Origin of the sequence: Sphingopyxis sp. MG (assembly GCF_002953155.1) — a bacterium.
GTDB classification, from domain to species: domain Bacteria; phylum Pseudomonadota; class Alphaproteobacteria; order Sphingomonadales; family Sphingomonadaceae; genus Sphingopyxis; species Sphingopyxis granuli.
The window spans coordinates 3,904,864-3,957,883 of sequence record NZ_CP026381.1 but is presented as its reverse complement, the minus strand read 5'-3'; the positions used below and the strand labels follow the sequence as shown (position 1 = coordinate 3,957,883).

Annotated in this window: 64 protein-coding genes (2 of these 64 running past the window's edge); 18 read left to right on the top strand and 46 right to left on the bottom strand. The window is 68.5% G+C overall.

Annotated elements, in window-relative coordinates; all coding sequences use genetic code 11:
- Positions 1-624, top strand: the 3' portion of a protein-coding gene (locus C3E99_RS18265) for a S9 family peptidase (RefSeq protein ID WP_076077418.1). Its footprint begins 1,455 nt before the window's first position; the window shows 624 of its 2,079 coding nt (coding positions 1,456-2,079); its start codon lies off the left edge, out of view; the stop codon is at positions 622-624.
- A 168-nt stretch (positions 625-792) separates the two neighbouring features.
- On the opposite strand, the gene C3E99_RS18260 is transcribed toward C3E99_RS18265, so the two are convergent.
- The 6 genes from C3E99_RS18260 to C3E99_RS18235 all read right to left on the bottom strand — a co-directional run bounded on the left by C3E99_RS18260 (position 793) and on the right by C3E99_RS18235 (position 7,317).
- Complete coding sequence (locus tag C3E99_RS18260) at positions 793-1,404, bottom strand: HAD-IA family hydrolase (RefSeq protein WP_076073424.1); 612 nt, start codon at positions 1,402-1,404, stop codon at positions 793-795.
- Between the two features lie 94 nt (positions 1,405-1,498).
- Positions 1,499-1,624 (bottom strand): type B 50S ribosomal protein L36, encoded by a 126-nt coding sequence (gene ykgO / locus C3E99_RS18255; RefSeq protein ID WP_003046794.1) that lies wholly within the window; start codon positions 1,622-1,624, stop codon positions 1,499-1,501.
- A gap of 471 nt (positions 1,625-2,095) precedes the next feature.
- Positions 2,096-3,553 (bottom strand): RNA polymerase factor sigma-54, encoded by a 1,458-nt coding sequence (gene rpoN / locus C3E99_RS18250; RefSeq protein ID WP_076073423.1) that lies wholly within the window; start codon positions 3,551-3,553, stop codon positions 2,096-2,098.
- Between the two features lie 147 nt (positions 3,554-3,700).
- Complete coding sequence (lptB, locus tag C3E99_RS18245; protein ID WP_076073422.1) at positions 3,701-4,513, bottom strand: LPS export ABC transporter ATP-binding protein; 813 nt, start codon at positions 4,511-4,513, stop codon at positions 3,701-3,703.
- Between the two features lie 562 nt (positions 4,514-5,075).
- Positions 5,076-6,482 (bottom strand): phosphoglucomutase/phosphomannomutase PgmG, encoded by a 1,407-nt coding sequence (gene pgmG, locus C3E99_RS18240; RefSeq protein ID WP_104960211.1) that lies wholly within the window; start codon positions 6,480-6,482, stop codon positions 5,076-5,078.
- Positions 6,483-6,507: 25 nt separating this feature from the next.
- Positions 6,508-7,317, bottom strand: a complete 810-nt coding sequence (locus tag C3E99_RS18235; RefSeq protein WP_067113470.1) for a division plane positioning ATPase MipZ — start codon at positions 7,315-7,317, stop codon at positions 6,508-6,510.
- An 85-nt stretch (positions 7,318-7,402) separates the two neighbouring features.
- On the opposite strand from C3E99_RS18235, the gene panC reads away from it, so the two are divergent.
- Positions 7,403-8,242 carry a pantoate--beta-alanine ligase gene (panC, locus tag C3E99_RS18230; RefSeq protein ID WP_076077417.1) on the top strand — a complete coding sequence of 280 codons (840 nt, stop codon included), beginning with the start codon at positions 7,403-7,405 and terminating at the stop codon, positions 8,240-8,242.
- 159 nt (positions 8,243-8,401) lie between these two features.
- On the top strand, positions 8,402-8,716 hold the full coding sequence (locus C3E99_RS18225) for an SEL1-like repeat protein (protein ID WP_067113472.1): 315 nt from the start codon (positions 8,402-8,404) through the stop codon (positions 8,714-8,716).
- Between the two features lie 282 nt (positions 8,717-8,998).
- On the opposite strand, the gene C3E99_RS18220 is transcribed toward C3E99_RS18225, so the two are convergent.
- From C3E99_RS18220 to C3E99_RS18205, 4 genes are all read right to left on the bottom strand, one after another.
- The gene (locus C3E99_RS18220) at positions 8,999-10,147 is read right to left on the bottom strand and encodes a GNAT family N-acetyltransferase (protein ID WP_076073420.1); all 1,149 of its coding nucleotides are present in this window, start codon (positions 10,145-10,147) and stop codon (positions 8,999-9,001) included.
- 150 nt (positions 10,148-10,297) lie between these two features.
- Positions 10,298-10,762, bottom strand: a complete 465-nt coding sequence (locus C3E99_RS18215; protein WP_104960210.1) for a RidA family protein — start codon at positions 10,760-10,762, stop codon at positions 10,298-10,300.
- Between the two features lie 26 nt (positions 10,763-10,788).
- Positions 10,789-11,421 (bottom strand): hypothetical protein, encoded by a 633-nt coding sequence (locus tag C3E99_RS18210; RefSeq protein ID WP_076073419.1) that lies wholly within the window; start codon positions 11,419-11,421, stop codon positions 10,789-10,791.
- Positions 11,418-11,690: a DUF3572 family protein gene (locus tag C3E99_RS18205; protein WP_067113486.1), complete on the bottom strand. Its 273-nt coding sequence runs from the start codon at positions 11,688-11,690 to the stop codon at positions 11,418-11,420. The genes C3E99_RS18210 and C3E99_RS18205 overlap by 4 nt, the downstream gene beginning before the upstream one ends.
- Before the next feature lie 87 nt (positions 11,691-11,777).
- On the opposite strand from C3E99_RS18205, the gene C3E99_RS18200 reads away from it, so the two are divergent.
- Complete coding sequence (locus C3E99_RS18200) at positions 11,778-12,140, top strand: response regulator (protein ID WP_067113488.1); 363 nt, start codon at positions 11,778-11,780, stop codon at positions 12,138-12,140.
- Between the two features lie 219 nt (positions 12,141-12,359).
- Here C3E99_RS18200 and C3E99_RS19920 read toward each other — a convergent pair whose 3' ends face one another.
- Positions 12,360-12,521, bottom strand: coding sequence for a hypothetical protein (locus tag C3E99_RS19920; RefSeq protein ID WP_156483138.1), 162 nt, complete (start codon positions 12,519-12,521; stop codon positions 12,360-12,362).
- A gap of 150 nt (positions 12,522-12,671) precedes the next feature.
- Here C3E99_RS19920 and C3E99_RS18190 point away from each other — a divergent pair, with 150 nt between their 5' ends.
- Positions 12,672-13,157, top strand: coding sequence for an Lrp/AsnC family transcriptional regulator (locus C3E99_RS18190; protein ID WP_067113769.1), 486 nt, complete (start codon positions 12,672-12,674; stop codon positions 13,155-13,157).
- A gap of 4 nt (positions 13,158-13,161) precedes the next feature.
- Here the strand turns inward: C3E99_RS18190 and C3E99_RS18185 are convergent, their stop codons facing one another.
- The 6 genes from C3E99_RS18185 to C3E99_RS18160 form a co-directional block, all read right to left on the bottom strand.
- Entirely contained in the window at positions 13,162-13,638 is a 477-nt protein-coding gene (locus C3E99_RS18185; protein WP_067113767.1) for a DUF2269 family protein, read from the bottom strand.
- Positions 13,635-14,915: an SDR family oxidoreductase gene (locus C3E99_RS18180; RefSeq protein WP_076073418.1), complete on the bottom strand. Its 1,281-nt coding sequence runs from the start codon at positions 14,913-14,915 to the stop codon at positions 13,635-13,637. Before C3E99_RS18180 ends, C3E99_RS18185 begins: the two co-directional genes overlap by 4 nt.
- Positions 14,916-15,241: 326 nt before the next feature.
- On the bottom strand, positions 15,242-15,409 hold the full coding sequence (rpmG, locus tag C3E99_RS18175) for a 50S ribosomal protein L33 (protein ID WP_067113762.1): 168 nt from the start codon (positions 15,407-15,409) through the stop codon (positions 15,242-15,244).
- Between the two features lie 504 nt (positions 15,410-15,913).
- A complete protein-coding gene (locus C3E99_RS18170; protein ID WP_104960207.1) occupies positions 15,914-16,639 on the bottom strand; it encodes an energy transducer TonB in 726 nt (241 codons plus the stop codon).
- Between the two features lie 357 nt (positions 16,640-16,996).
- Positions 16,997-18,307 carry a glutamate--tRNA ligase gene (gltX, locus tag C3E99_RS18165; RefSeq protein ID WP_076073416.1) on the bottom strand — a complete coding sequence of 437 codons (1,311 nt, stop codon included), beginning with the start codon at positions 18,305-18,307 and terminating at the stop codon, positions 16,997-16,999.
- A 317-nt stretch (positions 18,308-18,624) separates the two neighbouring features.
- Positions 18,625-20,286, bottom strand: coding sequence for an NAD+ synthase (locus tag C3E99_RS18160; RefSeq protein WP_076073415.1), 1,662 nt, complete (start codon positions 20,284-20,286; stop codon positions 18,625-18,627).
- 151 nt (positions 20,287-20,437) lie between these two features.
- On the opposite strand from C3E99_RS18160, the gene C3E99_RS18155 reads away from it, so the two are divergent.
- The 8 genes from C3E99_RS18155 (at position 20,438) to pheT (ending at position 28,458) form a co-directional block, all read left to right on the top strand.
- Positions 20,438-21,373: a ribose-phosphate pyrophosphokinase gene (locus C3E99_RS18155; RefSeq protein ID WP_076073414.1), complete on the top strand. Its 936-nt coding sequence runs from the start codon at positions 20,438-20,440 to the stop codon at positions 21,371-21,373.
- A 118-nt stretch (positions 21,374-21,491) separates the two neighbouring features.
- A complete protein-coding gene (gene hisN / locus C3E99_RS18150) occupies positions 21,492-22,274 on the top strand; it encodes a histidinol-phosphatase (RefSeq protein ID WP_104960426.1) in 783 nt (260 codons plus the stop codon).
- Between the two features lie 25 nt (positions 22,275-22,299).
- A complete protein-coding gene (locus C3E99_RS18145) occupies positions 22,300-22,650 on the top strand; it encodes a GFA family protein (protein WP_067113564.1) in 351 nt (116 codons plus the stop codon).
- A gap of 373 nt (positions 22,651-23,023) precedes the next feature.
- On the top strand, positions 23,024-23,227 hold the full coding sequence (gene rpmI / locus C3E99_RS18140; protein ID WP_067112163.1) for a 50S ribosomal protein L35: 204 nt from the start codon (positions 23,024-23,026) through the stop codon (positions 23,225-23,227).
- 12 nt (positions 23,228-23,239) lie between these two features.
- Entirely contained in the window at positions 23,240-23,605 is a 366-nt protein-coding gene (gene rplT / locus C3E99_RS18135; protein WP_067112161.1) for a 50S ribosomal protein L20, read from the top strand.
- 331 nt (positions 23,606-23,936) lie between these two features.
- The gene (locus C3E99_RS18130) at positions 23,937-24,839 is read left to right on the top strand and encodes a helix-turn-helix domain-containing protein (RefSeq protein WP_083674927.1); all 903 of its coding nucleotides are present in this window, start codon (positions 23,937-23,939) and stop codon (positions 24,837-24,839) included.
- 125 nt (positions 24,840-24,964) lie between these two features.
- Entirely contained in the window at positions 24,965-26,065 is a 1,101-nt protein-coding gene (gene pheS / locus C3E99_RS18125) for a phenylalanine--tRNA ligase subunit alpha (RefSeq protein ID WP_076073412.1), read from the top strand.
- Positions 26,062-28,458, top strand: a complete 2,397-nt coding sequence (gene pheT / locus C3E99_RS18120; RefSeq protein ID WP_076073411.1) for a phenylalanine--tRNA ligase subunit beta — start codon at positions 26,062-26,064, stop codon at positions 28,456-28,458. Before pheS ends, pheT begins: the two co-directional genes overlap by 4 nt.
- 6 nt (positions 28,459-28,464) lie before the next feature.
- On the opposite strand, the gene C3E99_RS18115 is transcribed toward pheT, so the two are convergent.
- Together C3E99_RS18115 and mutS are read right to left on the bottom strand one after the other, a co-directional pair.
- Positions 28,465-31,224, bottom strand: coding sequence for a [protein-PII] uridylyltransferase (locus tag C3E99_RS18115; RefSeq protein WP_076073410.1), 2,760 nt, complete (start codon positions 31,222-31,224; stop codon positions 28,465-28,467).
- Complete coding sequence (mutS, locus tag C3E99_RS18110; RefSeq protein WP_076073409.1) at positions 31,221-33,893, bottom strand: DNA mismatch repair protein MutS; 2,673 nt, start codon at positions 33,891-33,893, stop codon at positions 31,221-31,223. The genes C3E99_RS18115 and mutS overlap by 4 nt, the downstream gene beginning before the upstream one ends.
- Before the next feature lie 179 nt (positions 33,894-34,072).
- On the opposite strand from mutS, the gene C3E99_RS18105 reads away from it, so the two are divergent.
- On the top strand, positions 34,073-36,337 hold the full coding sequence (locus tag C3E99_RS18105) for an NADP-dependent malic enzyme (RefSeq protein ID WP_067112149.1): 2,265 nt from the start codon (positions 34,073-34,075) through the stop codon (positions 36,335-36,337).
- 44 nt (positions 36,338-36,381) lie between these two features.
- Here the strand turns inward: C3E99_RS18105 and C3E99_RS18100 are convergent, their stop codons facing one another.
- Complete coding sequence (locus C3E99_RS18100) at positions 36,382-36,870, bottom strand: outer membrane protein assembly factor BamE (RefSeq protein ID WP_067112146.1); 489 nt, start codon at positions 36,868-36,870, stop codon at positions 36,382-36,384.
- A gap of 199 nt (positions 36,871-37,069) precedes the next feature.
- Here C3E99_RS18100 and C3E99_RS18095 point away from each other — a divergent pair, with 199 nt between their 5' ends.
- A complete protein-coding gene (locus tag C3E99_RS18095; RefSeq protein WP_076073408.1) occupies positions 37,070-37,612 on the top strand; it encodes a ubiquinol-cytochrome C chaperone family protein in 543 nt (180 codons plus the stop codon).
- Positions 37,609-38,136 (top strand): YceD family protein, encoded by a 528-nt coding sequence (locus tag C3E99_RS18090; RefSeq protein WP_076073407.1) that lies wholly within the window; start codon positions 37,609-37,611, stop codon positions 38,134-38,136. The genes C3E99_RS18095 and C3E99_RS18090 overlap by 4 nt, the downstream gene beginning before the upstream one ends.
- Positions 38,137-38,378: 242 nt before the next feature.
- Here the strand turns inward: C3E99_RS18090 and C3E99_RS18085 are convergent, their stop codons facing one another.
- From C3E99_RS18085 to folE, 3 genes are all read right to left on the bottom strand, one after another.
- On the bottom strand, positions 38,379-39,047 hold the full coding sequence (locus C3E99_RS18085; RefSeq protein WP_076073406.1) for a hypothetical protein: 669 nt from the start codon (positions 39,045-39,047) through the stop codon (positions 38,379-38,381).
- A gap of 106 nt (positions 39,048-39,153) precedes the next feature.
- Complete coding sequence (locus tag C3E99_RS18080) at positions 39,154-39,840, bottom strand: RNA polymerase sigma factor (RefSeq protein ID WP_076073405.1); 687 nt, start codon at positions 39,838-39,840, stop codon at positions 39,154-39,156.
- A complete protein-coding gene (gene folE / locus C3E99_RS18075; protein ID WP_199775127.1) occupies positions 39,837-40,496 on the bottom strand; it encodes a GTP cyclohydrolase I FolE in 660 nt (219 codons plus the stop codon). The genes C3E99_RS18080 and folE overlap by 4 nt, the downstream gene beginning before the upstream one ends.
- 112 nt (positions 40,497-40,608) lie before the next feature.
- Between folE and C3E99_RS18070 the strand changes: the two genes are divergently transcribed.
- Entirely contained in the window at positions 40,609-41,136 is a 528-nt protein-coding gene (locus C3E99_RS18070) for a DUF4142 domain-containing protein (protein ID WP_067108715.1), read from the top strand.
- A complete protein-coding gene (locus tag C3E99_RS18065) occupies positions 41,133-41,453 on the top strand; it encodes a cupredoxin domain-containing protein (RefSeq protein ID WP_076073404.1) in 321 nt (106 codons plus the stop codon). The genes C3E99_RS18070 and C3E99_RS18065 overlap by 4 nt, the downstream gene beginning before the upstream one ends.
- Before the next feature lie 201 nt (positions 41,454-41,654).
- Here the strand turns inward: C3E99_RS18065 and C3E99_RS18060 are convergent, their stop codons facing one another.
- The 23 genes from C3E99_RS18060 to rplC form a co-directional block, all read right to left on the bottom strand.
- The gene (locus tag C3E99_RS18060; RefSeq protein ID WP_067108722.1) at positions 41,655-42,308 is read right to left on the bottom strand and encodes an adenylate kinase; all 654 of its coding nucleotides are present in this window, start codon (positions 42,306-42,308) and stop codon (positions 41,655-41,657) included.
- A gap of 50 nt (positions 42,309-42,358) precedes the next feature.
- Positions 42,359-43,732, bottom strand: coding sequence for a preprotein translocase subunit SecY (gene secY / locus C3E99_RS18055; RefSeq protein ID WP_067108732.1), 1,374 nt, complete (start codon positions 43,730-43,732; stop codon positions 42,359-42,361).
- Between the two features lie 229 nt (positions 43,733-43,961).
- Entirely contained in the window at positions 43,962-44,447 is a 486-nt protein-coding gene (rplO, locus tag C3E99_RS18050) for a 50S ribosomal protein L15 (protein WP_067108837.1), read from the bottom strand.
- Positions 44,448-44,500: 53 nt separating this feature from the next.
- The gene (locus C3E99_RS18045; RefSeq protein WP_067180143.1) at positions 44,501-44,707 is read right to left on the bottom strand and encodes a DUF1737 domain-containing protein; all 207 of its coding nucleotides are present in this window, start codon (positions 44,705-44,707) and stop codon (positions 44,501-44,503) included.
- 7 nt (positions 44,708-44,714) lie between these two features.
- Entirely contained in the window at positions 44,715-44,900 is a 186-nt protein-coding gene (rpmD, locus tag C3E99_RS18040) for a 50S ribosomal protein L30 (RefSeq protein ID WP_067108737.1), read from the bottom strand.
- A 4-nt stretch (positions 44,901-44,904) separates the two neighbouring features.
- Positions 44,905-45,597: a 30S ribosomal protein S5 gene (gene rpsE, locus C3E99_RS18035; RefSeq protein ID WP_076073401.1), complete on the bottom strand. Its 693-nt coding sequence runs from the start codon at positions 45,595-45,597 to the stop codon at positions 44,905-44,907.
- A 2-nt stretch (positions 45,598-45,599) separates the two neighbouring features.
- Positions 45,600-45,953 (bottom strand): 50S ribosomal protein L18, encoded by a 354-nt coding sequence (gene rplR / locus C3E99_RS18030; protein WP_067108739.1) that lies wholly within the window; start codon positions 45,951-45,953, stop codon positions 45,600-45,602.
- 3 nt (positions 45,954-45,956) lie between these two features.
- Positions 45,957-46,490, bottom strand: coding sequence for a 50S ribosomal protein L6 (gene rplF / locus C3E99_RS18025; RefSeq protein WP_067108742.1), 534 nt, complete (start codon positions 46,488-46,490; stop codon positions 45,957-45,959).
- A complete protein-coding gene (gene rpsH, locus C3E99_RS18020) occupies positions 46,490-46,894 on the bottom strand; it encodes a 30S ribosomal protein S8 (RefSeq protein ID WP_067108750.1) in 405 nt (134 codons plus the stop codon). Before rpsH ends, rplF begins: the two co-directional genes overlap by 1 nt.
- 12 nt (positions 46,895-46,906) lie before the next feature.
- Positions 46,907-47,212, bottom strand: coding sequence for a 30S ribosomal protein S14 (gene rpsN / locus C3E99_RS18015; protein WP_067108754.1), 306 nt, complete (start codon positions 47,210-47,212; stop codon positions 46,907-46,909).
- 50 nt (positions 47,213-47,262) lie between these two features.
- On the bottom strand, positions 47,263-47,841 hold the full coding sequence (gene rplE / locus C3E99_RS18010) for a 50S ribosomal protein L5 (protein WP_067108758.1): 579 nt from the start codon (positions 47,839-47,841) through the stop codon (positions 47,263-47,265).
- Positions 47,834-48,154 (bottom strand): 50S ribosomal protein L24, encoded by a 321-nt coding sequence (rplX, locus tag C3E99_RS18005; protein WP_067108760.1) that lies wholly within the window; start codon positions 48,152-48,154, stop codon positions 47,834-47,836. The genes rplE and rplX overlap by 8 nt, the downstream gene beginning before the upstream one ends.
- 2 nt (positions 48,155-48,156) lie before the next feature.
- Positions 48,157-48,525, bottom strand: coding sequence for a 50S ribosomal protein L14 (gene rplN / locus C3E99_RS18000; protein ID WP_011543078.1), 369 nt, complete (start codon positions 48,523-48,525; stop codon positions 48,157-48,159).
- Positions 48,526-48,582: 57 nt separating this feature from the next.
- Positions 48,583-48,876 (bottom strand): 30S ribosomal protein S17, encoded by a 294-nt coding sequence (gene rpsQ, locus C3E99_RS17995; RefSeq protein WP_067108762.1) that lies wholly within the window; start codon positions 48,874-48,876, stop codon positions 48,583-48,585.
- Between the two features lie 10 nt (positions 48,877-48,886).
- Positions 48,887-49,093, bottom strand: a complete 207-nt coding sequence (gene rpmC / locus C3E99_RS17990) for a 50S ribosomal protein L29 (RefSeq protein WP_067108764.1) — start codon at positions 49,091-49,093, stop codon at positions 48,887-48,889.
- Between the two features lie 5 nt (positions 49,094-49,098).
- The gene (rplP, locus tag C3E99_RS17985; protein WP_067108766.1) at positions 49,099-49,530 is read right to left on the bottom strand and encodes a 50S ribosomal protein L16; all 432 of its coding nucleotides are present in this window, start codon (positions 49,528-49,530) and stop codon (positions 49,099-49,101) included.
- Between the two features lie 11 nt (positions 49,531-49,541).
- Entirely contained in the window at positions 49,542-50,249 is a 708-nt protein-coding gene (gene rpsC / locus C3E99_RS17980) for a 30S ribosomal protein S3 (protein WP_067108768.1), read from the bottom strand.
- A gap of 1 nt (position 50,250) precedes the next feature.
- Entirely contained in the window at positions 50,251-50,631 is a 381-nt protein-coding gene (gene rplV / locus C3E99_RS17975) for a 50S ribosomal protein L22 (RefSeq protein ID WP_067108769.1), read from the bottom strand.
- On the bottom strand, positions 50,631-50,906 hold the full coding sequence (gene rpsS / locus C3E99_RS17970) for a 30S ribosomal protein S19 (RefSeq protein WP_003042215.1): 276 nt from the start codon (positions 50,904-50,906) through the stop codon (positions 50,631-50,633). Before rpsS ends, rplV begins: the two co-directional genes overlap by 1 nt.
- A 3-nt stretch (positions 50,907-50,909) precedes the next feature.
- Positions 50,910-51,746: a 50S ribosomal protein L2 gene (gene rplB / locus C3E99_RS17965; RefSeq protein ID WP_067180130.1), complete on the bottom strand. Its 837-nt coding sequence runs from the start codon at positions 51,744-51,746 to the stop codon at positions 50,910-50,912.
- A 22-nt stretch (positions 51,747-51,768) separates the two neighbouring features.
- Positions 51,769-52,077 (bottom strand): 50S ribosomal protein L23, encoded by a 309-nt coding sequence (locus tag C3E99_RS17960; protein WP_067108778.1) that lies wholly within the window; start codon positions 52,075-52,077, stop codon positions 51,769-51,771.
- On the bottom strand, positions 52,070-52,696 hold the full coding sequence (rplD, locus tag C3E99_RS17955; RefSeq protein WP_067108779.1) for a 50S ribosomal protein L4: 627 nt from the start codon (positions 52,694-52,696) through the stop codon (positions 52,070-52,072). Before rplD ends, C3E99_RS17960 begins: the two co-directional genes overlap by 8 nt.
- A 2-nt stretch (positions 52,697-52,698) precedes the next feature.
- A protein-coding gene (gene rplC, locus C3E99_RS17950; RefSeq protein WP_067108780.1) for a 50S ribosomal protein L3 crosses the window boundary here: on the bottom strand, positions 52,699-53,020 show its 3' end. Its footprint extends 437 nt past the window's final position; 322 of the gene's 759 nt are visible here — the last part of the coding sequence; the start codon falls outside the window, past its right edge — the gene reads right to left on this strand; it ends in the stop codon at positions 52,699-52,701.

The following is a 53,020-nucleotide window of genomic DNA, read 5'->3' as shown; positions in this document are numbered from 1 at the left end:
ATGATCTATGCGATCGCGCATGTCCGCGGCGGCGACGATCTCGGCCGCGCATGGTATCTCGCGGGCAAGACCGACCGGCGCAAGAACACGTTCCACGACTTCATCGACGTCGCGAAGGGGCTGATCGCGAAAGGCTATACCAGCGCGGGCAGGATCTCGATCGAGGGCCGCTCGGCGGGCGGGCAGGTGATGGGCGCGGTGTATAACGAGGCGCCCGAATTGTGGGGCGCGGTGCTCGCGGGGGTGCCCTTCGTCGACGTGATCAACACGATGGTCGACGAAACGCTGCCGCTGACCCCCGGCGAATGGCCCGAATGGGGCAATCCGATCACCGACAAGGCGGCGTTCGACTATATGCTGTCGTACAGCCCCTACGACAATGTGACGGCAAAGGCCTATCCGCCGATGCTGGTGTCGGCGGGCCTCAACGACCCGCGCGTCACCTATTGGGAGCCCGCCAAATGGGTCGCGAAGCTGCGCAGCGTCCGCACCAACGACGCGCCGCTGCTGCTGCGCACCAACATGGGCGCGGGCCACGCCGGCAAGTCGGGCCGCTGGGGCGCGCTGCGCGAGGATGCCGAGGAATATGCCTTCGTGCTGACCCAGCTCGGGGTGGAGAAATAGGGCTTTTTGAAATTTTCACGCGAAGGCGCAAAGGCGTGAAGAGGCCGGTTCGGGCCGACAGGCCTTTTTCCCATCACGGCATGCGGGTGACCGCGACGCCGGGAAAAGAAGGCCGCTTCGCGGCAGGCGCCATTTCTTCGGGCCTTCGCGGCTTCGCGTGAAATGGAATTATTCCGCCAGAAATCCCCGCGCCGCCAACTCGGCCTCCAGCCCTGCCGCATCGCTGAACAGATGCGCAGCGATGCCCGCGGCTTCGGCGCCCGCGACATTGGCGGCATTGTCGTCGACGAACAGCGCGCCCGCCGGGTCGATGCCGAATCGCTCGATCGCGAGGGCATAGATCGCCGCGTCGGGCTTCACCAGCCTTTCGGTGCCCGACACGATAATGTCGCGGAAACGGTCGAACACCGGCTGCGTCGGGCGGAAGGCCTGCCAGAATTCATGCCCGAAATTGGTGATCGCGAACAGCGGCACCCCCGCCGCGTCGAGCCGTGCGACAAGGTCGAGGCTGCCGGGCACCGGCCCCGGGATCGTCTCGTTAAAGCGCGTCGCATAAGCGTCGATCAGCGCGCCGTGCGCCGGGAATGCGGCCTTGCGCTCGGGCACCATCTCCGCAAGCGGGCGCCCCGCGTCGTGCTGGAAATGCCATTCGGCGGTGACGACGTGGGTCACGAACCATTCGAGCTCGGCCGGGTCGTCGATCAGCTTGGCGAACAGGTAGCGCAGGTCCCAGTCGAACAGCACCTTGCCGACGTCGAAGATCACGCTTCGGCGGATCATGGCCGCTCCCGACACGCGAAAGCGCCGCCGGAAGCATCCGACGGCGTCACGCTGGCTCGCAGATGCGCGGGGACCCGTGGTCCCGGCAAGGCCGTCAGCCCTGGCGCGCCTTGAAGCGGCGGTTGGTCTTGTTGATCACATAGGTCCGGCCGCGGCGACGAATCACGCGGTTGTCCCGATGGCGGTCCTTCAGCGACTTCAGGCTGTTGCGAATCTTCATGGTCTTTTCCGTAAAGGTCTGAGCGTTGTCACGCGAAGGCGCGCACCTATGGCGACGGGCAGGAAAAGTCAACCGCGCCGCCGCCGATCGGCCCGGAAAAGATTCGCGCAGCGGCGCAAAGACCACGGAGAAGGAAGGCTGCCGATTGCCGCCCTCGTCATGCCGGACCTGTTTCAGCCTCCATTGGCCCGTGCCGGCCTGACAGGGCAGCGCCAATTGATTTCACGCGAAGGCGCGAAGAAGAAGGCTCGGGCCGACAGGCCCCTTATTCTTCGGGACGGTGCGGTCAGCCGCCACGTTGAAAGAGAAAGCCTCTTCGCGGCAAGCATAGCCTCTTCGCGTCTTCGCGTCTTCGCGTCTTCGCGTGAAAAAATGGGATCGTGTCCGGCGAAAGGCCCGGTCATGGAGGCTGAAACAGGTCCGGCATGACGAGAATCTCTGCGATCTTTGCGCCTCTGCGCGAATCAAATCCTACCCCGCCAGCGCCTTCTGCCGCCGCCGCTGCACCGACGAGCCATAACCCATCGCCTCGCGATATTTGACCACGGTGCGCCGCGCGACCGCGTGGCCCTCGGCCGCCAGCTTCTGCGCGATCGTCTCGTCGGACAGGATCGCCTTGGCATCCTCGGCCTCGATCAGCGCGCGGATGCGGCTCTTGATCGCCTCGGCCGACACCGCGCCGTCGCCGTCGGTCGCCGCGATGCCGCTCGAGAAGAAATATTTCAGCTCGAACAGGCCGCGCGCGCACGACAGATATTTGTTGCTGGTGACGCGGCTGACGGTCGATTCGTGCATCCCGATCGCCTCGGCGACCTGCCGCAGCGTCAGCGGGCGCATGTGCGCGACGCCGTGGAGGAAGAAGCCCTCCTGCTGCCGGACGATCTCGCTCGCCACCTTGACGATCGTGCGCTGGCGCTGGTCGAGCGCGCGCACCAGCCAGTTGGCGCCCGCGAGCTGTTCGGACAGCCACGCCTTGCTCTTTGCCGCCGCCCCGCGCGCCAGTTCGCTGTAATAGCGGCGATTGACGAGCAGGCGCGGCAGCGTGCCGCTGTTGACCTCGACCGCCCAGCCCTGCGCGGTGCGCTGCACGAACAGGTCGGGGACGACCGCCTGCGCCGCGCCGCCGCCGAAGCGCAGCCCCGGCTTGGGGTCGTAGCCGCGCAGCTCGCGGATCATGTCGGCCAGATCCTCGTCGTCGACCCCGCAGATGCGCTTGAGCTGCGGAAAGGCGCCCTTTGCCACCAGGTCGAGGTGCGCGATCATCGTCGCCATCGCGGGGTCGTAGCGGTCGGCCTCGCGCGCCTGGATCGCGACGCATTCGGCGAGGTCGCGCGCGCCGACGCCCGATGGGTCGAAGCCCTGCACCCCCGCCAGCACCGCCTCGACCAGCGCCAGCGGCACGCCGAGCCGCTGCGCCAGGTCGGCAAGATCGGCGCGCAGATAGCCTGCCTCGTCGATCAGCGCGACGATCTGTTCGGCGACCATCGCCTCGATCCCGTCGAAGCGCTCGCCGACCTGCGCGAGCAGATGGTCGTAGAGCGTGCCCTCGGCGCCCGCGAAACTGTCGAAATCGACGGCCTCGCCCGATCCCGACAGCCCGACGCTGTCGCTCGCGCTGTCGTGGTGGAAGCGCTCGTCGAAATCGACGTCGAGGTCGCTGCCCGCGTCGGAGGCGAGCGTCGGTTCGGCGTCGGGACCTTCACCGGCGGCCTCGGGCGCCGCCTCGCCCGCCTCTTCCCCGCGCTCGTCGCCCGCCCCGTCGCCATCGGCGGAGGCGGTGTCGAGCAGCGGATTGCCTTCGAGCGCCTCGGCCAGATAGGCCTCGAGTTCGAGGTTCGACAGCGCCAGCAGTTTGATCGCCTGCTGGAGCTGCGGCGTCATCACCAGCGATTGCGACTGGCGGAGATCGAGGCGCGGACCCAACGCCACCGGCGGTTATCTGCTTCTTGTTCCGTTCGTGTCGAGCGAAGTCGAGACACCCATCAGCGTGGCGCAAGGCCGAGGAACATTTCGACTTCGCTCGATGCGAACGGAAACTGAAAACCGCTCAAACCGCACTGGAAAAGCTCCAGTTCGTCACAGCGAGAAGCCCTCGCCCAGGTACAGGCGGCGCACCTCGGGGTCGGCGACCAGTTCGGCGGGCGATCCCGCGAGCAGCACCTTGCCGTCGTAGATGATGCAGGCGCGGTCGACGAGGTCGAGCGTCTCGCGGACATTGTGGTCGGTGATCAGCACCCCGATGCCGCGCGTCTTGAGGTCGGCGACGAGGTCGCGGATGTCGGCGATCGAGATCGGGTCGATGCCCGCGAAGGGTTCGTCGAGCAGCATGATCGACGGGTTCGCCGCCAGCGCGCGCGCGATTTCGGCACGCCGCCGCTCGCCCCCCGACAGCGCCATCGCCGACGCGCCGCGCAGCCGCGTCAGCCCGAATTCGTCGAGCAGCTCGTCGAGCCGCTGCTGGCGCGCCAGCCGGTCGGGCTCGGCGAGTTCGAGCACCGCGGCGATATTCTGCTCGACCGTCATGCCGCGAAAGATCGAGGTTTCCTGCGGCAGATAGCCGAGGCCCAGGATCGCGCGGCGATACATCGGCAGTTCGGTGATGTCGGCGCCGTCGAGCATGATGCGCCCGGCGTCGGGCTTCACCAGCCCCATGATCGAATAGAAGCAGGTCGTCTTGCCCGCGCCGTTCGGGCCGAGCAGGCCGACGACCTCGCCCTTGCCGACCGACAGCGACACGTCGGACAGCACGACGCGCTTGTCATAGCTCTTCGCGATCGACACGACCGCGAGCCCGTTGCCCGCCGCCGCATCCTGCTGGACGTGCGAGACATGCTCGGCGACGCCATGGTCGCCTTCGGCCAAAGGTGCAGCAGTGGATTCGTCGGTCATAGGCAGGTCAGATCCGTTCGGGCCCCCGCTGGGGCGTTAGCGCAGCGACGCGGCGACCGTCAATCTGGCAGGGATTTTGCAAGGACGATTTCCCCGCCTGCTTGCGGGAGGGGCAGCGAGGCTCGCGAGCTCGCTGCCTAGCCGAAGCGGGGTGGGCATCGACAGCGCGGCCGACCCAACGGGTTGCAACCATGGCTCGTCGGAATCCGGCTCTACCGCACATTTTCGACAAGTCACTGTTCCCCGGCGAAAGCCGGGGTCCATGCGAAGCAGCGCTGTGCCATCTGGGCCCCGGCTTCCGCCGGGGAACAGCTCCTGACTTGGCTGAAGAACATATATGCCAACTCGTTTCAGAGCTCGCCCCCCCGGACCCGATCCGGGAGTCCATGGTCTGCCCTCGAATGAAAGGCAGCACAAAAGGGAGGGTCCGGCCATGGATGCTGAAACGAGTTCATCATGACGAACGAACGGGGCAGTGCGCCGAAACCCGAATCCCCGGGCCATAGCCCCGCTGCACCGAGCCGGGTCTCACGACCCCTCGCGCCACCGGGAGGGGAGGGGATCAGTGCGCCGCTTGCGGCACTCTTTCCACCCCCGACTGCGCGAGTTGGTCGTCGATCGCCGCGAGCAGCCGCGCGAGCGCCGCCTCGTCCCGCGCCTCGGCGCGCGCGACGAGCACGTCCTGCGTGTTCGACGCGCGCAGCAGCCACCAGCCGTCGTCGGTAAGCACGCGCGCGCCGTCGGTGCGGTCGACCTGCGCGCCCGCCGCCGTCAGCCGGTCGAGAACCTCGTCCACAATGGCGAATTTGCGCGCCTCGTCGACCTGGAAGCGCAATTCGGGGGTGTTGACCATCGCCGGCATCGCGTCGCGCAATTCGGTGACGCTCCTGCCCAGCTTGGTCGCCGCCTCGATCAGCCGCACCGCGGCATAGGGCGCGTCGTCATAGCCGTAATAGCGGTCGGCGAAGAAGATATGCCCGCTCATCTCGCCGGCGAGCGGGCTGCCGGTTTCCTTCATCTTCGCCTTGATCAGGCTGTGCCCGGTCTTCCACATCAGCGGCGTGCCGCCCAGTTCGGCGACGCGGTCGAACAGCGCCTGGCTCGCCTTGACGTCGGCGATGATCGTCGCGCCCGGATGCTCCCTGAGCACCGCGGCGGCATAGATCTGCAGCAGCTGGTCGCCCCAGATCACGCGGCCCTGGCCGTCGATCGCGCCGATGCGGTCGCCGTCGCCATCGAAAGCGACGCCGAAATCGAGGCTTCTCTCCGCGACCAGCTTGCGCAGATCGGCGAGGTTCGCCTCGACCGTCGGATCGGGATGGTGGTTCGGGAAATGGCCGTCGATGGTGGTGAACAGCAGATGATGCTCCCCGGGCAGCCGCGCCGTGAGCTTTTCGATCACGGTGCCCGCGGCGCCGTTGCCGGCGTCCCAGCCGATGCGAAAGGCGCCGCCGGCGAATCCCTCGACCAGCCGATCGACATAGGCGTCGACGATGTCGATGCGCTGCGATCCGCCCTCACCGCTGTCCCAGTCGCCCGCGGCGGCCATTTCGCCGATCCGCCTGATGTCGGCGCCGAAGAAGGGGCGTCCTTGAAACACCATCTTGAAGCCATTGTAATCGGGGGGATTATGGCTGCCGGTTATCTGTATGCCGCCATCGACCTCTTCGGTTGACGCGGCGTAATAGAGCATCGGCGTCGGCCCCAGCCCGACGCGCAGCGCATCGATCCCCGCCGCGTTGATCCCCTCGACCAGCGCCTCTTCCAGCATCGGCGACGACAGCCGCCCGTCATAGCCGACGGCGATGCGCCGGCCGCCCGCGCGGCGGATCAGCGTCGCAAAGCTGCGGCCGATCGCCCTTGCGTCGGCGGCGGTCAGCGTGTCGCCGACGACGCCTCGGATATCATATTCGCGCAGCATCGTCGGGTGAAAGACGTGGGCGGCAACGGGCTCGGAAACGGCGGTCATGGATGATGCTCCTGCGCGAAGGGGGTCAGGCGACGGCGAACAGGTCGCCATCGGGATGAAACCGCTCGCGCGCCGGAAGGTTCAGTCCCGCCATCGCCTCGCGCAGTTCCTGCCGCGCGACGACATGCCCCATCCCCATGCCGCCGAGATGCGCCTTGTCGAGCAGCGTCAGCCCGGCCGGGAACAGCTCGCGATAGATGACGCGTTCGCCCAGCCCCGGGATGACGCGAAAGCCGACGCGCCGCGACAGCTGGTTCAGCGCCTCGCCGACGCGCCGCATGTTGTGCGCGTCGACATGCTGCAGACGGTTGCGCAGGATGATCCAGTCGATCGTCCGCCCGTCGCTCTTGGCGCGCGCCTTGCGCGTGTCCCAGATCAGCTCCGAATAGAAGCTGGGGCGCACGACCTGGAACGTCTCGGGATCGACCTGGCCGATCAGGTCGAAATCGATGAAGCTGTCGTTGATCGGCGTCACCAGCGTGTCGGCGCTGGTCGCGATGTGCCGCGCGAACGGGTCGTCGCGCCCCGGCGTGTCGGCGATCAGATAGTCGGCGTCCTCGGCCAGCCGCGCGACCTGTTCGTCGAGTTCCTCGACCGTCGAGCCTTCGAACACCTCGAAATGCGGGATGGGCAATTCGATGCCGCGGCGCTTCGCGGTGCTGGTGCGATTGTCGAGATAGCGGTGAAAGGTGCGCTGGCGCGGGTCGAGGTCGATTCCGGCGACGCGCCACCCCATGCTCGCCAGCGCGACCGCGAAATGCACCGCGCAGGTCGACTTGCCCGTCCCGCCCTTTTCATTGGCAAAGATGATCCGGTGGGGGGCTGGCTTCGTCATGAGCGTTGCGATTTTCCTGTCGGCGCGGCATGGCGGCCGCATGGGGTGGCGTATGGACGCCGCCAATATCGGAGGGCGGGCGGCCGTGCAAATCATCCGTGATATCGCCACGCTTCGTCGCGCGGTCGACGCGCTCAAACTGGGGCGCAAGAGCGTCGCGCTGGTCCCGACGATGGGCGCGCTGCACGCGGGGCACCTGTCGCTGGTGCGGATGGCGCGGCGCGTCGCCGACCATGTCGTCGTGTCGATCTTCGTCAACCCGACGCAGTTCGGCCCGAACGAGGATTTCGCCGCCTATCCGCGCGACGAGGCGCACGACGCCGCGCTGCTGGTCGAGGAAGGCGCGGCGCTGCTCTGGGCGCCCGACGTCTCCGTCATGTATCCGCCCGGCCATGCGACGCATATCGCGGTCGCCGAACTCGGCGCCGACTATTGCGGCGCGGCGCGGCCGGGCCATTTCGACGGCGTCGCGACCGTCGTCGCCAAGCTGTTCAACCAGGTGCGCCCCGACATCGCGATCTTCGGCGAAAAGGACTGGCAGCAGCTTGCGATCATCCGCCGCATGGCGCGCGACCTCGACTTCGCGATCGATATCCTGGGGGCGCCGATCGCGCGCGATCCCGACGGGCTCGCGCTGTCGTCGCGCAACGCCTATCTGACCGCCGATCAGCGCGCCGCCGCCGCCGCCTTTCCCGCCGCGCTGCGCACCGCGGCGGCGGCGATCGCCGGCGGCGGCGCGGTCGCCGCGGCGCTCGCCGATGCCGAGGCGGCGATCCGCGCGGGCGGTTTCGCCAGCGTCGACTATGTCGCGCTCGCCGATGCCGACAGCCTCGAACGGCTGACCGAATATCGCGCCCCGGCCCGCCTGCTCGCGGCGGCGCGGATCGGCACCACGCGCCTGATCGACAATCTGGCGGTCGAGTAGCACCCTCTTTCGGGAAAGCATGGTTCGAAAACCCGCGGATTACGGCGCTCGCCGCTACCAATCCCCAAAAAACCGCCGCGTCGTTAACGCTTTGTTGACCATAAGCCGCAACTTTGGGGCCGAGGTCTCCATGTGGGGTGGAGGCGACAGGGGGTTATCATGGCGAACAGTCTGAAGTCTGCCCAATATCTGATCGAAAGCCGGCTGCTCGACGCCGCGCGCGGCGATGCGAGTGCCTATTTCGACCTGGGCGTCGCATTCTCGACCGGCACCGGCGGGGTCGATGTCGACCTGATCCAGGCGCATAAATGGTTCAACCTCGCCGCGCTCGGCGGCAATGTCGAAGGCCAGCAGTGCCGCGCCGACGTGTCGAACGAAATGAGCCGCGACGAAATCGCCGAGGCGCAGCGCCAGGCGCGCGCCTGGCTCGACGAGACCGCCCGCCGTCCCGCCGCCCGCCGCTTCGCGGCCTGACGTCTTGCCCGGTCTGCGTGGGCGTTCTGGAATCTCACGCAAAGGCGCGAAGGCGCGAAGAGAATTGCATGGCCGGTTTTCGGATAATCTCACACGAAGACACGAAGAGGGCGTGATGCGACTCGATCGTTGCGCCGATTTCGACGCCGGTTGAAAAAGGGCCGGACAACGTCCGGCCAGATAATCTCCTATGATGATCGCGAGACAGAACGGCAGAAACCGTCCTCTTCGTGTCTTCGTGTGAGATTTTCTTCTTCGCGCCTTCGCGCCTTTGCGTGAGATTCAATCCGCCCGCCGGAACGGCATATGGCCTTCCAGCCATTCCATTTCCTGCATCTCGGCCGCGCGTTCGCGCTCCAGGAAATCTGCCACCGCGCGCCGGAACCCCGGGTCGGCGATGAAATGCGCCGACCAGGTCGCGACGGGGCCGTAGCCGCGCGCGAGCTTGTGCCCGCCCTGCGCGCCCGCCTCGACGCGCGCCAGCCCGCGTTCGATCGCGACGTCGATCGCGCGGTAATAGCAAAGCTCGAAATGCAGATAGGGGATGTCGGCCACACAGCCCCAATAGCGGCCATAAAGCGTGTCGGCGCCGATCAGGTGCATCGCCCCCGCGACCGGCGTATCGCCGTCATAGGCGACGATCAGCAGCACGCGATCGGCCATCCGCGCGCCGATCAGGTCGAACGCCGCGCGCGTCAGATAGGGGTGCCCCCATTTGCGCCCGCCGGTGTCCTGATAGAAGGCCCACATCGCATCCCAGTGCGCGGGGCCGATCGCATCGCCCGTCACCTGCTCGATCCGCAGCCCCACCACCGCGCGCGCGCGCTCCTTGCGCAGTTGCTTGCGCTTGGCGGAGGTCAGCGTGGCGAGAAAATCGTCGAAACTGCGATAGCCGGGATTGGCGAAATGGAACTGGACGTCGCGCCGCACCAGCCATCCTGCCGCCTCGAACAGCGGCATCTGTTCGGGCGCGACGAAGGTCGCATGCGCCGACGACAGCTCGTTCTGCCGCACCACCGCCTCGGCGGCGCGGATCAGCAGCCGCGCGTCCTCGTCCCCCGCCGCCAGCAGCCGCGGCCCCGGCACCGGGGTAAAGGGCACCGCGATCTGCAGCTTTGGGTAATAGGCGCCGCCCGCACGCGCCCACGCGTCGGCCCAGCCGTGGTCGAAGACATATTCGCCCTGGCTGTGCGTCTTCAGGTAAGCGGGCGCCGCGGCGACCAGCGCGCCCGCGCCGTCGTCGACCAGCAGCGGCGCCGGCTGCCAGCCCGTCCTCGGCCCGACGCTTCCCGATTCCTCAAGCAGCGACAGAAAGGCATGGCCGACGAAGGGATTGGCGCCCCCCGCCAGCGCGTCCCACGCCGCCGCCTCGACCGCGGCGACCCCGGTGCCGAGCGAAATCGTCCGCGCGGGCGGGTCGGCGTCGGCCATTCAGACGCCGCCGACGAGGAAAGGAAAGGCCGTGTTCCCCCGCGAAGGCGGGGGTCCATCTCCGGTTGGCGCAAGATGGAACCGGCAGGAGATGGGTTCCCGCCTTCGCGGGGACACGGAAAGACATGGGACGTCGCGCAAGGCGATTTCCTACGCCGGCCGCACCGCCACGATGGCGTCGACCTCGACCGCAGCGCCCAGCGGCAGCACCGGAACGCCGACCGCGCTGCGCGCATGGCGCCCGGCCTCGCCGAACAGCGATTCCATCAGTTCCGACGCGCCGTTCGCGACCTTGGGCTGCTGCGTGAAACCGGGATCGCTGTTCACGAACACGCCCAGCTTGACGATTCGCTCGACGCGCGACCAGTCGCCGTCGACCGCCTTGCCGACCTGCGCGACGATCATCAGCGCGCAGCGGCGCGCGGCGTCATAGCCGCTCGCCTCGTCCATGTCGGCGCCCAGCCGCCCGGTGACGAGTTGCCCGTCGCGGAACGGCAGCTGCCCGCTGACGTGCAGCAGCCCCCCCTGCTCGACGACGGGCACATAGGCGGCGACCGGCGCGGCGGGCGTCGGCAGGTCGAGGCCGAGTTCGGCAAGCTTGGCGGCAATATCCATCGTAAATCCTTCCATCGGTTGTCGGGTCAAAGGGCCGGGGCCGGCAGGTTTCCGGCGATGCGCGCGAGGATCCACTCGCGCGCCGCGGTCCACTCGTCGATGCGCGCGTGCGCGTGCGCGGCGGCGGGAATCCGGCCGGCGATCGCGGGCTCGCCGACCATGTGCAGCCGCCACACGTCGGGCGCCGCGGCGGCGACCGAATGGTGGTGATTCGGCAAGTCGTCGATGAATATCGTGACGCTCGGCGCGCGCTCCTCGATCAGCCGGCGCACCGGCTCGCCCTTGCCGCCGCGGCTGCCGATCACCGGCGCGTCGAGGCCCAGCGCGGCGAGCTGGTCGGCGCGGCGCTGCTGGTGGTCGGGGCCGACGTTGGTCAGGATGACGATGTCGGCGACGCGCGCGATCGCGGCCATCGCGGCGACCGCGCCGGGGATCGGATATTGCCGCGCCATCTCGGTGCGGAAGAATCCGTCGAGCAGCGGCCACACCTCGGCCGCCTCCAGCGGCGTGCCGCACGCCTTGCGCTTCAGCGCATTGGCGAAGCTCGTGTCCTCCATGCGGAACAGCACGCCGTGCGCCTCGTCGACCCACTGCGCGAAGGGCACGACCATGTGCATCAGCACCTCGTCGCAATCGCTGATGACGAGCGGGCGAGTCATGCTTCCTGTCCTTCCTGTCCTTCCAGTCGGCGCGCCGCGGCGGCCAGCGCCTCCGGCTCTATATCGAGTGCCGCGGCGCAGGCGACAAGGTCGGGCTCGTACGCGGTCAGGAAGGCGAGCACCGCCGCCAGCGTCGCGCGCTGCCCCAGCGCGGCGCGCAGGCCATCGGGCGTCAGCCCGGTCGTCGCGAGCAGCCGCTCGGCGCGCGACTCGTCGCCGACGATCCAGCCGAGCGCCCGCAGCGCCAGCGCCGCGTCATCATCCCGCAAGAGGCGATCCTTCCATGGGAAGCAATTGTGTCCGGCCGCCGATTCGCCTAAACGAGCCGCGGACGCAAGCGGGGAAAGCGGCAGATCATGGGAAAGACCGTCCTGGTCGTCGAGGATAACGAGCTCAACCTGCGCCTGTTCTGCGACCTGCTCAACGCCCACGGCTACAGCGCGCACCCGGTGCGCGACGGCCGCGACGCGCTGGCGAAGGCGCGCGAGATCGCGCCCGACCTGATCATCATGGACATCCAGCTGCCGCACGTCAGCGGGCTCGAACTGATCGGCCAGGTCAAGGCCGACCCGGCGCTGCGCGCGGTGCCGATCATGGCGGTGACCGCCTATGCGGGAAAGGGCGACGAGGAACAGATCCGCGCCGCGGGGGCGGAAGCCTATGTCTCGAAACCCATATCGGTGATCCGCTTCATCGAAAGCGTCGGCGCCTTCGCCTAGGACCGTCCCATCAATCGATGTGTCCCGGCGCAGAAGGCGGTTTCCGATGCCCAGGACTGGAACATGACGACCCTGGATTGGCCCACTTCGTCATTGCGAGCGGAGCGAAGCAATCCAGGGCGGTTTACACCGCTCTGGATTGCCGCGCGGCTTCGCCGCTCGCAATGACGGGTCGACCGGAGCGTCATCCAAAGACGGCCGCTCCAGCCCCGCCCGCGATCAGGCGAGGACGGAACGCCGCGCGGTCCGGCGCAGGCCCGCCGGCGCGGGCTGCCGCTGCCACGGCGAATCATAATGGACCGCCACCGCGGCGGTCGATGCTTCGATCATCATGGTCCAGAACTGGCCGATCGGGCCCGAACGGGATGCGTTGCGAGTCATGTCGTATCTCCTGAATCGATCGTTGCGCGCAAGGAGAAGGGAGGGGAGGGGAGAAGCCCTTGGCGCAGCCATGATCTACGCCATCGGGCCCGGCCATTGGCGCCGATTTTGGTCATGGCGGCGACCAAAATTCGCGTTATGACGCAAGGAATGCGAAAAAAGATCGACCTCGACCGTTTCGACCGCCGGCTGCTCGAACTGGTGCGCGCCGACAATCTCGAACCCGCGCGGACTCTCGCCGACAAGGTGGGGCTGTCGGTGTCGGCGGTGTTGCGGCGGCTGCGGCGGCTGCGCGACGAAAAGGTGATCGTCGCCGACCGCGCGATCGTCGACCCGGCGCTGACCGGATCGGCGCTGACCATGCATGTGCTGGTGCGGATGGAACAGGCGGGCGCGCAGACGATGGACGGCTTCGCGCGCGAGATCGCGCGCCACCCCGAAATCACCGGCGCGTGGGACGTGACCGGCGAGGACGACTTCCTGCTGAAGGTGCAGGTCGGGTCGATGGAGGAATATGAAGCCTTCACGCGCCGCGCGCTCGGCGAGGATAAGGGCGTGCATTCCTTCACCACGCTGATCGCGATCCGCACGATCGTCGAGGACGACGCCTCGCGCCGCCCCCTGCGCGACCTGTGACCGCTCACCAGAGCGCCGGCTTCGCCACCATCAGCCAGAAGACGCCGACCAGCCCCAGAAACGCGGGCCAGCCGAGCAGGAACCACAGCCGCATCGTCTGCTCGTAATCCGGCCCCAGCGGCCGCCCGGCGCGCGCCGCCGCCTCGGCAAGCCGCTGCGCACGAATCTGCAGGCCGACGACCGGCGCCCAGCAGGCAAAGGCCAGCGCATAGAGCGCATATGTCGCGAGCAGCCACGGCTCGGTCAGCGGATAGCCCGCGTGATGCGCGAGCCACAAGCCGCTCGCCGGCTGCACGACGCCGCTGGTGCCGGTGAAGATCCAGTCGGCGCGCACCACCATGCGGCCGATGGCGGCGATCGTCGCCGGGTCGCGCGTCAGATGGGCGTTCCACAGATACCAGGCGGTCCCGGCGCCGAAGCCGAACAGCACGGTGCTGCTGACGATGTGCAGCATCTTCACCAGCAGATAGAGGTCGGTCATCTCTTGTCCCCGATGGCGCCGTGCACCGCGACGAGCAGCAGGATCGGCAGATTCTTGAGCAGCGGACCCAGCGGATCGAGCCACAGGCGCGGCAGCGCGAGGCCGATGACGATCGTGTAGCCGAGGATCAGGCCGATCTGGACGACCGTGCTCCAGCGCGCCTTGCGGTCGAGCAGCACCAGCGCCGCCACCGCGATATCGGCCAGGCTGGCGCCGATGCGCAGCGGGTCGGCCAGGCCGGCGGGCAGCCCCAGGCTCGCCGCCAGCGCGCGCGCCGCTTCGCCGCCATGCGTCAGCCCGAGCCATGCCGAGGCGAGCCACAGCAGCGCCAGTATCGCGCGGATCGCGGGCGCGAGGAAGAAGAGGCGCGCGTGCCAGCGGTCCTGTACCTCGGCCGGGCGCGCCGCGAGCGCATCGTTCAGCCGGCGCGGCGCGCTGCCGGTTTCGCGGGCATAGGCGGCGCTGTCGCCGGCGTTGCCCGCGACGAGCTGCGCCAGGCTGTTGCTCGCGATCGGCCCGTCGCCCGCAAGGTCGCCGATCCGGCCGAGCAGGCGCATGACCGGCATCGGGATCGACACGAAGCGCGCCGCGCCGAACCCCAGCCAGCCGCGATAGGCGCGCAGCAGGCCGCGCAGGTCGATCGTCTCTGGCCCCACCGGCTCGAGCGTCCGCCCGGCAAAGCGGTCGTCGGCGCACAGGCGCGCCACGTCGCGCGCCAGATCGTCGACATGGATCGGGGTGAAGCGCTGGTCGCCCGCGCCGGGCAGCGGGACGGCCAGCGGCAGCCCCGCCATTCCGCGCAGCAGCGAGGTGCCGCCATAGCTGCCGTCGCCATAGACGAGCGACGGGCGCAGGATCGTCCAGCCGAGCCCCGAGGCGCGCAGCACGGCCTCGCCCGCCAGTTTCGCGCGCGCATAGTCGGTGCCGACCTCCTCGCGGGCGCTGATCGCGGACAGCAGCACCACGCGCGCGACCCCCGCCTCGCGCGCGGCGGCATACAGAGCGCGCGGCATCGCGACGTGGACTGCCTCCATATCGGGCCCGCGCAGCACGCCCGCGGCGTTGACGATGCAGGCGACGCCGTCCAGATGCGTGCGCCACGCCGCCGCATCGGTCGCTCCGGCCAGGTCGACCGCCACGAACCGAACCCCCGGAAATGCCGCCTCGAGGTGCCCGACCCGGCGAACCACCGCGACCGCCTCGTGCCCCGCGTCGCGCAGCGCGGTCAGAATGTGCCGGCCGATGAAACCGGCGGCCCCCAGGATCATCACCCGCATGCCCGCTCCTTCCGCCCAGCGGGTTAGAGCATGATGACATGATAGGGAATCGTCATTGCGAGGAGCACGGCGAAGAAGCAATCTCCCCTCCCGCTTGCGGGAGGGGTCGGGGGTGAGGGCTCGAACCCTTGCGCAAGGCCGCTGTCCCCACCCCTCTCCTGATGGGGCGGGATACGCTTCAACCCCGACAGGACGGCCCCGAAAGCCGCCCCACACCGCCGGGCACGAAAAAGGGCGGCTCGCGGCCGCCCTTCTGTCCATCGTCCGGCCTTTGCCGGATGACGCGCTTTCGAACCCCGCGCGCCATCGGCGCGCCGGGCGCGGCGTCACTTGATCTTGGCTTCCTTGAACTCGACGTGCTTGCGCGCGACGGGGTCGTATTTGCGCACCGCCATCTTCTCGGTCATCGTGCGCGGGTTCTTCTTTGTGACATAGAAAAAGCCCGTGTCGGCGGTGCTCACCAGCTTGATCTTGACGGTCGTCGGCTTGGCCATGGCCTCATGTTCCTCGAACTATTGACGCATCCGCCGGCCCGTCCGGCGCATGCGGCGGGACGATGGCCCCGGCGATTGCTGAAAAACAAAGAGGGCCGCGTCGCACGCCGCCCCCCTTCATCCCGGCGCCCTTGGCGGGATTCGGTGCTTATGTCAAGCGAAAGCGGGGCCGGGCGAGAGGTTGCGCCAGCTTGGACAAACCCGTTTATCGACCGCGTGGCTGGATCGTTCTTGAATCGAGCACCGCCGTGTCCCTGCGCAGGCGGGGACCCAGAGCCTCATCGCGCCAACGCTGGCTCTCCGACACTCTGGGCTCCCGCCTTCGCGGGAGCACATGCCTGTTCGCTCAAAGACAACCACACTTCGAGCGGCCCGGCAAAAGCCGGGCGGTGCCTGTCGCAGGGTCCGGTCATGGATGCTGAAACCAGTTCCGCATGACGGACAACGATGCGGCGTGGGAACGGGGCAGCACCATCCGCTCCGCTCCCCGCAGGCCCGCCGCCGTCAGGCGTCGCGGATCTGGAAGCGGACGGTCATCTCCTTCCAGCTTTCCTCGGGCACGCCGCCGCGCGTCGCGGGCTTGAAGCGCCATTTCGACAGCGCGCGCTTGCGCGTCGCCTCGAAGAAGGCGGGGTCGTCGGTGCTGACCAGCTCGACCGCCTTGACCCGTCCGTCGGTGCCGATCAGCACGCGGACGCGGACGACGCCCTCGATCCCGGCGCGCTGCTCGCGCGCGGGATAGTCGGGCTGGAACGTCCCGGCGAAGCGCGGATCGACCGCGGCGGCGACGAGCGCCGGGCGCGGCGGGGCCGGCGGATCGACCGCGACCGCCACGCCCGCCCCGCTGCCCGACGGCGGCGTCAGCGGCGGCGCGGGCGGCACCGACGGCGGGTCCGCCGCGACCGGCGGCAGCGGCGAGACCGTCGTCGTCATCGCCGACGGCTGCGGTTCGGCCTGCGGCGGCTGCGGCTGGGGTTCGGGCGGCGGCGCCGGGGGCAGGGTGAAGCTTTTCCACGGCACCGGCGCGCTCGTCGGCGTGCGCTCAATGATCATCGGCGACAGTGCCACCGCGACGACGAGCGCCGCGGGCACGCCAAAGGCGAACAGCGCCGCCAGCGGGCGGTGCCCGGCGCCGGGGTCGTAGCGCGCGCCCGGTGCGGGGGTGCCGGCGGGGGCAGGGGCGCGCTCCGGCGCCGCCGCGAGGGCCGAAATCAGGGGTATCAGCGTCATGGCATCTCTCCTTGCCTGTGCCGACCCGGCCCCGCCGCGTATCGACCGCCGCTATCGGTCGGGTCGATTGATGTAATAATATAACATCACTGCAAATGTCAATGGAGAGGCGGGGAGGACAAGATGCCGGGGACGCTCCGTCGCTTTTTCAGTCGTCATGCCGACTTGGCTTGGCGCACAGGTTCTTCGGACATGTAGGAGCTTGTACCCCGGCGAAAGCCGGGGTCCAGATGGCATGGTGCGGCCCCCCGCGTGGACGCCGGCTTTCGCCGGGGTACATTTGCCTATCCAAAAGGGATGATGCCAACGCGTTTTAGCATGGCGGTGCGTCGGACAGAGGCGGGACAGCCGCCCCGTCTATGCCGCCGACAGCCGCGCGATCGCCTCGTCCCTCGCGATCAGCGGCAGCAGCTCGCCCATGTCGGGCCCGTGGTCGCGCCCGGTCAGCGCGCGGCGCAGCGGCAGGAACAGCGCGCGGCCCTTCGCGCCCGTCGCCGCCTTTGCCGCGCCGGTCAGCGCGTGCCAGGGGTCGGCGCTCCAGTCGATCGCCGGCGCCGCCACCGCCGCTGCTGCGAGCACCGGCCGGTCGGCCGCGTCGGGCGCGGGCGGCGCGAAGGGGCCGTCGAACACCGCCACCCAGTCGGCCGCCTCCGCCACCGTCGCCAGGTTCGGGCGGATCGCGGTCCAGCGCGCTTCGTCGATCGCCGCGGGCAGGCGCGGCGCGACCGCGGCATAGGGGGTGTGGTGGAGGATCTTCTGATTCAGCAGCGCCAGCTCGGCCTCGTCGAAGCGCGCCGGGGCGCGGCCGAAGCGCGCGAAGTCGATGCCCGCGATCAGCGGCTCGAGCGTCGTCACCGGCTCGACCGGGTCGCTCGTCCCCAGCCGCGCGAGCAGCGCCGCGAGCGCGATCGGCTCGATCCCCGCCGCGCGCCAGTCCGCCATGCCGAGCGCGCCGAGCCGCTTCGACAATTTGCCCCCGGTGCCGACGAGCAGCGCCTCGTGCGCAAAGGCGGGGGGTGCCGCGCCCAGCGCTTCGAACATCTGGATCTGCGCCGCGGTGTTCGACACATGATCCTCGCCGCGCACGACGTGCGAAATGCCCATCGCGATATCGTCGATCACGCTCGGCAGCAGATAAAGCCAGCTTCCGTCGGCGCGCCGCACCACCGGGTCGGACAGCGTCTTCGGCTCGAAATGCTGCGGCCCGCGAATCAGGTCGGTCCATGCGATCGGCGCGTCATGGTCGAGCCGGAAGCGCCAGTGCGGCGCGCGCCCTTCGGGCACCGGCGCCCCGTCGGGCCGGCGCTCGTACACCGGCGGCAGCCCGCGCGACAGCAGCACCTTGCGCCGGATGTCCAGCTCCTCGGGCGTCTCGTAACAGGCATAGACGCGCCCCGCCGCCTTCAGCCGCGCGAACACCTCGTCATAGAGCGCGAAGCGTGCCGACTGCCGCTCCTCGCCGTCGACGTCGAGCCCCAGCCACGCAAGGTCGGTGCGGATCGCCTCGACATAGTCCTCCTTCGACCGCTCGCGGTCGGTGTCGTCGATGCGCAGCAGGAAACGCCCGCCATGCTTGCGCGCCCAGAGCCAGTTGTGCAGCGCGGTGCGGACGTTGCCGACATGGAGATTGCCGGTTGGCGAGGGCGCGAAGCGGGTGATGACGGTCATGATGCGCGCCTATAGCGGCTTTGCGGGGCCGGTGGGAATATATGGTTCGCGCCGACGAGCGGCGGTGCCAGGCGATTCTTGCGCGCAGAGGCGCAGAGATCGCGGAGAAAATGAAGAAGGGAAAAAAGAGGGTCACGCGAAGACGCGAAAAAGATGTGGCCGATGGTGTCCTGTTTCAGACCCCGCTGCCGCGGGATGCGGCGGGATAGGGAAAGCCGCTTCGCGGCAAAGGCGACCTCTTCGCGCTTTCGCGCCTTCGCCTGAACCGGACTCTCTGCGATCTCTGCGCCTCTGCGCGAATCGTTCCGAACGTCGTCCTACCCCGTCCGGAACCTGTGGGTGATCGGATAGCGCCGGTCGCGGCCGAAGTTGCGCGTCGACAGCTTCACCCCCGGCGGCGCCTGCCGCCGCTTGTATTCGGCGAGCATCAGCAGCCGCTCGATCCGCGCCACCGCCGCGCGGTCGAAGCCGTGGCGCGCCACGACATCGTCGACGCTCGCTTCCTCCTCGACCAGCATGTGCAGCATCCGGTCGAGGTCCGCATAGGGAGGCAGGCTGTCCTCGTCCTTCTGGTCGGGGCGCAGCTCGGCGCTCGGCGGCTTGGTGATGACCGAATCGGGCATCACCGGCGCGCGCGGGTTGCGCGACAGCCGCGGGACATGCGCGTTGCGCCACCGCGCGATGGCGAACACCGTCGTCTTGTATGCATCCTTCAGCGGGTTGTAGCCGCCCGCCATGTCGCCATAGATGGTCGCATAGCCGACGCTCATCTCGCTCTTGTTGCCGGTGGTCAGCAGCATCGGCCCGAACTTGTTCGACAGCGCCATCAGCGTCACCCCGCGGATGCGCGACTGGATATTCTCCTCGGTCGCATCGACCGCGCGGCCGGCGAAGCTGTCCGCCAGCATCGCGTCGAACGCCTCGACCGCGGGGCCGATGGCGATGGTGTCGAGCCGGCACCCGATCATCTGCGCGCAGCCCCGCGCATCGTCGAGGCTTTCGGCGCTGGTGAAGCGGCTCGGCAGCATCACGCACCAGACCTTGTCCGGCCCCAGCGCATCGGCGGCGATCGCGGCGCACAGCGCCGAATCGATCCCCCCCGACAGGCCGAGCACGACGCCGGGAAAGCCGTTGCGCGTCACATAGTCGCGCAGGCTGACGATCATCGCGCTGTAGATGTCGGCGGGGTGCGCCTCCCATTCGGCGAGGTCGCCGGGCGCGCACGCCCAGCCGTCCGCTCCCTTCGTCCAGCGCGTGACGCGATCCTCCTCCGCCCAGTCGATCAGCCGGTGCGCGGGCGCCCCGTCGGCGTTCAGCACGAACGAGCAGCCGTCGAACACCAGCTCGTCCTGCCCGCCGACGCGGTTGAGGAAGATCAGCGGCAACCCGGTTTCGGCGACACGCGCCGCGAACACCTGCGTCAGGCGGCGGTCGTCCTTGTCGATCTCATAGGGACTGCCGTTGACCGAGATCAGCAGCTCGGCCCCCTGCGCCGCCAGATGCCCGCACACCGTCGGCAGCCAGCCGTCCTCGCAGATCGGCAGGCCCAGCCGTACCCCGCGCCACGTGACGACGTCGGGCAGCGGCCCCGGCGCGAACACGCGCTTTTCGTCGAAGGTGCCGTAATTGGGCAGTTCGTGCTTGCGCCGCGTCGCGACCACCCGCCCCGCGTCGAGCAGCGCGACGATATTATAGAGTCGTCCGTCGTCGCCCCGCTCGACCGACCCGACCAGCATCGCCGGACCGCCGTCGCCGGTCTCGGCCGCCAGGTCGCCGAGCAGCGCCGCCGCGCGCCGGGCCAGCGCCGGCTTCAGCACCAGATCCTCGGGCGGATAGCCGATCAGCTGCAGTTCGGGAAACAGGATCAGGTCGGCGTCGGGGTGCCGCGCGCGCGCCGCGCGCATCGCATCGGCGTTGGCGGCAAGGTCGCCGACCGCCTGCGTCATCTGCGACAGGACGATGGTAAGCTGTTCGGTCATGGCAGGGGTTTAAGCGCAACCGCCCCGATTTCAACCGCCGAGCGTCGCCGCGTTCGCGACCGCCCGCCCGCCTTTACCCCCTTCCCCTTCGCGTGCCCGCTGGTTAAGGGGCGCGCATCCTTCCCCACCACACCGCGACAAGGGGCCACGCATGAAACTCATTTCCGGCAACAGCAATCTTCCCCTGGCCCGCGCGATCGCCGACTATCTGGAATTGCCGCTCGCCGACACCAGCGTGCGCCGCTTCGCCGACGAAGAGGTGTTCGTCGAGATTCACGAGAATGTCCGCGGCCAGGACGTGTTCGTCATCCAGCCGACCAACTATCCGGCGAACGACAATCTGATGGAACTGCTGATCATCACCGACGCGCTGCGCCGCGCCTCGGCCAAGCGCATCACCGCCGTCATCCCCTATTTCGGCTATGCGCGGCAGGACCGCAAGCCCGGTCCGCGCACCCCGATCTCGGCCAAGCTGGTCGCCAACCTCATCACCACCTCGGGCGCCGACCGCGTGCTCGCGATCGACCTGCACGCCGGGCAGATCCAGGGCTTCTTCGACATCCCGACCGACAATCTCTATGCCGCGCCGGTGATGAGCGCCGACATCCAGGCGCGCTTCGGCGACCGCAATTTGATGGTCGTCTCGCCCGACGTCGGCGGCGTGGTGCGCGCCCGCGCGCTCGCCAAGCGGCTCGACAACGCGCCGCTGGCGATCGTCGACAAGCGCCGCGAGCGCGCCGGCGAATCAGAGGTGATGAACATCATCGGCGACGTGTCGGGGCGCTTCTGCATCCTGATCGACGACATCGTCGATTCGGCGGGGACGCTGTGCAACGCCGCCGCCGCGCTGAAGGCGCAGGGGGCAGAGGGCGTCGTCGCCTATTGCACCCACGGCGTGCTGTCGGGCGGCGCGGTGGCGCGCGTCAACGCGAGCGAACTGACCGAACTCGTCATCACCGACTCGATCATGCCGACCGAGGCGGTCAACGACAGCGACAAGGTGCGCGCGCTGACCGTCGCGCCGCTGCTCGGCGAGGCGATCAAGCGCATCGCCGACGAAACCAGCGTATCGTCGCTGTTCGATTGAGGCGCGACATTTTCGAGATTCCGTTCGTGTCGAGCGAAGTCGAGACGCTCATCGTTCGTGCATGCCTTCGGGGTGTCTCGACTGCGCTCGACGCGAACGGGATATGGAGGTTTCCGGCATGACCCTCGAATCCGACATCGCCCTCGCCATCCGTCTCGCCGACGCCGCGGGCGCCGTGATCCGCCCCCATTTCCGCGCCGGTTTCGCGCACGAGGCGAAGGGTGACGACTCGCCGGTGACCGAGGCCGACCGCGCCGCCGAGGCCGCGATGCGCCGCCTGCTCGATGCCGAAGCGCCGCGCGACGGCATCATCGGCGAGGAATATGGCGCCGAGCGGCCCGACGCCGCGCGCCAGTGGGTGCTCGACCCGATCGACGGCACGGTCAGCTTCATGGCCGGCCGGCCGATCTTCGGCACGCTGATCGCGCTCCTGCAGGACGGCTGGCCCGTGCTCGGCATCATCGACCAGCCGATCGCGCGCGAACGCTGGGTCGGCGCTACCGGACAAGCAACGCTGTTCAACGGCCGTCCCGCCGCGACGCGCGCCTGCCGCAGCCTCGCCGACGCGGCGCTCGCGACGACGGGACCGCAATATTTCAGCGATCACGATGGCGCGCATTTCATGGCGCTCGCGGCAAAGACCGCGCACAAGCGCATGTTCTTCGGCGGCGACTGCTACAATTACGGCCTGCTGGCGAGCGGCCATGTCGACCTGGTGGTCGAGGCGGGGCTGAAGCTCCACGATTTCGCGGCGCTGGTGCCGGTCGTCGAGGGCGCGGGCGGCACGATGTGCGACTGGAACGGCGATCCGCTGAACGCCGACAGCGACGGCCATGTCGTCGCATTGGGCGATCCCGCGCGGCTCGAAGATGTTATCGAGGGCCTCGCCTGCCACCATTAGGGCCAAGACCCAGGGAGAGAAGACCATGGCGTTCGACGGAAGCTGCCATTGCGGCGCGGTGACCTATACGGTCGAAGGCGACATCCCCGACACGGCGATGAGCTGCAACTGCTCGCACTGCCGGCGCAAGGGGTTCCTGCTGACCTTCGTGCCGATCGACAAGTTCCGGCTGACCGGCGGCGCCGACAAGCTCGCCTCCTACAAGTTCAACAAGCATAATATCGACCACCAGTTCTGCACCGACTGCGGCTGTCAGGGCTTTTCGGTCGGCACCGGCCCCGACGGGGCGAAGATGGCGGCGGTCAATCTGCGCTGCGTCCCCGCGGCCGACCTCGATTCGCTGACGATCCAGAAGGTCGACGGGGCGAGCTTCTGAACCTCGTCATTGCGAGGACCCCGGACTTGATCGGCAATCCTCCCTTTTCCGTCAAGTCACTGTTCCCCGGCGAAAGCCGGGGTCCATACGAGGCAGCGCTGTGCCATCTGGACCCCGGCTTTCGCCGGGGAATGGCTCCTGACTTGCCTGAAGGGTATATGCCGACTTGATCCGGGGGGCGTGGCAACCCGCAGCCTCCGGCATGCGGAAGCCTCGATGGCTGGAGATTGCCTCGCTTCGCTCGCAATGACCGGATCTTGCGCGAGGCTTGCATTTCGGCGCGAATCCCGCTAGGCGCGCGCCTTCCGATTGTGTCGGCTGGCTGAAAGGGCTGCCAGGCCGATACGCAAACGGACTTCCAAAGGAGACCAAAATGCCCAAGCTCAAGACCAAGAGCGGTGTGAAGAAGCGCTTCAAGTTCACCGCCTCGGGCAAGGTGAAGCACGGCGTCGCCGGCAAGCGCCACCGCCTGATCTCGCACAATGCGAAATATATCCGCACCAATCGCGGCACCAGCGTGCTCAGCGATGCCGATACCGCCCATGTGCGCCTCTGGGCGCCCTACGGCCTGAAGTAAGGAGCGGACCCCATGTCCCGTATCAAACGCGGCACGACCACGCGCGCCAAGCACAACCGGGTTCTGGCCCAGGCGAAGGGCTATTACGGCCGCCGCAAGAACACGATCCGCATCGCCAAGCAGGCGGTCGAGAAGGCCGGCCAGTACGCCTATCGCGACCGCAAGGTGAAGAAGCGGAGCTTCCGCGCTCTGTGGATCCAGCGCATCAACGCGGCGGTCCGCGCCGAAGGCCTGACCTATTCGCAGTTCATGCACGGCGTGAAGCTCGCGGGGATCGAACTCGACCGCAAGGTCATGGCCGATCTGGCGATGAACGAAGGCGGCGTGTTCACCACGATCATCGCCCAGGCGAAGGCGGCGCTGCCCAAGGCCGCGTAACGCCGGATCGAGCCATCGAATCGCAAGAGGGCGGTCCCATCCGGGGCCGCCCTTTTTCGTGCGCGCCGCGCAAAGAGAGACGGCGCGGAGCCAGGCCCCGCGCCGTCTCGACGATGATCAAAGCGATACACCGCCCCCCTCCCTCCGAGCCGCTAAGCCGTGGGTCGCAGAAAGCCGACGGCCGGTGGAAGTGTTCCCATCCTCTGGCACAAGCCGCGCCGAAGAGGCGTGACATATGCCGTCCGGATGATGACAATAATTGTAAGAACCCGACAATCGGGTCGCTTAGCTTGTTGTTTTTTTGCGCATCCGTCCGCAGAAGCGACAGGGCATGACCGATGCGACGCAACCGCAGGGGCCAGGCGCCGATGTGCGCGTGACGACCCGCTTCTTCCCGGTGTCGGAGGCGCTGCGCCCCTATGCCAGCATCATCTATCTGACCGACGTCGCCGCCCCGCCGGGGGTCCGCGTCGACGATTATCTGCACCCCGAATGGGCGAACATGCGCTTCATCGACGGCACCGCGCCGCTCGCGGCGATCGGCGGCGGCGTCCCGGTCCCGGCGCCGCGCTTCATCGCCACCGGCCCGACGAGCAAGGCGAGCTATTTCGCGGCCGGCGCGATGCGCGTCTGGGGGATCGGCCTGTTGCCGATGGGCTGGGCCAAATATGTCCCGATGTCCGCCGAGGCATTGGCCGACCGTTTCTGCGACGGCGAAGCGCATCCCGCCTTCGCCTCCTTCGCGCCGCTCGCCGCACAGCTGCCTCGCGCCGCGGACGCGGAAGAGGCGGCGCGGACGATCGACGCGCATTTCGCCGCGCTGCTCGCCGACGCGCCGCGCGACGATCCGGCGATCCGCGCCGCGCACGGCGCGCTCGTCGACGAGGAACTGGCGAGCGTCGCCGACCTCGCGGACCGGCTCGGCCTGTCGGCGCGCTCGGTCGAGCGACTGAGCCGCCGGGCCTTCGGCTTTCCGCCCAAGCTGCTGCTCCGCCGCCAGCGCTTCCTGCGCAGCCTTGCCCGCTTCATGCTCGACCCGACGATGGCGTGGATCGACACGCTCGATCACCACTATCACGACCAGGCGCAGTTCACCCGCGACTTCCAGCGTTTCATGGGGATGAGTCCGCGCGCCTACGCGGCGCGGCCCAAGCCGATCCTCGGCGCCGCCGCCCGCGCCCGCGCCGCCGCCGCGGGCGAAGCGGTGCAGGGCCTGCACCGGCCCGGCGCCTGAGCGCTTCGGGGTTGACCCGCGCGCCGCCTTCGGTGCAAGCGGCGGCGGAACGACCCGGCATCCGGAAACCACCATATAGACGATCGCGCGCGCCTCGGCGGGCGGCCGCCGCAGGACGAACGAAGATGAGCGAATATCAGGCCATGCAGGCCCAGCTTGTGGGCGACATCGCCGCGGCCGCCGACCTCGACGCGCTGGAGGCGCTGCGCGTCGCCGCGCTCGGCAAGGCGGGCAGCGTGTCGGCGCTGCTCAAGACGCTAGGCGCGATGAGCCCCGAGGAGCGGCAGGAGCGCGGACCGCAGATCCACGCCCTGCGCGAAGCCGTCACCGGCGCACTCGCCGCACGCAAGGCCGCGCTCGAAGCCGCGGCGCTCGAGCAAAGGCTCGCCGCCGAGCGGCTCGACATGACGCTCCCCGCCGACGCTGCGCCGCAGGGCAGCGTCCACCCGGTCAGCCAGGCGATGGACGAGCTGGCGGAGATTTTCGCCGACATGGGCTTCGCAGTCGCCACCGGGCCCGAGATCGAGGACGATTGGCGCAATTTCACCGCGCTCAACATCCCCGAGACGCATCCCGCGCGCGCCATGCACGACACCTTCTATTTCCCGCCGCAGATGGCGAACGCCGATGGCCGTCCGATGCTGCTTCGCACCCACACCTCGCCGGTGCAGGTCCGCACGATGATGAGCCAGCAGCCGCCGATCCGCATCATCGCGCCGGGGCGCGTCTATCGCAGCGACAGCGACGCGACCCACACGCCGATGTTCCACCAGGTCGAAGGTCTCGTCATCGACCGCCGCATCCATATGGGCCACCTCAAATGGACGCTCGAAACCTTCCTCAAGGCCTATTTCGAGCGCGACGACATCGTGCTGCGTCTGCGCCCCAGCTATTTCCCCTTCACCGAGCCGTCGGCGGAGGTCGATGTCGGATACCGGCAGGAAAAGGGCCGCCGCATCGTCGGCGGCAGCGGCGACGACGAAGGGCATGCGTGGATGGAACTGCTCGGCAGCGGCATGGTCAACCGGCGCGTCATCGCCAATTGCGGGCTCGACCCCGACGAATGGCAGGGCTTCGCCTTCGGCGCCGGCATCGACCGGCTCGCGATGCTCAAATATGGCATGGACGACCTGCGCGCCTTCTTCGACGGCGACCTCCGGTGGCTGTCCCACTACGGATTCGGCGCGCTGAGCGTTCCGACGCTGTCCGGGGGCATTTCGGCATGAAGATCACCCTCGACTGGCTCAGGGAGCATCTCGACACCGACGCGACCGTCGAGGCGGTGGTCGCGACCCTCAACCGTATTGGCCATGAGGTCGAAGGCGTCGAGAATCCGGCCGAGAAGCTCGCCGGCTTCCGCGTCGCGCGCGTCCTGACCGCCGAGCGCCACCCGCAGGCCGACAAGCTGCAGGTGCTCACCGTCGACGCCGGCCCGGACGTCAACGGCGGCGCGCCGTTGCAGGTCGTGTGCGGCGCCCCCAACGCGCGCGCCGGCCTCGTCGGCGTGCTCGGCCTGCCCGGCGCGGTCGTCCCGGCGAACGGCATGGAGCTGAAGGTCTCGGCGATCCGCGGCGTCGAATCGAACGGCATGATGTGTTCGACGCGCGAGCTCGAACTCGGCGACGACCATGACGGCATCATCGAGCTGCCCGCCGACGCCCCCGTCGGCATGCCCTTCGCCGACCATGCGGGCACGAACGATCCGGTGATCGACATATCGATCACCCCCAACCGGCAGGACTGCATGGGCGTGCGAGGGATCGCGCGCGACCTCGCCGCGGCGGGGCTGGGCACGCTCAAGCCGCTCGCCGTCCCGACGATCCTCGGCGAAGGCGAGCCCGCGACCGGGATCGCCACCCACGACCCCGAAGGCTGTCCCGCCTTCTATGGCCGCACGATCGCCGGCGTCACCAACGGCGCCGCGCCCGAATGGATGCGCCGCCGGCTCGAAGCGATCGGCCAGCGCTCGATCTCGGCGCTCGTCGACATCAGCAACTATGTGATGTTCGACCTCGGCCGCCCGAGCCATATCTACGACCGCGCGACGTTGACCGGACCGCTCGTCGCGCGCCGCGCGAAGGCGGGCGAAAGCGTCGTCGCGCTCAACGGCAAGAGCTATACGCTCACCGACACGATGACGGTGATCGCCGACGATGCCGGCGTCCACGACATCGCCGGCATCATGGGCGGCGAGCATAGCGGGTGCAGCGAGGCGACGACCGACGTCTTGCTCGAAATCGCCTGGTTCACCCCGGAGCGTATCGCGCTCACCGGCCAGGCACTCGGCCTCGCCAGCGACGCGCGCAGCCGTTTCGAGCGCGGCGTCGATCCGGCTTTCCTCGACGACGCGGCCGCGATCGTCACCGGGCACATCCTCGCCATCTGCGGCGGCACCCCCTCGGCGGTGACGCGCGCAGGCGCCCCGCCGGTCGCCGCGCGGCACGTCGATTACGACCCCGGGCTCGCCGCGACGCTGGGCGGCGTCGCGATCGACCCCACGCGCCAGCGCGAGATTCTGGAGGCGCTGGGCTTCACGGTCATCGAACAGGGCGCACGCTGGCAGGTCACGGTGCCGAGCTGGCGCCGCGACGTCGACGCCGCGCCCGACATCGTCGAGGAAGTGGCGCGCATCCACGGCTTCGACGCCATTCCCTCGACCCCGTTGCCGCGCAGCGACGGGGTGGCGAAACCGACCGCAACCGCCGACCAGATGCTCGAACGCCGCCTGCGCCGCGCCGCGGCGGCGGCGGGTTTCCACGAGGCGGTGACGTGGAGCTTCGTCAGCGAGCGCGAAGCGGCGCCGTTCGGCGGCGGCACCTGGGCGCTCGCCAACCCGATCAGCGAAGATCTCAAGGTGATGCGTCCGTCGCTGCTGCCGGGCCTGCTCGCCGCGGCCGCGCGCAACGCGAATCGCGGCGCGGACAGCATCCGCCTGTTCGAGATCGGCCGGCGCTATCTGGCCGATGCCGAGCATCCGACGCTGGCGCTGCTGATGGCGGGCGAACGCCGCGCGCGCAGTTGGCAGGCGGGCAAGGCGCAGCCCTTCGACGCGTTCGACGCCAAGGCGGCGGCGCTCGCGCTGCTCGAAGCCGCCGGCGCCCCCGCCGACCGGCTGCAGGTGATGGAACCGGTCGCCCAGGGCGCGATCTGGCATCCCGGTCAGGCGGCGACGCTGCGGCTCGGTCCCAAGGCGGTGCTCGCCGAGTTCGGCGCGCTCCACCCCGCGCTGACGCGGCATTTCGACGTCGACGGGCCGGTTATGGCGGTGCAGATTTTCCTCGACGCGATCCCGGCAAAGCGCGCGAGCGGTCCGGCCCGCGCGGCCTTTGCGCCGCCCGCGCTGCAGGCGGTGCGCCGCGACTTCGCCTTCCTCGCCCCCGAAACGCTCTCCGCCGCCGACCTCGTCCGCGCGGTGAAGGGCGCCGACAAGGGCGCGATTACCGGCGCCCGCCTGTTCGACCGCTTCGCCGGCCAGGGCGTTCCCGAAGGACAGGTCAGCCTGGCCGTCGAGGTCGAACTGCAACCGGCGGATAAGAGCTTCACCGATGCCGATCTGAAGGCGATCGCCGACAGAATCGTCGCCGCCGCCGCGAAACTGGGCGCGGTGCTGCGGGGATAGGCCGGATCAGGCGGCGACGGCATTCTCGCTGCGGCTCGCGGCGGCTTCGAGCAGGCGCTTTTCCAGCGATCTCACGCGCGCCGCGCTGTCGATCTTGTCGCCGATCAGGTCGGTGACATAGAAGGTGTCGACCGCGCGCTCGCCATAGGTGGCGACATGCGCGCTGTGCACCGTCACCTTCGACTGGAACAGCGCATAGGCAAGCTGGTTGAGCAGTGCCGGGCGGTCCTGCGCATTGACCTCGATCACGGTGAAGCGGTTCGACGCCTTGTTGTCGATGAAGACGTTCGGCGCGATGCGGAACGCCTCGGCGCGGGTGCGCGGCAGCGCGCGCGCCTCCAGCTTGGGCAGCAGTTTCTGGCGGCCCGCCAGCGCATCCTCGATCGCCCGCGTCAGGCGGACGATCTGCTCCGCCTCGGCAAAGGGGCGGCCGAGCGGATCCTGGACCAGGAAATTATCGAGCGCGAGCCCGTCGCGCGTCGTGTGGATACGCGCGTCGATGATGTTGCCGCCGGCGAGGTGGATGCCCCCGGCGATGCGATAGAAGAGCCCCGGATGGTCGGCCGCGAGCACCATCACCAGCGTCGCGCCGCGATCGTCGTCGGGCACCGCCGCAATATGCAGCGGGGCGCCGCCGGCCTTCTGGATATGGATCAGGTTCGCCGCGATCACCTCGACCGGCTCGGCGATCCAATAGCTTTCGGGAAGCCGCCTCGCGAGCCGCGCGAACGCCTTGTCGTCGAGTGCGAGCAGGCGCTGCGCCTCCTCCTTCTTGCCCGCGATCCGCGCCGCCCGCCCGCGCTGCTTGTGGCCGAGGCGCAGCACCTCTTCGGCGGCGTCGAACAATTCGGCCAGCAACTGCCGCTTCCAGCTGTTCCACACGCCGGGGCCGACCGCGCGGATATCGACGACGGTGAGGACGAGCAGCAGGCGCAGCCGCTCGGGGCTCTGGACGATCTGCGCGAAGTCGAGGATCGTCTTGAAATCGGCGAGGTCGCGCTTGAACGCCGTCGCCGCCATCAGCAGGTGATGACGCACCAGCCACGACACCGTCTCGGTCTCCGCCTCGGTCAGCCCGAGCCGCGGGCAGACGCGCAGCGCGAGTTCGGCACCCAGGATGCTGTGATCGCCGCCGCGCCCCTTGGCGATGTCGTGGAGCAGCACCGCGACATAGATGACGCGCCGCGACTGGACATGCTGCATGATCGCGGTCGACAGCGGATGATCGTCCTTCAACCGGTCCTGTTCGATGTCCGAAAGCAGGCCGATCGCGCGGATCGTGTGCTCGTCGACCGTATAATGATGATACATGTCGAACTGCATCTGCGCGACGACGCGGCCGAAATCGGGCACGAAGCGGCCGAACACCCCCGCCTCGTTCATCCAGCGCAGCACCGTTTCGGGGTCGCGCGGGGACGTCAGCACGTCGAGGAACAGGGCATTCGCGCGCGCGACGCGGCGCACGCCCTGCGTCTCGATCAGTTTGGCGTCGTGGCGCGCCTGGCGCATCGCCTGCGGGTGGATTTCGAGGCCATGCCGGTCGGCGAGCGCGAAAATCTCGATCAGCCGCACCGGATCCTGCTGAAAGAAGTCGTCCGACGGCAGCGCCAGCCGGCCGCGATCGAGCACGAAACCGCCCAGCTTGCCCGGCCGTCGCCGGATCGTCGGCAGGAAGCGGCGACCGCGCGCCGCAAGCTGATCGTCGAGATGCGCGAGGAAGGTGCCGGTGAGGTCGCCGACGCTCTTCGCATGGAGGAAATAGAGCTGCATGAACCGCTCGACCGCGCTCTTGCCCGGCCGCTCGGCGAACTGCATCCGCGCCGCGATCTCGCGCTGGACGTCGAAGGTCAGCCGGTCCTCGGCACGCCCCGCGAGCATGTGGAGATGGCAGCGGACGGCGAGCAGGAAATTCTCGGCGCGCGCGAACTGGCGCAGTTCGCGGCTGGTGAGCAGCCCGGCGTCGACCAGTTCGGGAACGGTGCGCACGCGGTGGATGAACTTGCCGATCCAGAACAGGGTGTGAAGGTCGCGCAGCCCCCCCTTCCCCTCCTTCACATTGGGTTCGACGACATAGCGCGAATCGCCCATCCTTTTGTGCCGCTCGTCGCGCTCGGCCAGCTTGTCGGCGACGAAGGCGCGCGCATTGCCCGCAACCACCTCGGCATCGAAACGCGCCGAGGCCTGATCGTAGAGCGCTCGGTCGCCCCACACGAAACGCGCCTCGAGCAGCGCGGTGCGCACCGTCAGATCCTCCTTCGCGGCGCGGATCATCTCGTCGAGCGAGCGCGACGAATGGCCGACCTTCAGCCCAAGATCCCACAGCGTATAGAGCTGCGCCTCGATCACCTGCTCAGTCCAGCTCGTCTGCTTGAACGGGGTCAGGAAGCCGATGTCGACGTCGCTGAACGGCGCCATGTCGCCGCGGCCATAGCCGCCGACCGCGACCAGCGTCAGCCGCTCGCCCGCCGACGGGTTGCTCGCCGGATAGAGGTGGTGGACCGTGAAATCGTGGCTCAGGCGGACGATCTGGTCGGTCAGAAAAGCGGTCGCATGCGCCGTCACCCGCCCTGCCGACGGATGGAGCAGCAGCCGGCGGCCGATCTCCGCGCGCCCCGCGTCGAGCGCCTGCCGAAGCAGCGCGACCATCGCGCGGCGGCGCTGCCCGGTATCGCCCGTCTCGGCCGCCAGCGCATCGAGCCGCCCCGCCAGCGCGCGCCGGTCGATAATCGCGCGGCGGTCGTCGAGATGCGCGAACAGGTCGCTCATCGCCCGCTCCCCTCCTGCTCGGCCCATAGCTGCTTCAGCCGGTAGAGCGCATCGAGCGCTTCGCGCGGCGCGAGCGCATCGGGGTCGATGACGGCAAGCGCCTCGCGCAGCGCGTCGGGCTTCGCCGCGGGCGCCTCGGCGATCGTCGCGGCGAACAACGGCAGGTCGTCGAGCCCCACGGCCAGGCCGCCGGTCGCCTCGCGGCCCGCCTCCAGCTTCGCGAGCACCGCCTCGGCGCGCCTGACGACGCCCGCGGGCACCCCTGCGAGCCGCGCGACGGCGAGGCCGTAGCTGCGGTCGGCGGGCCCCTCGGCGACCTCGTGCAGCAGCACCAGATCGCCCTGCCATTCGCGTGCGCGGACATGATGAAGCGACAGCGCGTTCAGCGTTTCGGCGAGCCGCGTCAGCTCGTGATAATGCGTCGCGAACAGGCAGCGGCAGCGGTTCGCCTCGTGCACCGCCTCAACCACCGACCAGGCGAGCGCGAGCCCGTCATAGGTCGAGGTGCCGCGCCCGACCTCGTCGAGGATCACGAAGCTTTGCGGCGTCGCCTGTGCGAGTATCGCCGCGGTCTCGACCATCTCGACCATGAAGGTCGAGCGGCCCCGCGCCAGATTGTCGCTCGCCCCAACACGGCTGAACAGCCGGTCGACGAGCCCCAGCTTCGCCGACGCGGCGGGCACGAAGGCGCCCGCCTGCGCGAGCACGACGATCAGCGCGTTCTGGCGCAGGAAGGTCGATTTGCCGCCCATGTTGGGGCCGGTGACGAGCCACAGCCGGTCGGCCTCGGACAGCGAGACGTCGTTGGGCACGAAGCGCTCGCCGCTTTTCGCCAGCGCCGCCTCGACCACCGGATGGCGTCCGCCCGACACGTCGAGGCACGGATCGTCGGCAAGGTCGGGACGGCACCAGTTGTGGCTCATCGCATGATCGGCGAGCGCGGCGGCGACGTCGAGCCGCGCGAGCACGTCGCAGCTCGCGGCGATCGCCTCGCGCCGCGCTACCGCGGCCTCGGTCAACGCTTCGAGGTGCGCCGCCTCGGCGGCGACCGCGTGCACGCCCGCCTGCGTCACCCGGCTCGCCGCCTCGTGCAGGTCGGACGCGTTGAAGCGCACGACGCCCGCGAGCGTCTGGCGGTGGGTGAAGCCCGATTCGGGCGCCATCAGCGCGTCGGCATGCTTCGCGGGCACCTCGACATGATAGCCGAGCACGCCATTGTGGCGGATCTTGAGCGAGGCGATGCCGGTGCGGTCGCGATAGCGCGCCTCCAGAGCCGCGATCGCCTTGCGCCCGTCGCGCGCGGTCTCGCGCAGCGCGTCGAGCGCGGCGTCATAGCCTTCGGCGATATAGCCGCCCTGCGCGGCATCGACCGGCGGCGTCTCGATCAGCGCGCGCGACAGTTCGTCAACCAGCGCACCGTGCCCGTCGAGCCCCGGAAGCAGCCGGGCGAGCAGCGGCGGCAGGTCGGGCCGCCGCGCGAGCCGTTCGCGCAGCAGCCGCGCGCCGCCGAGCGCATCGCGAAGCTGCGCGAGGTCGCGCGGACCGCCGCGCCCCGCGACGAGGCGGCCGAGTGCGCGGCCCGCATCGGGCAGCGCGCGCAGCGCAGCGCGCAATTCGCCGCGCCACAGCGCGTCGCGCGCGAGTGCATCGACAAGGTCGAGCCGGTCGAGGATCGCGCCCTTGTCGGTCAGCGGGCTCGCGAGATCGTCGGCGAGCAGCCGCGCGCCGGCCGCGGTCACGGTCCGGTCGATGGTGCCGAGCAGGCTGCCGTCGCGCGTTCCCGCCATCGTACGGACGAGTTCCAGGCTTTCGCGCGTCGCCGCATCGATCGCCATCCGCCCCGACGCGCTGTGGCGCACCGGCGGCTGGAGAAAGACCGCACCGCCGGTGCCGACATGGTCGAGATAGGCGGCGATCGCGCCCATCGCCGCGATTTCGCCGCGGGTGAAGGCGCCGAAGCCGTCGAGCGTCTGGACCGCGAACAGCGACTCGAGCCGCTTCTGCCCGGCACCGCTCGAAAATTCGCCGGCCGGGCGGCGCACCACCTGCCGCGCGGTCCAGGCGGGAAGCGCTTCGGCGGTTTCGCTCACCAGCAGTTCGGACGGCGCGAGCCGCGCGAGTTCGGCGTCGACCTGATCGGGGCGGACCGCGACGACTTCGAAGCGGCCGGTGGAAATATCGGCGGCGGCGATCGCGATCTCGCTTTCGCTGCCGACCTGCGCGAGCGCGGCGAGCCGGTTGGCGCTGCGCCCTTCGAGCAGCGCCTCCTCGGTCAGCGTCCCCGCCGTCACGAACCGCACGATGGCGCGCGCGACGAGCGCCTTCGACCCGCCACGCGCCTTCGCCTCGGCCGGGGTTTCGACCTGTTCGGCGATGGCGACGCGGTGTCCGGCGCGGATCAGCCGCGCGAGATAGGATTCGGCCGAATGGACCGGCACGCCGCACATCGGCACCGGCTCTCCGCCATGCTCGCCGCGCGACGTCAGCGCGATGTCGAGCGTCGCGGCGGCCGCCTTCGCATCGTCGAAGAACAGCTCGAAGAAATCGCCCATGCGGTAGAAGAGCAGGCAGTCGCCCGCCTTTTCCTTGAGCGACCAATATTGCGCCATCATCGGCGTCGCGGCGGGGGCGGCGTTGCTGTTGGCGGCGGTGCGGGCGGTTGCGGACATCGAACCCTGCTTAGTGATTGAGGGCGGCATGGCAAGTTCGCGCATGGCCTTCGTGGAAGAGTGGGACGGATGGCCCCTGTCCCGCGAATCTTTTTCGCTCAGCCCGGTTACAATCGCCGCCGGTGACGCTAGGGGATTGGGAAACGGCGCGGGCCTTGAACGAACCCAAGGGGAAAAATATGGACAGCGGCAGCAAGGTGCAATTTTCGGACCGAGAGGCCCTGCTCTACCACGAACACGGCCGACCCGGCAAAATCGAGATCGTCGCGTCGAAACCGATGGCGACCCAGCGCGACCTGAGCCTCGCCTACTCCCCAGGCGTCGCGGTCCCGGTCAAGGCCATCGCCGACGACCCCGCCACCGCCTACGATTATACCGCCAAGGGCAACCTCGTCGCCGTCATCTCGAACGGCACCGCGATCCTCGGCCTCGGCAATCTGGGCGCGCTCGCCTCGAAGCCGGTGATGGAGGGCAAGGCCGTCCTCTTCAAGCGCTTCGCCGACGTCGATTCGATCGACCTCGAGGTCGATACCGAGGACCCGCAGGCCTTCATCGACGCGGTCGAACTGCTCGAACCGAGCTTCGGCGGCATCAACCTCGAGGATATCGCCGCGCCCAACTGCTTCATCATCGAGGCGGCGCTCAAGGAAAAGATGAACATCCCGGTGTTCCATGACGACCAGCATGGCACCGCGATCATCACCGCCGCCGGCCTGATCAACGCCTGCCACCTGACCGGGCGCGACCTCAAGGACATCAAGGTGGTCGTCAACGGCGCCGGCGCCGCGGCGATCGCCTGCACCGAACTGATCAAGGCGATGGGCGTCCGCCACGAAAACGTCATCATGTGCGATCGCAAGGGCACGATCTACCAGGGCCGCGCCGAAGGGATGGACCAGTGGAAGTCGGCGCACGCGGTGCCGACCGAGGCGCGCGACCTGATGCAGGCGCTCAAGGGCGCCGACGTCTTCCTCGGCCTCTCGGCCGCGGGCGCGCTCAAGCCGGAGATGGTGAAGGACATGGCGCCGGCGCCGATCATCTTCGCGATGGCGAATCCGGACCCCGAAATCTCGCCGCCCGACGCGCGCGCCGCGCGGCCCGACGCGATCATCGCGACCGGGCGCTCGGACTATCCGAACCAGGTCAACAACGTCCTGTGCTTCCCCTTCATCTTCCGCGGCGCGCTCGACGTGCGCGCGACCGCGATCAACGAGGAGATGAAGATCGCCGCCGCCTACGCCATCGCCGACCTCGCGCGCCAGCAGGTGCCCGAAGAGGTCGCGGCGGCCTATGGCGGGCGCGCCGCCAGCTTCGGCCCCGAATATATCATCCCCTCGCCCTTCGACCCGCGGCTGATGGAAATCGTCCCCGCCGCGGTCGCGAAGGCGGCGATCGACAGCGGCGTCGCGCAGCGGCCGATCGCCGACATGGCCGAATATCGCACCCGGCTGCGCGCCCGGCTCAACCCGACGACCTCGGTGCTCACCCTCGCCTATGAAGCGGCGCGGGCGAATCCGAAGCGCGTCGTCTTCGCCGAGGGCGAGGAAGAGGTGGTGCTGCGCGCCGCGATCCAGTTCCGCGACGGCGGCTACGGCATTCCGGTGCTCGTCGGGCGCGAAGGGCTGCACGACATGCTGCGCGACATGGGCGTCGCCGACCCCGAAAGCTTCGAGGTCCACAACAGCGTCAATTCGCCGCATGTCCCGCAGATGGTCGAGATGCTCTACGAGCGGCTCCAGCGCCGCGGCTATCTGCGCCGCGACATCGAACGGATGGTCAACCGCGACCGCAACATCTTCGGCTCGCTGCTGCTCAAGCTCGGCCTCGGCGATGCGATGATCACCGGCGTCACCCGCACCTATTCGCAGACGATGCGCGAGGTGCGCCGCGTGATCGACCCGGCAGAGGGCAAGACCGCCTTCGGCATCCACGTCCTCGTCGGCCAGCATCACACCATCTTCATGGCCGACACGACGGTCAACGAACGCCCCTCGGCGGAAATGCTCGCCGACATCGCCGAACGCACCGCGCAGGTCGCGCGGCGCATGGGGCACGAACCGCGCGTCGCCTTCCTCTCCTATTCGACCTTCGGCAACCCGCCGGGGTCGTGGCTAGACAATATCCGCGACGCGGTGCACATCCTCGACGAACGCCGGCCCGAATTCGAATATGAGGGCGAGATCGCGCCCGACGTCGCGCTCAACGCGAAGGTGATGGCGAACTACCCCTTCTGCCGCCTGTCGGGCCCGGCGAACGTGCTGGTCATGCCGGGGCTGCAATCGGGCAATCTGTCAGCGAAGCTGCTGCGCGAACTGGGCGGCAGCGCCGTCATCGGCCCGATGCTGATCGGGATGGAAAAGCCGGTGCAGGTCGCGACGATGGCGTCGCCGGCATCCGATCTCGTGACGCTGGCCGTGCTCGCCGCCGGCGGCATCGCGGGGTAGGACCACCCTCCCCCCGCATACCGGCGGCGGGGAGGGCGAGAGCCTTATTGGCCGGGCGTTCCGCCGCCCATGCCCGGCGCTCCGACGGCGCCGATATTGCCGAAGATGTCCTCGAAGAAGCTGCGGCTGCGGCCCAGCGTCGGCGTCTTGTCGCCATTGGGGTTGATCTTGCTGACCTGGTCGAGCCCGGTGCGATCGACCGCGGCGACATTGCCCGCGGGGTCGAAGCGGACCCGCAGCACCTGCTGCGCGACCGGACGCGGATTGGCGAAGGCCAGCGCCCGCGTCTCGCGCGACAGATAATAATATTCGTTGTTGCTGAACTGGCCGACGAAGGTCGGGTGGCCCAGCGTCCGTTCGACCGATTCGCGATTGTCGACCCCGGGGGTGATCGCGTCGGTCAGCACCGGGTCGACCACATAGCCCTGCCGCCCGCGAAGCTGCGTGCAGCCGCTGGCGGCCAGCGCGACGATCAGTCCCACCGCCAGCAGGCGCAGGCGGGGGGCGGCAAGGACAGGCTTGGCTTCGAACATCAGCAATCTCCGTCGCGCGCAGTCCTGACCTCGCCCCTGGCCGCCCGCCCCGGCGACCGACGCAGGCCGCTGCGCATCTCCCGCGCCTCTTAACCGCAAGCAGGCGCGGCGCACAAGCCGCTTGTCGCGCCGCCGCCCCGGCGCGCCCGGCGACAGCCGCCCCCTTTTCCGCGCCGCCGATTGCGCCTAAGCGGACGGGATGATCTCGCTCCGCAAACTCTTTCGGCCCGACCCCGACCCGCGCGAGGCGCGCCGCCCGCTGTGGCAGGCGATCGTCGCGACGGCCCGCGCCCCGCACTGGTATGTCGAGGGCGGCGTTCCCGACACGCTCGACGGGCGTTTCGACATGATCAGCCTCGTGCTCGCGCTGGTTCTCCACCGGATCGACGAAGAGCCGGAGCAGGCGATCGCCGGCGTGCAGCTCACCGAATTGTTCGTCGCCGACATGGACGGCCAGATGCGCCAGATCGGCTTCGGCGACATGGTCGTCGGCAAACAGGTCGGGCGGATGATGGGGGCGCTCGGCGGACGGCTGGGCGCCTATGCCGCGCCCGACGGCTCGCCCGAACTGCGCGCGGCGCTGGTCCGCAACCTGTGGCGCGGACAGGCACCCGCCGAAGCCGCGCTCGCGCATGTCGAGGCGCAGGTGGCGGCGCTGCGCACGGGGTTGGCGGCGATGCCCGTCGCCGCGCTGATCGCCGCCGACCGGCTGCCCGGAGACGCGGCCGGAGACGGGGCATGAGCGCGACCGAATTTTCGCACCTCGTGACACTGGCCGAGGCCGGACAGGGGCGCTGCATCGCGATCGAGGCCGACGCCGCGGCGCGCACGCGCATCGCCACGCGGCTCGGGCTGGTCGCGCTCGACCGCTTCGCGCTGACGGCCGATGTGCGCGCGGTCGCCGGCGGCATCGCCGCGACGGGCGCGGTCGAGGCCGATGTCGTGCAGTCGTGCGCCGCGACCGACCTGCCGGTGCCCGCGACGCTGCGCGAAGCGTTCGACCTGCGCTTCCTGCGCGAGGTGGAGACCGGAGACGCGGCCGATGAAGAGATCGAGATCAGCGGCGAGGATTGCGACATATTGCCGCTCGACGGCGACCGGATCGATCTGGGCGAAGCGGCGGTCCAGACGCTGTCGCTCGCGCTCGACCCTTTCCCGCGCCACCCCGACGCCGACCGCATCCTCGCCGAAAAGGGCGTGCTGAGCGAGGAACAGGCGGGCCCCTTCGCGGCACTCGCCCGGCTGCGCAGCAAGCCGGACGCCTAGAGCGGCGTGCATCGAATGGACTCGTCATTGCGAGCGGCAAAGCCGCGCGGCAATCCAGAGCGGTGTAAACCGCTCTGGATTGCTTCGCTCCGCTCGCAATGACGAGTCCATTCGATGTCATCATCCGCTAAGCCGGCGGATCAAGGGGCCGGTCGGCCACGCCCCCTGAACTCCCCTTCTTCTCTGCGATCTCAGCGCCTCTGCGCGAATCGATCCAGCGGAAATCGAACCCGCCATTCGGCCTAATCCTTCGGCGCTTCCCTGACGAGATCCGCGACCGCGGCGTCGAGCCCCGGCTCACGCGCCGATTCCCTGTCTTCGGCGTCCGGCTTCGTCTCGTCGTCCCTGTCGTTCCCGCGCTCGACCGCCAGCGCGCCGCCGAGGGCGTTCGCCAGCCCGGCGAGCTGTTCGCCGATCACCGCGTCGACCGTGGGCGCGATGTCGGCGATCTTGAAGCGCATATAGCCGCCGACGACATAGTCGAAGCGGATCGCGCTGCCCGTCGGCATCTCCTTGATCTGGATCGTCAGCGTGCCGGCCAGCGCCTCGCCCTGCAACGGACCCAGCGCGCCCGACAGGCGCAGCAGCTGGTTCGGCTTCGCGAACAGGATGCGCGCATGCTGGACGCTGCCCATCCCCGACCCCGTATCGGGCAGCTTTTCGCAGAAACAGCCGCCGGCCTGCGAATCGAGCCAGAAATTGGCGGCATCGCCCGACCAGCTATGCTCCTTCGACCACCATTTCTGGGGCATGCGAAGCATCGCCCACACATCGTCGGGGCTCGCCGCGACCTGCGCCGTGTGCGCGACGGTGAAGCCGGCATCGCCTTGGTCGATCACCTTGGCCTGCGCCGGCGCGGCAACGACCGCCGCGGCGAACAGCGCCCCGGCGAAACAGCTTCTGCGCTTCATGTCCCATTCCCCCAGCCCGGCGCCGCGCCCGATCGGCGGCGATACCGTGCGGACATAATGGCTTTTCCGCGCGGAGGAAATCACCCGAGTCGAAGCGGCGCCCGTTTCAACCGCACCATTGCGCCACGACGCGCGCGGTCAGCGCATGGCAGTCGGCGCCGGCGAAGGGGAAGCTGCCGCTGAGCGCGAGGCGAAGCTCGGGCGACAGCAATTGCTGGAGCCGCCGCCGCGCCCGCAGGCAGCGCGTCTTGACCGTCGCCGGCGAGATGCCGAGCAGCGCCGCCGCATCCTCCACCGACACGCCTTCGATCTCGCGCAGGACGAAGGTGGTGCGAAATTCGGACGGAAGCTGCGCGATCGCCGCCTCCAGCATCTCGCGTATCTGGCCCTGCGCCAGTTCGGCGTCCGGCTTGCTGCCCTGCATCGATCCGCGCATCAGATGATCCCGATAATCGTTGAGGTCGACGACCGATGTCGCATCGAGCCGCTTTCGCCGGCGCTCGCGCGCCCGGGCGCGGCCCAGCGCCTCGTTGATCGCGATCCGCGTCAGCCAGGTCGACAGCGATGAGCGGCCCGCGAAGCTGTCGATCGCCGCGAAGCCGCGCATATAGGTGCTCTGCACGACGTCCTCGGCCTCGGCGCGTTCCTTGAGCACGCTCCAGGCGACGCGGAACAGCCGCTGGTTGTTGCGTTCGGTGACGATCCGCACCGCATCGCGGTCGCGCGCGGCGATCCGCGCCGCCAGTTCGACGTCGGACAGGGTGCCGGGATCGGTCCGGGTCTGCACCGTCATCCGTCCATCCTCCCACCATTGCCCCGACACGGCAACGACGCGAGCAGTTCGCGGCGAAGCGCGGCGTCGGCGCCGAACTCGCCAAGCCAGCATTTGGTGACCAGCGACACGCCGTGCTGCCGAACCCCGCGCGTCGTCATGCAGCCGTGCGTGGCCTCTATGATCACCGCAACCCCGCGCGGTTGCAAGGCCTCGTCGAGCGCCGCGGCGATCTGCCGCGTCAGCCGTTCCTGCAACTGCAGCCGCCGCGCATAGGCGTCGACGAGCCGCGACAGCTTGGAGATGCCGACCACCCGGCCTCGCGGGCGATAGGCGACGTGCGCGACCCCGACGATCGGCGCCAGATGATGCTCGCACGTCGAAACGAGCGGAATCGAGCGCAGCAGGACGGTTTCGTCATAGCCCGCCGCATCGCCGAAGCTGCGGTCCAGCAGGCGATGCGGATCGACCCGATAGCCGGCGAACCATTCGCGATAGGCACGCGCCACCCGCGCCGGCGTGTCGGCCAGCCCCTCGCGCGCGGGATCGTCGCCCGCCGCGGCGATCAGGGTGCGGACCGCCGCCTCGACCGCGGCCTGCGACGGCGCCGCCGCCCCGCACGGGGATTCGCCCGCCGCCATCGCGACCGGTTCGGGATCCGGATCGTACATCTCCATTCGCGCCTCCAGCCTCGTGACGCCCATTGGATGCCGCGCCGCGCGACAGGTTCCCGGGAACCTTCTTGCGGCGGCGCCATCCAATGGCCGCATTCGGACAAGGAGAAGCACGATGCTCAAGACATTCCTGCGGATCGGCGCCGCGGCGGCGCTCGCCGTCGGCGGCACGGCCTGGTCGCACGACGCGGCGAAGCCCGGCGACGCGCAGATCGCCCACATCGCCTACACGGCGGGGCAGATCGACATCGACGCCGGCAAGCAGGCGCTCGTCAAATCGAAGAATCCGGCGGTGCGGGCGTTCGCCGAAGAGATGGTGCGCGACCATGGCGCGGTGAACGAACAGGCGCTGGCGCTGGTCGGGCGGCTCGGCGTGACGCCGGAGGCCAATGCGACGAGCGCCGCGCTGACCGCGCAGGCGGCGCAGAAGCACGACGAGCTAGCGAAGCTCGACGGCGCCGCCTTCGACCGCGCCTATGTCGCGAATGAAGTCGCCTATCATGCGACGGTCAACGGCGCGCTGCGCGACCTGCTGATTCCGTCCGCCAGCAATGGCGAGCTGAAATCGCTGCTCGAAACCGGGCTGACGCTGTTCGGGGAGCATCAGAAGCACGCCGAGCATCTGGCCGCGAGCCTCCGGTGAGGCGCGCGCTCCTCTGCACCCTCGCGCTCGCCGCCGTGCCGCTGCTCGGCGGCGCGGCGCCCGCGCCCCGCGTGCACCAGGTCGTGATCGATAAGATGAAATTCGGTCCCGTACCGCCGGGGGTTCGGGTCGGCGACACGATCCTGTGGATCAACAAGGACCTGTTCCGGCACACCGCCACCGCGCGCAACGGCAGCTTCAACGTCGATCTGCCGGCGGGAAAGAGCGGCAGGACCACGCTCAGGCGGCCCGGCGCCGTCCGCTTCTATTGCATCTATCATCCGGGCATGACGGGGACGCTGATCGTCGGGCGCTAACGGCTTTCAGGTCCGAACGCCGGACGAGCCGCAGGACCGGATGGGCCGGTTCTGGACCGTGATGACATCGAATGGACTCGTCATTGCGAGCGGCGGAGCCGCGCGGCAATCCAGAGCGTGCGGTAACCGCTCTGGATTGCTTCCCCCGGATCAGGTCCGGGGTCGCAAAGACGAAGCGGGTCAATCCAAAGTCATCAGAGTCTAGCCGCCGAGGATCGCCTCGATCGCGCCGTTCACCGTTTCGATCGGCGCCATGCCGTCGACCTTGCTGACGATGCCGCGCGCTTCGTAGATCGGCAGGATCGGCGCGGTCTTGGCGCGATATTCGGCCATGCGCGTGCGCACCGTCTCCTCATTGTCGTCGGGACGCCGCTTGAACTCGTGGCTGCCGCAGACGTCGCAGGTTTCCGCGACCTTCGGCTGCTTGTGGCGGTCGTGATACCCTTCGCCGCACTGCGCGCAGGAGAAACGCCCGGTGATGCGGTCGACGAGCGCATCCTCGTCGACAACCAGTTCGATGACATGGTCGAGCTTGCGGCCGCGCGCCGCCAGGATTTCGTCGAGCGCGGTCGCCTGCGCCGCGGTGCGCGGATAGCCGTCGAAGATGACCGACGTGTCGCCGCCCAGTTCGTCGAGCCGCTCGCCGATCAGGCCCGAAACGATTTCGTCCGACACCAGCCCGCCCGCGTCCATCACCGCCTTCGCCTGCTGGCCGGTCGGCGTGCCCGCCTTGACCGCGGCGCGCAGCATGTCGCCGGTCGAGAGCTGGATCATGCCATGCTCCTGCTCGAGCCGCGAGGCCTGCGTCCCCTTCCCCGCTCCCGGCGGGCCGAGCAAGATGATGTTGCGCGTCATGAAAGCCCCTCTTTGTTCCCTGATCCGTCGCGGTGGCCGTAACCGACGCCTCAGCGGCGTGCAATGCCGCCTTTCAGTTTGGCCTTCTTGATCAGGTCGCCATATTGATGCGCCAGCATGTGGCTCTGCATCTGGGTGATCGTGTCGATGGTCACGTTGACGACGATCAGCAGGCTGGTGCCGCCGAGGTGGACGGGCAGGCCGGCGTTGGCGATGAAATATTCGGGAATGAGGCAGATCAGCGCCAGATAGGTCGCGCCGATCACCGTGATGCGCGTCAGCACGAAATCGAGATAGGCGGCGGTGTTCTTGCCCGGGCGGATGCCGGGGATGAAGCCGTTCTGCCGCTTCAGATTGTCGGCGGTTTCCTCGGGGTTGAAGACGACCGCGACATAGAAGAAGCAGAAGAAGATGATGCTCGCGCCATAGAGGCCCATGTAGAGCGGCTGCCCGACCGCCAGATACTGGTTGAGCGTGATCAGGAAATCGCCCCACACCGATTCGCCCGACACGCGGTTGCCGAGCATCTGGGTGATGGTCAGCGGCATCAGCAGCAGCGACGAGGCGAAGATCGGCGGGATCACGCCCGCGGTGTTGACCTTGAGCGGCAGGTGGCTGCGATCGGCCTGCATCACCCCGCGCTGGGTCGCGCGCTTCGGATACTGGACGAGGACGCGGCGCTGCGCGAGTTCCATGAAGCTGATGAAGGCGATGATCGCCGCGCCGCCGACGAAGACGAGCAGGACGGTGCCGCCGCCCATCGAACCTTCGCGGACCTGGGTGAACATCTGACTGAAGCTGCGCGGCAGCTGGGCCAGAATGCCCGCCATGATGATCAGCGAGACGCCGTTGCCGATGCCGCGGCTGGTGATCTGCTCGCCCAGCCACATCAGGAACAGCGTGCCGCCGACGATGCTGATGACGGCGCCGATGCGGAACAGCATGCCGGGATCGACCACGGCGCCGACGCCCTGGCTGGCGCCCAGCGTCTCGAGCCCCACCGCGACGAAATAGCCCTGAATCGCGGTCAGCCCGACCGTACCGTAGCGCGTATACTGGTTGAGCTTGGTGCGCCCGCTCTCGCCCTCTTTCTTGAGCGCGGCAAGCGTCGGCGACAGCGCCGCGGCAAGCTGCACGACGATCGAGGCGGTGATATAGGGCATGACGCCGAGCGCGATGATGCTCATGCGCTCGAGGCTGCCGCCCGAGAAGGTGTTGAACAGGTCGAGCACGCCGCCCGACGCCGCCTGGCTGTACAGCTGCGACAGCGCGACCGGGTCGACGCCCGGCAGCGGAACATAGGACAGGAAGCGAAAGACGACCAGCGCACCGATCGTGAACCAGATGCGGTTCTTGAGCTCCGTCGCCTGACCGAACTTCGAGAAGTTCAGATTGGCAGCAAACTGGTCGGCGCGAGAGGCCATGCTATCTTTCCTCAGTGGCGGACCGCGCCCCCCGCGACCCGGGCGCCTATGTGCGTTCGCTCAGGCCGAAGCGCAAGGGGAAAGGCCCATTTGGGGGTGCGATCTTCACAGCGCCCCATCTATCCGTTCGCATTGATGGGTGTCTCGACTTCGCTCGACACGAACGCGAATCTATCGTCTCTAAATGGCGAGGGGGCGGTCCGGATCCGAACCGCCCCCTCGCAATTCCTTACTCCGCCTTCGCTTCCTCGGCGGCGGCGGCGGGCAGTTCGACCTTGCCGCCGGCCTTCTCGACCGCGGCGACCGCGCCCTTCGACGCGCCGGCGACCGCGAAGCTCAGCTTGGCGGTCAGTTCGCCCTTGGCGAGGAGGCGGACGCCGTCCTTGCCGCCGCGCGCGACGCCCGCGGCCTTCAGCGCGGCGTGGTCGACGGTCTTCTTCGGGTCGAGCTTCTTCGCATCGACCAGCTTCTGGACCTGCCCCAGGTTCACGATCGCGAAGTCCTTCGCGAAGATGTTGTTGAACCCGCGCTTCGGAATCCGCATGTGGAGCGGCATCTGGCCGCCCTCGAAGCCGTTGATCGAAACGCCGCTGCGGCTCTTCTGGCCCTTCTGGCCGCGGCCGCCGGTCTTGCCCTTGCCCGAGCCGATGCCGCGTCCGACCCGCATCCGGCCCTTGCGGGCGCCATTGTTGTCACGAAGATCGTTGAGCTTGATAGTCATTGCACTCGCTTTCGCTGTGTTCGCGCTATGGACCGTCCCCTCGGGGGCTAGTCCGGTTCGATTTCACTCGACGGCTGAAAGCCGGGATAGGGCCCGGCCTTCTCCATCACGATGGCCTGGGCGACGTAGCCGCGGCCATCGACCTGGGTGATCGACGGGCTGCCGTGAAGCTGCCATCCCCGGTTGAGCAGCCCCTCGACGCGCGCGCAGAAGGCGCTGTCGTCGGGTCCGGTCAACAGGCGATAGAGCTTCATCGGTGCGTCAGCCCTCGATGATTTCCACCATGTGCGGAAGCTTGCGGATCATGCCGCGCACTTCCGGGGTGTCGACCAGCTCGACCTCGCGGTTCATCTTGCCCAGCCCGAGGCCGGTCAGGATCTTGCGCTGGTCCTTGGGCCGGCGGATCGGCGAGCCGATCTGGCGGATCTTGATCGTCTTGTCGGCCATCGTCTTACTCCGTCACCGCCGCGGCTTCGGCCTCGGCCACGCGGTCGGCCGCGCCGCCCCGCTTGATCAGGTCCGAAACCTTCTTGCCGCGACGCTGCGCCACCGACTTGGGGCTGGTCTGTTCGCCCAGCGCCTCGAAGGTCGCGCGGATCATGTTATAGGGGTTCGAGGTGCCGACCGACTTGGTCACCACGTCGGCGACGCCCAGCGATTCGAACACGGCGCGCATCGGGCCGCCGGCGATGATGCCGGTCCCCGCGGGGGCCGAGCGCACCGTGACCTTGCCCGCGCCGAAATGGCCGCGGCCGTCATGGTGCAGCGTGCGGCCGTCGCGCAGCGGAACGCGGATCATCGCCTTCTTCGCGGCGGCAGTCGCCTTCGAAATCGCCTCGGGCACTTCGCGCGCCTTGCCATGGCCGAAACCGGCGCGGCCCTTGCCGTCGCCGACGACGACGAGCGCGGCGAAACCAAAGCGCTTGCCGCCCTTCACCGTCTTCGACACGCGGTTGATGTGGACGAGCTTCTCGATCAGCTCCTCGCCGCCGTCCTCGTCGCGCGGACGGCGATCGTCGCGGCGGCCACGGCCACCGTCACGACCCCCGCGACCGCCGTCGCGGCCGCCACGGCCACGGCGGGGAGCGCCGGTGTTTTCGGTCGTTTCGACCGCGCCTTCGACGTTCTGTACTTCGTCAGCCATGCTTAGAACTCCAATCCGCCTTCGCGCGCCGCGTCGGCCAGCGCCTTGATGCGCCCGTGGAACAGGAAGCCGCCACGGTCGAACACGACCTGCGTCACGCCCGCCTTCTTGGCGGCGTCGGCAAGGCGCTTGCCCACCTCGGCAGCGGCCTCCGCGGTCGCGCCGGTCTTGCCGCGCAGATCCTTGTCGAGCGTCGAGGCCGCGGCCAGCGTCTTGCCGGCGGCGTCATCGATGAGCTGCGCATAGATATGGCGGCCCGAACGGTGCACCGACAGGCGGGGACGCCCGGCGGCGCGCAGACGGAGCGCGGTGCGGACGCGCTGGCGACGTTTTTGGAAAGGGGTGAGATGTGCCATGGCTTACTTCTTCTTGCCTTCTTTGCGGAAGATGTACTCGCCGCGATACTTGATGCCCTTGCCCTTGTAGGGTTCGGGCTTGCGCCAGCGGCGGATCTCCGCCGCGACCTGGCCGACCTTCTGCTTGTCGATGCCGCTGATCTCGATCGTCGTGTTGTCCGGCGTCTTGATCTCGATGCCCTCGGGCACCGCATAGTCGACATCGTGGCTGTAGCCGAGGTTCAGCTTCAGGTTCTTGCCCTGCGCGTTGGCGCGATAGCCGACGCCGGTGATCTCGAGGACCTTGGTGAAGCCCTCGGTCACGCCCGTGACCAGATTCTGGACCAGCGTGCGCTGCATGCCCCAGAAGGCCCGCGCTTCGCGGCTGTCGTTCGCCGGCTGTACCGAAATGCTGCCTTCGCCGACCTCATATTTGATGATGTCGGACAGCGGCATCGCCAGCGTGCCCTTGGGGCCCTTGACCGACAGCGTGCCGCCATCGATCGCGGCGGTGACGCCGCTGGGAATCTCGACTGCCCTTTTACCGATGCGAGACATCAGAACACCTCCGCCAGCACTTCGCCGCCGACATTATGCTCGCGCGCCTCGGCATCCGACAGGACGCCGCGCGGGGTCGACACGATGGTGATGCCCAGGCCGTTGCGCACGATCGGCAGCTCTTTCGAGCCCGAATAGACGCGGCGGCCGGGCTTGGAAACGCGCGCCACATGGCGGATCGCGGGCTGGCCCTCGAAATATTTCAGCTCGATGCGCAGGCCCTTGTGCTGGCCCTTCGCGCCCAGCGCTTCCTCGCTGTAGCCACGGATATAGCCTTCGCGCTTCAGCACGTCGAGAACGCGGACACGCAACGTCGAGGCGGGAGTCAGGACGCTGTCCTTCTTCGCCTGCTGGCCGTTGCGGATGCGGGTGAGCATATCACCCAAAGGATCGGTCATTGCCATCTTGCGTGTTCCTTACCAGCTCGACTTCACAACGCCGGGGATCAGGCCCTTGTTGGCCAGATCGCGCAGCTGAACGCGGCACAGCCGGAATTTGCGATAATAGGCGCGCGGACGGCCGGTCAGCTCGCACCGGTTGCGGATGCGGGTCGGGTTGCCGTTGCGCGGAATCTCCGCCATCTTCAGGCGCGCGATCAGGCGCTCGCCATCGTCGAGCGAGGTGTCGGCCGCGATGGCCTTCAGCTTCGCGTAGCGACCGGCATATTTCTTCACCAGACGCTTGCGACGCTCGTTCTTGTTCACCGAACTCAGTTTCGCCATGACTTAAGTTCTCTTTCCTTATTGAGAGAGCACGGCCTGATCCCGCGGGATCAGGCGGCTTCCTTTTCCTTGGCCTCGATCGGGAAGGGGAAGCCGAACAGCCGGAGCAGTTCGCGGGCTTCGTCGTCCGTGCGGGCGGTGGTGGTCACGATCACGTCCATGCCGCGCACCGAATCGATGCGGTCATAGTTGATCTCGGGGAAGATGATCTGCTCTTTCAGGCCCATGGCATAATTGCCACGGCCGTCGAAGCTCTTCGCCGACACGCCGCGAAAGTCGCGGATGCGCGGCATCGCGATGGTGATCAGCCGGTCGAGGAATTCGTACATCCGCTCGCGGCGCAGCGTCACCTTGCAGCCGATCGGCATGCCTTCGCGCAGCTTGAAGCCGGCGATCGACTTCTTCGCCTTGGTGATCACGGGCTTCTGCCCCGCGATCAGCTCCATTTCCGAAGCGGCGGTATCGACCTTCTTCTTGTCCTGGACCGCGTCGCCCACGCCCATGTTGAGCGTGATCTTCTCGATCTTCGGCACTTCCATCGCATTCTTGTAACCGAACTTGTCGATCATCGCCTTGACGATGTTGTCGTCATAGAGCGACTTCATGCGCGGGGTGTATTTGTCAGCCATTGATGGTCTCCCCGGACTTCACGGCCACGCGGACCTTCTTGCCGTCCTTGGTTTCGAAGCGGACGCGCGTCGGCTTGCCCGACTTGGGGTCGGCGATCGCGACCTTGCTGACGTGCAGCGGCGCTTCCTTGCGTTCGAGGCCGCCCTGCGGGTTCGCCTGGCTCGGCTTGCGGTGGCGGGTGATGACGTTGACGCCCGCGACGACGACCTTGCCGTCCTTCGGCAGGCTCTGCGTCACTTCACCGGTCTTGCCCTTGTCCTTGCCGGACAGGACGACGACCGTGTCGCCCTTCTTGATCTTGGCCATCGACATGGTCAAAGCACCTCCGGCGCCAGGCTGATGATCTTCATATAGCCGCGGCCGCGCAGTTCGCGGACGACGGGGCCGAAGATACGGGTGCCGATCGGCTCCTCGTTCTTGTTGACGAGCACGGCGGCGTTGCTGTCGAAACGGATCACCGATCCGTCGGCGCGGCGCACGTCCTTGGCGGTGCGGACGATGACGGCGCGATGCACGTCACCCTTCTTCACCTTGCCGCGCGGCTGCGCTTCCTTGATCGACACGACGATCACGTCGCCGACGCCGGCGGTGCGACGCTTCGACCCGCCCAGCACCTTGATGCACTGGACGCGCTTCGCGCCGCTGTTGTCGGCGACTTCCAATTGTGACTGCATCTGGATCATCGATGCATTTCCTTCTTCCTTGGCCTACCGGGCCGTCCCGGCGGTTCCGTGAAACTCTTACGCCTCGACTTCGGCCGCGGGGGCCGGAGCGGGGGCCGCCTTCGCCTTGGTGGGGGTCTCGACCTTGTCGAGCACCTTCCAGGTCTTCAGCTTCGAAATCGGCTTCGTTTCCTCGATGCGGACGGTCTCGCCAGCCTTGAAGCTGTTGTCCTCATCGTGGGCGTGATACTTCTTCGAGCGGCGGATGATCTTGCCGTAGAGCGGGTGCTTGACCTTCCGCTCCACCTTCACCACGACGGTCTTGTCGCCCTTGTCGGACACCACCGTGCCGGTCAGAATGCGCTTCGGCATGACAGTCTCCTTACTTCGCGGCAGCCGCGCGGACGCGCGCGGTCTGCTCGGTCTTGATGCGGGCGATGGTGCGCCGCACGTCCTTGACCCGCGAGGCCTTTTCGAGCTGGCCGGTGGCGGCCTGGAAACGCAGGTTGAACGCCTCGCGCTTCAGCTCGCCCAGCTCTTCGGAGAGCTGGTCGTCGGTCTTCTTGGTCACGTCTTCACTTTTGGCCATGGCCCTCAGCCCTCCAGGTGCGAGGTGTCGCCGAGGCGGGCGACGACCTTGGTCTTGATCGGCAGCTTCATCGCCGCGCGCTCGAACGCCAGCGCGGCCACCGGGCCGGGGACGCCGTCGAGTTCGAACAGGATGCGGCCCGGCTTCACGCGCGCGGCCCAATATTCGGGCGCGCCCTTGCCCTTGCCCATGCGGACTTCGGCGGGCTTCGACGACACGGGAAGGTCGGGGAAGACGCGGATCCACAGGCGGCCCTGGCGCTTGATCGCACGGCTGATCGCGCGGCGCGCCGCTTCGATCTGGCGGGCGGTGATGCGCTCCGGCTCCATCGCCTTCAGGCCATAGGAGCCGAAGTTCAGCGTCGTGCCGCCCTTGGCGAGGCCGTGGATGCGGCCTTTGAAGGCCTTGCGGAACTTGGTTTTCTTCGGTTGCAGCATGTCAGCAGTCCTTAGCGGCGTTCATCGCGCGCCGGGCGAACGCCCGACGTCTGCGCGTCGAGCATCAGCCGGTCGGTCGCCATCGGGTCGTGGCCGAGAATCTCGCCCTTGAAGATCCAGACCTTGATCCCGCACACGCCATAGGCGGTGTGGGCTTCGGCCTCGGCATAGTCGACGTTGGCGCGCAGCGTGTGCAGCGGCACCCGGCCCTCGCGATACCATTCGGTGCGCGCGATCTCGGCGCCGCCCAGACGGCCGGCGCAGTTGATGCGGATGCCCTCGGCGCCGAGGCGCATCGCCGACTGCACCGCGCGCTTCATCGCGCGGCGGAAGGCGACACGGCGTTCGAGTTGGTCGGCGATGCCCTGTGCGACGAGCTTGGCGTCGACCTCGGGCTTGCGGATCTCGACGATGTTCAGCGACACGTCGCTGCCCGTCATCTCGCCCAACTTCTTGCGCAGCTTCTCGATGTCGGCGCCCTTCTTGCCGATGATGACGCCCGGACGGGCGGCATAGATCGACACGCGGCACAGCTTCGCGGGACGCTCGATCACCACCTTCGAGATCGCGGCCTGCGGCAGCGACTTGAAGATGAACTTGCGGATCTTCAGATCCTCGACCAGCATGCGGCCATAGTCCTGCCCTTCGGCGAACCAGCGGCTGTCCCAGGTGCGGTTGACCTGCAGGCGCAGGCCGATCGGATTGCTCTTCTGGCCCATCTTACGCCTCTTCTTCCTGTTCGCGGACGACGATGCGGATGCGGCTGAACGGCTTTTCGATCCGGGTCGACTTGCCGCGGCCGCGCGCATGCCAGCGCTTCATCGTGAACGCCTTGCCGACGCTCGCTTCCTTGACGACGAGCGCGTCGACGTCGAGGTTGTGGTTGTTCTCGGCATTGGCGACGGCGCTGGCGAGAACCTTGCGCACGTCGACCGCCATCGCCCGCTTCGAGAAAGCGAGGATGTTCATCGCGTCTTCGACGCGGCGGCCGCGGATCAGCGCGGCGACGAGGTTCAGCTTCTGCGCCGAGCCGCGAATCTGCGTGCCGACCGACAGCGCCTCATTGTCCGCAACGCGGCGGGGGGACTTTTCCTTGCCCATTAGCGTTTGCCCTTCTTGTCGGCCGCGTGGCCGGGGAAGAAGCGCGTCGGCGCAAATTCACCCAGCTTCATGCCGACCATGTCTTCATTGACCGACACCGGCACGAACTTGCGGCCGTTGTAGACGTTGAAGGTCAGCCCGACGAACTGCGGCAGGATGGTGGAGCGACGCGACCAGGTCTTGATCGGGGCAGAGCTGCCACCGTCCTGGGCCGCTTCGGCTTTCTTGAGGAGATGAAGGTCGACGAACGGACCCTTCCAGACCGAGCGTGCCATGGCTTACCTCTTCTTCTTCGCGTGACGCGACCGGATGATCATCTTGTCGGTCGACTTGTTGTGGCGGGTGCGGGCGCCCTTGGTCGGCTTGCCCCACGGGGTGACCGGGTGGCGGCCGCCCGAGGTGCGGCCTTCGCCGCCGCCGTGCGGGTGGTCGACCGGGTTCTTCGCGACGCCGCGGGTCAGCGGGCGCTTGCCGAGCCAGCGGCCGCGACCTGCCTTGGCGAGGTTCTGGTTGCCGTTGTCGGGGTTCGACACCGCGCCGACGGTGCCCATGCACTCGCCGCGGATGTAGCGCTGCTCGCCCGAGCCGAGACGCACGATGACGAGACCGCGATCGCGGCCGACGACCTGCGCATAGGTGCCGGCCGAACGGGCGATCTGGCCGCCCTTGCCCGGCTTCATCTCGATGTTGTGGACGATCGTGCCGACCGGCATCTGCGACAGTTCCATCGCATTGCCCGGCTTCACGTCGGTCTTCTTGCCCGCGACGATGGTGTCGCCGACGGCCAGGCGCTGCGGCGCCAGGATATAGGCGAGCGTGCCGTCCTGATACTTGACCAGCGCGATGAAGGCGGTGCGGTTCGGGTCGTATTCGAGCCGCTCGACGGTTGCCGGCATGTCCCACTTGCGACGCTTGAAGTCGATGAAGCGGTACTTCTGCTTGTGGCCGCCGGCGATGCCGCGCGAGGTGACATGGCCCTTGTTGTTGCGGCCGCCGGTCTTGCGCTTGCCTTCGGTCAGCGCCTTGACGGGCTTGCCCTTCCACAGCGACGACTTGTCGACGAGGATCAGGCCGCGCTGCGCGGGGCTGGTCGGATTATAATGCTTGAGTGCCATTTTCTTTGCCTTCCCCTGACGCTCAGACGCCCGAGGTGACGTCGATCGACTGGCCTTCGGCCAGGCGGACGACGGCCTTCTTCACGTCGCTGCGGGTGTAGGGCTTGCCCTTCCAGCGCTTGGTCTTGCCCTTGGTGACCAGCGTGTTGACGCTGAGCACCTTGACATCGAACAGCGCCTCGACGGCGGCCTTGATCGCCGGCTTGGTCGCGTCGTTGGCGACGCGGAAGACGACGGCGTCGTTCTCGCTGAGCAGCGTCGACTTCTCGGTGATCACCGGCGACAGGATCACGTCATAGTGACGCGCATCGATGGTCTTTGCCTTAGCCATTGCAGCGGGCCTCCAGCTTTTCGACCGCCGCGCGGGTCAGGACCAGCGTGTCGGCACGGATGATGTCATAGACATTGGCCCCGATCGCCGGCAGCGCATCGACGCCGACGATGTTGGCCGAAGCCTGAACGAAGCTCTCATGCACGGCGTCGCCGTCGATGAAGAGCGCGCGGCCGCCAAGCTCCAGCTTGCCGAGCTTGCCGGCGAGCGCCTTGGTCTTGGCATCCTTGAGCTCGAGCGTGTCGAGGACGACGAGCTTGCCGCCCTTCGCCTTGTCGCTGAGCGCCATCTTCAGGCCGAGGGTGCGGATCTTCTTGTTCAGCGAATGGCCGAAGGTGCGGGCCCGCGGGCCGTGCGCCTTGCCGCCGCCGATGAAGATCGGCGCCTTGCGATCGCCGTGACGCGCGGTGCCGCCGCCCTTCTGGCGACCGAACTTCTTGCCGGTGCGGGCGACTTCGCTGCGCTCGCGGGCGGCGCGGGCGGGGCCGCGGCGCTTCTCGAGCTGCCAGGCGACGACGCGGTGCAGGATGTCCGCACGCGCATCGACGCCGAAGACGTCGTCGTTGAGGTCGATGTCGGCGCCAGCCTTGCCATCGAGGGTCTGAACCTTGACCTTCATGATCAGGACTCCTGTGCGCCGTCGGCCGCGGGTGCTTCGACCGCTGCGTCCGCAGGGGTTTCAGCCGGGGCATTGTTGCTGTTCGCCGCGCTCTTGACGCCCGCCGGATAGGGGGCCTCGGGGTGGCGCGGCAGCTTCACCGCATCGCGGACGAGCAGCCAACCGCCCTTCGAGCCCGGGACCGAGCCCTTGACGAAGAGGAGGCCGCGCTCGGCGTCGGTGCGGACGATTTCCAGATTCTGCTGGGTGCGGTTGCGCGCGCCCATGTGGCCGGCCATCTTCTTGTTCTTGAAGACGCGGCCCGGATCCTGGCGGTTGCCGGTC

Excerpts from the sequence above, each read along its gene's own strand:
- rplD (WP_067108779.1), bottom strand. The coding sequence starts at position 52,696 with ATGAAGGTCAAGGTTCAGACCCTCGATGGCAAGGCTGGCGCCGACATC.
- C3E99_RS18200 (WP_067113488.1), top strand. The coding sequence starts at position 11,778 with ATGGGAAAGACCGTCCTGGTCGTCGAGGATAACGAGCTCAACCTGCGC.
- C3E99_RS18130 (WP_083674927.1), top strand. The coding sequence starts at position 23,937 with ATGACCGATGCGACGCAACCGCAGGGGCCAGGCGCCGATGTGCGCGTG.
- folE (WP_199775127.1), bottom strand. The coding sequence starts at position 40,496 with ATGGAGATGTACGATCCGGATCCCGAACCGGTCGCGATGGCGGCGGGC.
- C3E99_RS18210 (WP_076073419.1), bottom strand. The coding sequence starts at position 11,421 with ATGACTCGCCCGCTCGTCATCAGCGATTGCGACGAGGTGCTGATGCAC.
- rpsE (WP_076073401.1), bottom strand. The coding sequence starts at position 45,597 with ATGGCTGACGAAGTACAGAACGTCGAAGGCGCGGTCGAAACGACCGAA.
- C3E99_RS18260 (WP_076073424.1), bottom strand. The coding sequence starts at position 1,404 with ATGATCCGCCGAAGCGTGATCTTCGACGTCGGCAAGGTGCTGTTCGAC.
- rplV (WP_067108769.1), bottom strand. The coding sequence starts at position 50,631 with ATGGGCAAGGAAAAGTCCCCCCGCCGCGTTGCGGACAATGAGGCGCTG.
- C3E99_RS18060 (WP_067108722.1), bottom strand. The coding sequence starts at position 42,308 with ATGACGCGCAACATCATCTTGCTCGGCCCGCCGGGAGCGGGGAAGGGG.
- ykgO (WP_003046794.1), bottom strand. The coding sequence starts at position 1,624 with ATGAAGATTCGCAACAGCCTGAAGTCGCTGAAGGACCGCCATCGGGAC.
- secY (WP_067108732.1), bottom strand. The coding sequence starts at position 43,732 with ATGGCCTCTCGCGCCGACCAGTTTGCTGCCAATCTGAACTTCTCGAAG.
- rplE (WP_067108758.1), bottom strand. The coding sequence starts at position 47,841 with ATGGCTGACAAATACACCCCGCGCATGAAGTCGCTCTATGACGACAAC.
- C3E99_RS18215 (WP_104960210.1), bottom strand. The coding sequence starts at position 10,762 with ATGGATATTGCCGCCAAGCTTGCCGAACTCGGCCTCGACCTGCCGACG.
- rplR (WP_067108739.1), bottom strand. The coding sequence starts at position 45,953 with ATGGCACATCTCACCCCTTTCCAAAAACGTCGCCAGCGCGTCCGCACC.
- gltX (WP_076073416.1), bottom strand. The coding sequence starts at position 18,307 with ATGACCGTCATCACCCGCTTCGCGCCCTCGCCAACCGGCAATCTCCAT.
- rplF (WP_067108742.1), bottom strand. The coding sequence starts at position 46,490 with ATGTCTCGCATCGGTAAAAGGGCAGTCGAGATTCCCAGCGGCGTCACC.
- C3E99_RS18105 (WP_067112149.1), top strand. The coding sequence starts at position 34,073 with ATGGACAGCGGCAGCAAGGTGCAATTTTCGGACCGAGAGGCCCTGCTC.
- C3E99_RS18155 (WP_076073414.1), top strand. The coding sequence starts at position 20,438 with ATGAAACTCATTTCCGGCAACAGCAATCTTCCCCTGGCCCGCGCGATC.
- pgmG (WP_104960211.1), bottom strand. The coding sequence starts at position 6,482 with ATGACCGCCGTTTCCGAGCCCGTTGCCGCCCACGTCTTTCACCCGACG.
- C3E99_RS19920 (WP_156483138.1), bottom strand. The coding sequence starts at position 12,521 with ATGACTCGCAACGCATCCCGTTCGGGCCCGATCGGCCAGTTCTGGACC.
- C3E99_RS18185 (WP_067113767.1), bottom strand. The coding sequence starts at position 13,638 with ATGACCGACCTCTATCTGCTGGTGAAGATGCTGCACATCGTCAGCAGC.
- lptB (WP_076073422.1), bottom strand. The coding sequence starts at position 4,513 with ATGACCGACGAATCCACTGCTGCACCTTTGGCCGAAGGCGACCATGGC.
- rpmG (WP_067113762.1), bottom strand. The coding sequence starts at position 15,409 with ATGGCCAAGCCGACGACCGTCAAGATCAAGCTGGTGAGCACCGCCGAC.
- rplB (WP_067180130.1), bottom strand. The coding sequence starts at position 51,746 with ATGGCACTCAAGCATTATAATCCGACCAGCCCCGCGCAGCGCGGCCTG.
- rpsC (WP_067108768.1), bottom strand. The coding sequence starts at position 50,249 with ATGGGCCAGAAGAGCAATCCGATCGGCCTGCGCCTGCAGGTCAACCGC.
- pheT (WP_076073411.1), top strand. The coding sequence starts at position 26,062 with ATGAAGATCACCCTCGACTGGCTCAGGGAGCATCTCGACACCGACGCG.
- rpmI (WP_067112163.1), top strand. The coding sequence starts at position 23,024 with ATGCCCAAGCTCAAGACCAAGAGCGGTGTGAAGAAGCGCTTCAAGTTC.
- C3E99_RS18220 (WP_076073420.1), bottom strand. The coding sequence starts at position 10,147 with ATGGCCGACGCCGACCCGCCCGCGCGGACGATTTCGCTCGGCACCGGG.
- C3E99_RS18170 (WP_104960207.1), bottom strand. The coding sequence starts at position 16,639 with ATGACGCTGATACCCCTGATTTCGGCCCTCGCGGCGGCGCCGGAGCGC.
- rplT (WP_067112161.1), top strand. The coding sequence starts at position 23,240 with ATGTCCCGTATCAAACGCGGCACGACCACGCGCGCCAAGCACAACCGG.
- rpmD (WP_067108737.1), bottom strand. The coding sequence starts at position 44,900 with ATGGCCGACAAGACGATCAAGATCCGCCAGATCGGCTCGCCGATCCGC.
- pheS (WP_076073412.1), top strand. The coding sequence starts at position 24,965 with ATGAGCGAATATCAGGCCATGCAGGCCCAGCTTGTGGGCGACATCGCC.
- hisN (WP_104960426.1), top strand. The coding sequence starts at position 21,492 with ATGACCCTCGAATCCGACATCGCCCTCGCCATCCGTCTCGCCGACGCC.
- C3E99_RS18145 (WP_067113564.1), top strand. The coding sequence starts at position 22,300 with ATGGCGTTCGACGGAAGCTGCCATTGCGGCGCGGTGACCTATACGGTC.
- C3E99_RS18190 (WP_067113769.1), top strand. The coding sequence starts at position 12,672 with ATGCGAAAAAAGATCGACCTCGACCGTTTCGACCGCCGGCTGCTCGAA.
- mutS (WP_076073409.1), bottom strand. The coding sequence starts at position 33,893 with ATGTCCGCAACCGCCCGCACCGCCGCCAACAGCAACGCCGCCCCCGCC.
- C3E99_RS18070 (WP_067108715.1), top strand. The coding sequence starts at position 40,609 with ATGCTCAAGACATTCCTGCGGATCGGCGCCGCGGCGGCGCTCGCCGTC.
- C3E99_RS18090 (WP_076073407.1), top strand. The coding sequence starts at position 37,609 with ATGAGCGCGACCGAATTTTCGCACCTCGTGACACTGGCCGAGGCCGGA.
- C3E99_RS18225 (WP_067113472.1), top strand. The coding sequence starts at position 8,402 with ATGGCGAACAGTCTGAAGTCTGCCCAATATCTGATCGAAAGCCGGCTG.
- rpsQ (WP_067108762.1), bottom strand. The coding sequence starts at position 48,876 with ATGCCGAAGCGCATTCTGACCGGCACGGTGGTGTCCGACAAGGGCGAC.
- rplP (WP_067108766.1), bottom strand. The coding sequence starts at position 49,530 with ATGCTGCAACCGAAGAAAACCAAGTTCCGCAAGGCCTTCAAAGGCCGC.
- C3E99_RS18045 (WP_067180143.1), bottom strand. The coding sequence starts at position 44,707 with ATGAAGCTCTATCGCCTGTTGACCGGACCCGACGACAGCGCCTTCTGC.
- C3E99_RS18235 (WP_067113470.1), bottom strand. The coding sequence starts at position 7,317 with ATGACGAAGCCAGCCCCCCACCGGATCATCTTTGCCAATGAAAAGGGC.
- rpsH (WP_067108750.1), bottom strand. The coding sequence starts at position 46,894 with ATGGCAATGACCGATCCTTTGGGTGATATGCTCACCCGCATCCGCAAC.
- C3E99_RS18085 (WP_076073406.1), bottom strand. The coding sequence starts at position 39,047 with ATGAAGCGCAGAAGCTGTTTCGCCGGGGCGCTGTTCGCCGCGGCGGTC.
- C3E99_RS18080 (WP_076073405.1), bottom strand. The coding sequence starts at position 39,840 with ATGACGGTGCAGACCCGGACCGATCCCGGCACCCTGTCCGACGTCGAA.
- rpsN (WP_067108754.1), bottom strand. The coding sequence starts at position 47,212 with ATGGCGAAACTGAGTTCGGTGAACAAGAACGAGCGTCGCAAGCGTCTG.
- rpmC (WP_067108764.1), bottom strand. The coding sequence starts at position 49,093 with ATGGCCAAAAGTGAAGACGTGACCAAGAAGACCGACGACCAGCTCTCC.
- rplX (WP_067108760.1), bottom strand. The coding sequence starts at position 48,154 with ATGTCGATGGCCAAGATCAAGAAGGGCGACACGGTCGTCGTCCTGTCC.
- C3E99_RS18095 (WP_076073408.1), top strand. The coding sequence starts at position 37,070 with ATGATCTCGCTCCGCAAACTCTTTCGGCCCGACCCCGACCCGCGCGAG.
- rplN (WP_011543078.1), bottom strand. The coding sequence starts at position 48,525 with ATGATCCAGATGCAGTCACAATTGGAAGTCGCCGACAACAGCGGCGCG.
- C3E99_RS18160 (WP_076073415.1), bottom strand. The coding sequence starts at position 20,286 with ATGACCGAACAGCTTACCATCGTCCTGTCGCAGATGACGCAGGCGGTC.
- C3E99_RS18115 (WP_076073410.1), bottom strand. The coding sequence starts at position 31,224 with ATGAGCGACCTGTTCGCGCATCTCGACGACCGCCGCGCGATTATCGAC.
- C3E99_RS18100 (WP_067112146.1), bottom strand. The coding sequence starts at position 36,870 with ATGTTCGAAGCCAAGCCTGTCCTTGCCGCCCCCCGCCTGCGCCTGCTG.
- rpsS (WP_003042215.1), bottom strand. The coding sequence starts at position 50,906 with ATGGCACGCTCGGTCTGGAAGGGTCCGTTCGTCGACCTTCATCTCCTC.
- C3E99_RS17960 (WP_067108778.1), bottom strand. The coding sequence starts at position 52,077 with ATGGCTAAGGCAAAGACCATCGATGCGCGTCACTATGACGTGATCCTG.
- C3E99_RS18180 (WP_076073418.1), bottom strand. The coding sequence starts at position 14,915 with ATGCGGGTGATGATCCTGGGGGCCGCCGGTTTCATCGGCCGGCACATT.